The organism is Bacillus sp. NTK074B (assembly GCF_017303375.1).
Lineage (GTDB): Bacteria > Bacillota > Bacilli > Bacillales > Bacillaceae_B > Rossellomorea.
The window spans coordinates 1-57,671 of record NZ_JAFKOH010000001.1; the positions used below are offsets into that span (position 1 = coordinate 1).

The 57,671-nt window shown below is 40.0% G+C and carries 64 protein-coding genes (1 of these 64 running past the window's edge); 52 read left to right on the forward strand and 12 right to left on the reverse strand.

Annotation, left to right across the window (positions count from 1 at the left end; genetic code table 11):
• Positions 1-152: 152 nt before the first annotated feature.
• Positions 153-1,031, reverse strand: coding sequence for a LysR family transcriptional regulator (locus tag JI667_RS00005; protein ID WP_206848675.1), 879 nt, complete (start codon positions 1,029-1,031; stop codon positions 153-155).
• A gap of 106 nt (positions 1,032-1,137) precedes the next feature.
• On the opposite strand from JI667_RS00005, the gene JI667_RS00010 reads away from it, so the two are divergent.
• From JI667_RS00010 to JI667_RS00020, 3 genes are all read left to right on the forward strand, one after another.
• The gene (locus JI667_RS00010; protein ID WP_280515452.1) at positions 1,138-2,232 is read left to right on the forward strand and encodes a citrate synthase/methylcitrate synthase; all 1,095 of its coding nucleotides are present in this window, start codon (positions 1,138-1,140) and stop codon (positions 2,230-2,232) included.
• A 466-nt stretch (positions 2,233-2,698) separates the two neighbouring features.
• On the forward strand, positions 2,699-3,100 hold the full coding sequence (locus tag JI667_RS00015) for a hypothetical protein (RefSeq protein WP_206848680.1): 402 nt from the start codon (positions 2,699-2,701) through the stop codon (positions 3,098-3,100).
• Between the two features lie 22 nt (positions 3,101-3,122).
• Positions 3,123-3,632, forward strand: a complete 510-nt coding sequence (locus tag JI667_RS00020) for an NUDIX hydrolase (protein ID WP_244668156.1) — start codon at positions 3,123-3,125, stop codon at positions 3,630-3,632.
• A gap of 171 nt (positions 3,633-3,803) precedes the next feature.
• Here JI667_RS00020 and JI667_RS00025 read toward each other — a convergent pair whose 3' ends face one another.
• Complete coding sequence (locus JI667_RS00025) at positions 3,804-4,310, reverse strand: GNAT family N-acetyltransferase (protein ID WP_206848681.1); 507 nt, start codon at positions 4,308-4,310, stop codon at positions 3,804-3,806.
• Positions 4,311-4,516: 206 nt separating this feature from the next.
• Between JI667_RS00025 and JI667_RS00030 the strand changes: the two genes are divergently transcribed.
• The 8 genes from JI667_RS00030 (at position 4,517) to JI667_RS00065 (ending at position 11,385) form a co-directional block, all read left to right on the forward strand.
• The gene (locus JI667_RS00030) at positions 4,517-5,164 is read left to right on the forward strand and encodes a pentapeptide repeat-containing protein (protein WP_206848685.1); all 648 of its coding nucleotides are present in this window, start codon (positions 4,517-4,519) and stop codon (positions 5,162-5,164) included.
• A gap of 160 nt (positions 5,165-5,324) precedes the next feature.
• Positions 5,325-5,669, forward strand: a complete 345-nt coding sequence (locus JI667_RS00035; protein ID WP_206848686.1) for a DoxX family protein — start codon at positions 5,325-5,327, stop codon at positions 5,667-5,669.
• Positions 5,670-5,978: 309 nt separating this feature from the next.
• Positions 5,979-6,233, forward strand: coding sequence for a hypothetical protein (locus JI667_RS00040; protein ID WP_206848688.1), 255 nt, complete (start codon positions 5,979-5,981; stop codon positions 6,231-6,233).
• Positions 6,226-8,190 (forward strand): insertion element protein, encoded by a 1,965-nt coding sequence (locus tag JI667_RS00045; RefSeq protein ID WP_206848690.1) that lies wholly within the window; start codon positions 6,226-6,228, stop codon positions 8,188-8,190. Before JI667_RS00040 ends, JI667_RS00045 begins: the two co-directional genes overlap by 8 nt.
• Positions 8,191-8,374: 184 nt before the next feature.
• Positions 8,375-8,851 carry a hypothetical protein gene (locus JI667_RS00050; protein WP_206848692.1) on the forward strand — a complete coding sequence of 159 codons (477 nt, stop codon included), beginning with the start codon at positions 8,375-8,377 and terminating at the stop codon, positions 8,849-8,851.
• Positions 8,852-9,139: 288 nt separating this feature from the next.
• Positions 9,140-10,051, forward strand: a complete 912-nt coding sequence (locus tag JI667_RS00055) for an ABC transporter ATP-binding protein (protein ID WP_206848696.1) — start codon at positions 9,140-9,142, stop codon at positions 10,049-10,051.
• 17 nt (positions 10,052-10,068) lie between these two features.
• Positions 10,069-10,812 (forward strand): ABC transporter permease, encoded by a 744-nt coding sequence (locus JI667_RS00060; protein ID WP_206848699.1) that lies wholly within the window; start codon positions 10,069-10,071, stop codon positions 10,810-10,812.
• A 123-nt stretch (positions 10,813-10,935) separates the two neighbouring features.
• A complete protein-coding gene (locus JI667_RS00065) occupies positions 10,936-11,385 on the forward strand; it encodes a GNAT family N-acetyltransferase (RefSeq protein WP_206848702.1) in 450 nt (149 codons plus the stop codon).
• A 92-nt stretch (positions 11,386-11,477) separates the two neighbouring features.
• On the opposite strand, the gene JI667_RS00070 is transcribed toward JI667_RS00065, so the two are convergent.
• Complete coding sequence (locus tag JI667_RS00070) at positions 11,478-11,963, reverse strand: sigma-70 family RNA polymerase sigma factor (protein ID WP_206848705.1); 486 nt, start codon at positions 11,961-11,963, stop codon at positions 11,478-11,480.
• Between the two features lie 269 nt (positions 11,964-12,232).
• Between JI667_RS00070 and JI667_RS00075 the strand changes: the two genes are divergently transcribed.
• Complete coding sequence (locus JI667_RS00075; protein WP_206848707.1) at positions 12,233-12,523, forward strand: hypothetical protein; 291 nt, start codon at positions 12,233-12,235, stop codon at positions 12,521-12,523.
• 207 nt (positions 12,524-12,730) lie between these two features.
• On the opposite strand, the gene JI667_RS00080 is transcribed toward JI667_RS00075, so the two are convergent.
• Positions 12,731-13,774, reverse strand: coding sequence for a serine hydrolase domain-containing protein (locus JI667_RS00080; protein ID WP_206848711.1), 1,044 nt, complete (start codon positions 13,772-13,774; stop codon positions 12,731-12,733).
• Positions 13,775-14,007: 233 nt separating this feature from the next.
• Between JI667_RS00080 and JI667_RS00085 the strand changes: the two genes are divergently transcribed.
• Positions 14,008-14,460, forward strand: coding sequence for an NUDIX domain-containing protein (locus tag JI667_RS00085; RefSeq protein WP_206848714.1), 453 nt, complete (start codon positions 14,008-14,010; stop codon positions 14,458-14,460).
• 21 nt (positions 14,461-14,481) lie between these two features.
• Positions 14,482-14,670, forward strand: coding sequence for a hypothetical protein (locus JI667_RS00090; RefSeq protein ID WP_206848718.1), 189 nt, complete (start codon positions 14,482-14,484; stop codon positions 14,668-14,670).
• 127 nt (positions 14,671-14,797) lie between these two features.
• Here JI667_RS00090 and JI667_RS00095 read toward each other — a convergent pair whose 3' ends face one another.
• A complete protein-coding gene (locus tag JI667_RS00095) occupies positions 14,798-14,980 on the reverse strand; it encodes a DUF1272 domain-containing protein (RefSeq protein ID WP_206848721.1) in 183 nt (60 codons plus the stop codon).
• A 248-nt stretch (positions 14,981-15,228) separates the two neighbouring features.
• Here JI667_RS00095 and JI667_RS00100 point away from each other — a divergent pair, with 248 nt between their 5' ends.
• The 22 genes from JI667_RS00100 to JI667_RS00205 all read left to right on the forward strand — a co-directional run bounded on the left by JI667_RS00100 (position 15,229) and on the right by JI667_RS00205 (position 35,760).
• Positions 15,229-15,975, forward strand: coding sequence for a class I SAM-dependent methyltransferase (locus JI667_RS00100; protein ID WP_206848724.1), 747 nt, complete (start codon positions 15,229-15,231; stop codon positions 15,973-15,975).
• Positions 15,975-16,649, forward strand: coding sequence for an HAD family hydrolase (locus JI667_RS00105; RefSeq protein ID WP_206848727.1), 675 nt, complete (start codon positions 15,975-15,977; stop codon positions 16,647-16,649). Before JI667_RS00100 ends, JI667_RS00105 begins: the two co-directional genes overlap by 1 nt.
• A 254-nt stretch (positions 16,650-16,903) precedes the next feature.
• Positions 16,904-17,131, forward strand: a complete 228-nt coding sequence (locus tag JI667_RS00110) for a hypothetical protein (protein WP_206848730.1) — start codon at positions 16,904-16,906, stop codon at positions 17,129-17,131.
• Positions 17,132-17,421: 290 nt separating this feature from the next.
• The gene (locus JI667_RS00115; protein ID WP_206848732.1) at positions 17,422-17,697 is read left to right on the forward strand and encodes a helix-turn-helix transcriptional regulator; all 276 of its coding nucleotides are present in this window, start codon (positions 17,422-17,424) and stop codon (positions 17,695-17,697) included.
• A gap of 38 nt (positions 17,698-17,735) precedes the next feature.
• Complete coding sequence (locus JI667_RS00120; RefSeq protein WP_206848735.1) at positions 17,736-19,007, forward strand: MDR family MFS transporter; 1,272 nt, start codon at positions 17,736-17,738, stop codon at positions 19,005-19,007.
• A 174-nt stretch (positions 19,008-19,181) separates the two neighbouring features.
• Positions 19,182-19,856, forward strand: coding sequence for a serine/threonine protein kinase (locus JI667_RS00125; protein WP_206848739.1), 675 nt, complete (start codon positions 19,182-19,184; stop codon positions 19,854-19,856).
• A gap of 134 nt (positions 19,857-19,990) precedes the next feature.
• The gene (locus tag JI667_RS00130) at positions 19,991-21,064 is read left to right on the forward strand and encodes an NAD(P)H-dependent flavin oxidoreductase (protein WP_206848742.1); all 1,074 of its coding nucleotides are present in this window, start codon (positions 19,991-19,993) and stop codon (positions 21,062-21,064) included.
• A gap of 198 nt (positions 21,065-21,262) precedes the next feature.
• Complete coding sequence (locus tag JI667_RS00135; RefSeq protein WP_206848746.1) at positions 21,263-21,952, forward strand: hypothetical protein; 690 nt, start codon at positions 21,263-21,265, stop codon at positions 21,950-21,952.
• A 272-nt stretch (positions 21,953-22,224) separates the two neighbouring features.
• Positions 22,225-23,397, forward strand: a complete 1,173-nt coding sequence (locus tag JI667_RS00140) for a TraB/GumN family protein (protein ID WP_206850448.1) — start codon at positions 22,225-22,227, stop codon at positions 23,395-23,397.
• A 97-nt stretch (positions 23,398-23,494) separates the two neighbouring features.
• The gene (locus tag JI667_RS00145) at positions 23,495-23,692 is read left to right on the forward strand and encodes a hypothetical protein (protein ID WP_206848747.1); all 198 of its coding nucleotides are present in this window, start codon (positions 23,495-23,497) and stop codon (positions 23,690-23,692) included.
• A 72-nt stretch (positions 23,693-23,764) separates the two neighbouring features.
• Positions 23,765-24,301 (forward strand): histidine phosphatase family protein, encoded by a 537-nt coding sequence (locus JI667_RS00150; RefSeq protein ID WP_206848750.1) that lies wholly within the window; start codon positions 23,765-23,767, stop codon positions 24,299-24,301.
• 119 nt (positions 24,302-24,420) lie between these two features.
• Positions 24,421-24,606 carry a hypothetical protein gene (locus JI667_RS00155; protein ID WP_034759495.1) on the forward strand — a complete coding sequence of 62 codons (186 nt, stop codon included), beginning with the start codon at positions 24,421-24,423 and terminating at the stop codon, positions 24,604-24,606.
• Positions 24,607-25,501: 895 nt separating this feature from the next.
• Positions 25,502-26,326: a M55 family metallopeptidase gene (locus JI667_RS00160; RefSeq protein WP_206848751.1), complete on the forward strand. Its 825-nt coding sequence runs from the start codon at positions 25,502-25,504 to the stop codon at positions 26,324-26,326.
• Positions 26,327-26,340: 14 nt separating this feature from the next.
• Positions 26,341-27,273 carry an ABC transporter permease gene (locus tag JI667_RS00165; protein WP_206848754.1) on the forward strand — a complete coding sequence of 311 codons (933 nt, stop codon included), beginning with the start codon at positions 26,341-26,343 and terminating at the stop codon, positions 27,271-27,273.
• The gene (locus JI667_RS00170; protein WP_206848763.1) at positions 27,273-28,226 is read left to right on the forward strand and encodes an ABC transporter permease; all 954 of its coding nucleotides are present in this window, start codon (positions 27,273-27,275) and stop codon (positions 28,224-28,226) included. The genes JI667_RS00165 and JI667_RS00170 overlap by 1 nt, the downstream gene beginning before the upstream one ends.
• 5 nt (positions 28,227-28,231) lie before the next feature.
• On the forward strand, positions 28,232-29,242 hold the full coding sequence (locus JI667_RS00175) for an ABC transporter ATP-binding protein (protein WP_206848765.1): 1,011 nt from the start codon (positions 28,232-28,234) through the stop codon (positions 29,240-29,242).
• 42 nt (positions 29,243-29,284) lie between these two features.
• Positions 29,285-30,910, forward strand: coding sequence for a peptide ABC transporter substrate-binding protein (locus tag JI667_RS00180; protein ID WP_206848767.1), 1,626 nt, complete (start codon positions 29,285-29,287; stop codon positions 30,908-30,910).
• Positions 30,911-31,008: 98 nt separating this feature from the next.
• Positions 31,009-31,944 carry a S66 peptidase family protein gene (locus tag JI667_RS00185; RefSeq protein WP_206850450.1) on the forward strand — a complete coding sequence of 312 codons (936 nt, stop codon included), beginning with the start codon at positions 31,009-31,011 and terminating at the stop codon, positions 31,942-31,944.
• On the forward strand, positions 31,941-33,041 hold the full coding sequence (locus JI667_RS00190; RefSeq protein WP_206848775.1) for a mandelate racemase/muconate lactonizing enzyme family protein: 1,101 nt from the start codon (positions 31,941-31,943) through the stop codon (positions 33,039-33,041). The genes JI667_RS00185 and JI667_RS00190 overlap by 4 nt, the downstream gene beginning before the upstream one ends.
• On the forward strand, positions 33,038-33,961 hold the full coding sequence (locus JI667_RS00195; protein WP_206848777.1) for an NlpC/P60 family protein: 924 nt from the start codon (positions 33,038-33,040) through the stop codon (positions 33,959-33,961). The genes JI667_RS00190 and JI667_RS00195 overlap by 4 nt, the downstream gene beginning before the upstream one ends.
• The gene (locus JI667_RS00200; RefSeq protein WP_206848785.1) at positions 33,958-34,962 is read left to right on the forward strand and encodes an ABC transporter ATP-binding protein; all 1,005 of its coding nucleotides are present in this window, start codon (positions 33,958-33,960) and stop codon (positions 34,960-34,962) included. Before JI667_RS00195 ends, JI667_RS00200 begins: the two co-directional genes overlap by 4 nt.
• A 9-nt stretch (positions 34,963-34,971) precedes the next feature.
• The gene (locus JI667_RS00205; protein WP_206848786.1) at positions 34,972-35,760 is read left to right on the forward strand and encodes a serine hydrolase; all 789 of its coding nucleotides are present in this window, start codon (positions 34,972-34,974) and stop codon (positions 35,758-35,760) included.
• 82 nt (positions 35,761-35,842) lie between these two features.
• On the opposite strand, the gene JI667_RS00210 is transcribed toward JI667_RS00205, so the two are convergent.
• On the reverse strand, positions 35,843-36,844 hold the full coding sequence (locus JI667_RS00210; RefSeq protein ID WP_206848788.1) for a DUF3231 family protein: 1,002 nt from the start codon (positions 36,842-36,844) through the stop codon (positions 35,843-35,845).
• A gap of 156 nt (positions 36,845-37,000) precedes the next feature.
• Positions 37,001-37,828, reverse strand: coding sequence for an STAS domain-containing protein (locus JI667_RS00215; protein ID WP_206848791.1), 828 nt, complete (start codon positions 37,826-37,828; stop codon positions 37,001-37,003).
• Positions 37,829-38,145: 317 nt separating this feature from the next.
• Between JI667_RS00215 and JI667_RS00220 the strand changes: the two genes are divergently transcribed.
• On the forward strand, positions 38,146-38,700 hold the full coding sequence (locus JI667_RS00220) for a helix-turn-helix domain-containing protein (RefSeq protein ID WP_206848798.1): 555 nt from the start codon (positions 38,146-38,148) through the stop codon (positions 38,698-38,700).
• Positions 38,701-38,809: 109 nt separating this feature from the next.
• Here JI667_RS00220 and JI667_RS00225 read toward each other — a convergent pair whose 3' ends face one another.
• Positions 38,810-39,145 (reverse strand): YqzG/YhdC family protein, encoded by a 336-nt coding sequence (locus JI667_RS00225; protein WP_206848800.1) that lies wholly within the window; start codon positions 39,143-39,145, stop codon positions 38,810-38,812.
• Between the two features lie 274 nt (positions 39,146-39,419).
• Between JI667_RS00225 and JI667_RS00230 the strand changes: the two genes are divergently transcribed.
• Both JI667_RS00230 and JI667_RS00235 read left to right on the forward strand, forming a co-directional pair.
• Positions 39,420-42,497, forward strand: coding sequence for a GNAT family N-acetyltransferase (locus JI667_RS00230; protein WP_206848802.1), 3,078 nt, complete (start codon positions 39,420-39,422; stop codon positions 42,495-42,497).
• 179 nt (positions 42,498-42,676) lie between these two features.
• Positions 42,677-43,477 carry a class I SAM-dependent methyltransferase gene (locus JI667_RS00235; protein ID WP_206848804.1) on the forward strand — a complete coding sequence of 267 codons (801 nt, stop codon included), beginning with the start codon at positions 42,677-42,679 and terminating at the stop codon, positions 43,475-43,477.
• A gap of 117 nt (positions 43,478-43,594) precedes the next feature.
• On the opposite strand, the gene JI667_RS00240 is transcribed toward JI667_RS00235, so the two are convergent.
• The gene (locus JI667_RS00240) at positions 43,595-43,792 is read right to left on the reverse strand and encodes a twin-arginine translocase TatA/TatE family subunit (RefSeq protein ID WP_206848806.1); all 198 of its coding nucleotides are present in this window, start codon (positions 43,790-43,792) and stop codon (positions 43,595-43,597) included.
• Between the two features lie 344 nt (positions 43,793-44,136).
• Positions 44,137-44,463: a hypothetical protein gene (locus JI667_RS00245; protein WP_206848808.1), complete on the reverse strand. Its 327-nt coding sequence runs from the start codon at positions 44,461-44,463 to the stop codon at positions 44,137-44,139.
• Between the two features lie 185 nt (positions 44,464-44,648).
• Between JI667_RS00245 and JI667_RS00250 the strand changes: the two genes are divergently transcribed.
• Positions 44,649-45,224 (forward strand): STM3941 family protein, encoded by a 576-nt coding sequence (locus JI667_RS00250; protein ID WP_280515459.1) that lies wholly within the window; start codon positions 44,649-44,651, stop codon positions 45,222-45,224.
• 64 nt (positions 45,225-45,288) lie between these two features.
• On the opposite strand, the gene guaC is transcribed toward JI667_RS00250, so the two are convergent.
• Complete coding sequence (gene guaC / locus JI667_RS00255) at positions 45,289-46,272, reverse strand: GMP reductase (protein WP_206848812.1); 984 nt, start codon at positions 46,270-46,272, stop codon at positions 45,289-45,291.
• Positions 46,273-46,512: 240 nt separating this feature from the next.
• On the opposite strand from guaC, the gene JI667_RS00260 reads away from it, so the two are divergent.
• Positions 46,513-47,064, forward strand: coding sequence for a 2'-5' RNA ligase family protein (locus tag JI667_RS00260; protein ID WP_206848814.1), 552 nt, complete (start codon positions 46,513-46,515; stop codon positions 47,062-47,064).
• 143 nt (positions 47,065-47,207) lie between these two features.
• Here JI667_RS00260 and JI667_RS00265 read toward each other — a convergent pair whose 3' ends face one another.
• Entirely contained in the window at positions 47,208-48,164 is a 957-nt protein-coding gene (locus JI667_RS00265; protein ID WP_211201143.1) for a nucleoside hydrolase, read from the reverse strand.
• Positions 48,165-48,308: 144 nt separating this feature from the next.
• Between JI667_RS00265 and JI667_RS00270 the strand changes: the two genes are divergently transcribed.
• The 11 genes from JI667_RS00270 to JI667_RS00315 all read left to right on the forward strand — a co-directional run.
• Positions 48,309-48,692, forward strand: coding sequence for a MerR family transcriptional regulator (locus tag JI667_RS00270; protein ID WP_206848818.1), 384 nt, complete (start codon positions 48,309-48,311; stop codon positions 48,690-48,692).
• Positions 48,689-50,371: an acyl-CoA dehydrogenase family protein gene (locus JI667_RS00275; protein WP_206848829.1), complete on the forward strand. Its 1,683-nt coding sequence runs from the start codon at positions 48,689-48,691 to the stop codon at positions 50,369-50,371. Before JI667_RS00270 ends, JI667_RS00275 begins: the two co-directional genes overlap by 4 nt.
• Before the next feature lie 362 nt (positions 50,372-50,733).
• Positions 50,734-51,285 (forward strand): hypothetical protein, encoded by a 552-nt coding sequence (locus JI667_RS00280; RefSeq protein WP_206848832.1) that lies wholly within the window; start codon positions 50,734-50,736, stop codon positions 51,283-51,285.
• 475 nt (positions 51,286-51,760) lie between these two features.
• A complete protein-coding gene (locus tag JI667_RS00285) occupies positions 51,761-52,630 on the forward strand; it encodes a cation diffusion facilitator family transporter (protein ID WP_368077876.1) in 870 nt (289 codons plus the stop codon).
• Between the two features lie 246 nt (positions 52,631-52,876).
• Positions 52,877-53,077, forward strand: a complete 201-nt coding sequence (locus JI667_RS00290; protein WP_206848840.1) for a hypothetical protein — start codon at positions 52,877-52,879, stop codon at positions 53,075-53,077.
• Positions 53,078-53,129: 52 nt separating this feature from the next.
• Positions 53,130-53,960, forward strand: a complete 831-nt coding sequence (locus tag JI667_RS00295) for an alpha/beta fold hydrolase (protein WP_206850451.1) — start codon at positions 53,130-53,132, stop codon at positions 53,958-53,960.
• Positions 53,961-53,983: 23 nt separating this feature from the next.
• Positions 53,984-54,448 (forward strand): GNAT family N-acetyltransferase, encoded by a 465-nt coding sequence (locus JI667_RS00300; RefSeq protein WP_206848841.1) that lies wholly within the window; start codon positions 53,984-53,986, stop codon positions 54,446-54,448.
• Between the two features lie 56 nt (positions 54,449-54,504).
• Complete coding sequence (locus JI667_RS22845; RefSeq protein ID WP_280515453.1) at positions 54,505-54,633, forward strand: hypothetical protein; 129 nt, start codon at positions 54,505-54,507, stop codon at positions 54,631-54,633.
• A gap of 8 nt (positions 54,634-54,641) precedes the next feature.
• Complete coding sequence (locus tag JI667_RS00305) at positions 54,642-55,064, forward strand: GNAT family N-acetyltransferase (RefSeq protein WP_206850452.1); 423 nt, start codon at positions 54,642-54,644, stop codon at positions 55,062-55,064.
• Between the two features lies 1 nt (position 55,065).
• Positions 55,066-55,317 carry a hypothetical protein gene (locus JI667_RS00310; protein WP_206848844.1) on the forward strand — a complete coding sequence of 84 codons (252 nt, stop codon included), beginning with the start codon at positions 55,066-55,068 and terminating at the stop codon, positions 55,315-55,317.
• Between the two features lie 347 nt (positions 55,318-55,664).
• Positions 55,665-57,671, forward strand: the 5' portion of a protein-coding gene (locus JI667_RS00315) for a Tn3 family transposase (protein WP_206848852.1). Its footprint extends 945 nt past the window's final position; the window shows 2,007 of its 2,952 coding nt (coding positions 1-2,007); the start codon lies at positions 55,665-55,667; its stop codon lies off the right edge, out of view.

Genomic DNA, 57,671 nt, shown 5'->3' on the forward strand with positions numbered 1-57,671 from the left:
GAGGAGGCTCACCGCCAGCCCCGCGGAAAGCGAGCACCTGTAGCGGAAATCAACCGCCACTCGCTACATCCAAAAGCCACAATGAGTACGATAACAGCCATATTTAAAGAGACGATATGATCAGCCCGATCTGATCATATCGTCTCTTTCTTTTATAATCTGAAACGAGACAGAAAACGTAATAATTCCTTTTGCACTCCATGTTGATATTTTATGAGTGCAAAAGTTTTAGCCTCCGGCATGGGAAAAGACTTTGTTTCAACTTCCAAGAGTCTTCCTTCCAGCAGTTCTCTCCTTACTGTAGATGCAGGAAGATAGGAAATACCCAGTCCTTCTGTAATAAATCGTTTTGTGATATGTGTTTGCGACACCTTCATCATCCTGGTTTTTGGATAAAATTGTTTGATCGTATAACAAAGATTATCCCAATAAGCAGGATGATTATGGGTCAACAGGTAATTCGATGCCAATAACTCCTCTTCTTCCAACGGTGGAGCTGATTCGAAATCCCTTCCATCATGGGGAGCCACCAAAATGACTTTATCAGTAAACAATAGAGTTTGTTCAAGTTCAGGACTAAAGCAGGGAAGGCAGGAAAGCCCGATATCGACCCTTTCTTCTAAAACAGCCTTCTCTATTTCATCCGATTCAATGATTTCAACCGATATTTCGACCTGGGGATGAGTTTCTAAAAACTGTTTTAAGACAAAAGGTAAAACATTATCAGCAATCAGGGGGGATATAGCCATTTTAAGCGTCTTAGTATATCCCTGACTTATAGATTGCAGAGCAGTAATTCCTTCTTCATAGACTTCAATCAAACTCTTGGCATATTTAAGATAGCTCCTCCCGGCTTCCGTCAACTTAATCTTCTTTCCTTCTCTTTCAAACAGCTTAACCCCAAGTTCCTTCTCAAGTTGTTTTATATGAACGGTAACCGTCGGCTGAGAGATGTATAATCGCTCAGCGGCTTTTCTGAAATGACTGAATTCAGCAGCTGAAATAAACGTCTTCACTACATTTAAGTCCATGTGTACACCCCTTGATTGTTTAATAAACGTAATCGAATAATTTAAATATATTTAATTTTCATAATTATATATCCATTATACAATAAATGTAACAAAGGAAAAGGGGATGAAATGGATGTATAGCAAAGGATTAAAAGGTATTATTGCAGCACAAACCTCGATCAGTCACATCAATGGCCAGGAAGGTGTCCTCCTATACAGGGGATATGATATAGGAGAAGTCAGTCACTTGTCATTTGAAGAAGCAGCCTTCTTATTATGGCACAGCTATCTTCCGAACGAGGAGGATGCAATGGAGATCCAAAAGGAACTGAGCACTTACAGATATTTGACACCTGAGATGAAATCCATACTTCATGCTTTGCCAGAAGATTTGGATATGATGAGTGTATTAAGAACTGTCGTTTCTTCCGAGGGGTCAGCAGAATACAAATGGAAGCCCACGATTGAGCAGGCAATGAGATTGACGGCTGTCATTCCTACCATCATTGCCTACCGATATAATCTGATAATGGATAAACCGCTAATCGATCCCGATCCACAGCTAAACCATGTAGAGAACTATCTATATATGCTGACAGGGAACAATCCGTCCAAAGCAGTTACAGATGCATTGGAAGCATACATGGTGTTGACTCTTGAGCATGGAATGAATGCCTCTGCCTTCTCGGCAAGGGTAACAGCTTCAACGGAATCTGATCTGGTTTCCGCCATCACTTCTGCCATCGGAACGATGAAAGGGCCACTACACGGGGGAGCACCATCCGGGGTCATTGACTTACTAAACGAAATTGGCACGATAGAGAAGGCAGAAAATATTATTAGAAAAAAATTACTGAAAGGAGAAAAACTGATGGGATTTGGTCACCGTGTATATAAAACACATGATCCAAGAGCCATTGCCCTAAAAAAGCGACTTGTAGAAAATTCTGGGGATGATCAGTCTCTGGATCTTGCACTCCATGTGGAGAAAAAGGCAGTCGAACTTTTGGCTGAACTCAAGCCGGGTAGATCCCTATATACAAATGTTGAGTTTTACGCAGCTGCCATCATGAAGTCGATCCATCTCCCATCGGATCTCTTCACACCGACATTTACCGCCAGCCGCATCGTCGGATGGACAGCTCATGTAATGGAGCAGGCAGAAAACAATGCAATCTACCGACCGCAATCAGAGTATATAGGTAGACGACTAGGTTGAAAAAACGCTAGTAAAGAAACTGACAGGTAACGCCTATCAGATAAGAGTGCTACGGTGGGACAAGAGTAAAATTCCTTCTGCAAGAGTATTCGACTCGGGGAAGATGCTTGTCGTTTTAAAGATAAATAAAATAGCATAAAAAATATAGACAGCCCCAGACGTCATTTGATCTGGGGCTGTCTATATTTTCATTATAGCAAATAATCCTACCCGGTGATGTTATTGAGAATCTTATTCGACTATGGTAGGGAGGATGCAAATAAAGCACATTCAAGAAAATATCAGATCGATCTCAACAATTGAATGAATTGGAATTTTTTCAGTGTCATGGCTTCGGGTTTGTTTTCGAAGGAGCCCCCTGTTTATGAAGGAACGTTCATATATATGGAGGATATTGGGATATTCTGTCGAAATAAATGTATAGGGAGTTATTATTAAAAGAAATATAGAAAAAAGGAGAATAGCCTTGTTAAAACTTCAACATATTCATAAATCAATGGATTACAAGAAAGCGTTGATCACTCACCTGGTTGATCAAAAGCAACAATTAGACGAAGGATTGATTCCTGAAGAGTCGATTGTACTCAAACAGTGCAGTCTTCAAATCTTAACTCAAACTGCCTTGATTGAGGGTGAAGTCAATCTATTTGACGGGGACGAAGAGATGCAGACATTTCTTGAATATGGGCTCGATCGATTCGGGGAAGAACTCCTTGAACTTCCACCTGAGATGTGGGCTGCTAATGTTACGGCTCCTATTCATATTAAAAATGTTCGATTTCGATCTCTTGCTGCCCCCGAATCTATTATGGAGATGCATGAAATGATTGTCTTTTCCGACCAGGTTGTTGGATTAACCATCGTTTAATACATGTAAAGGAGAGTTACTATTGTTTGAAACCGAATTAGGAAAACCGAAAAGCGAGACATCCCCATATAAAATGAAGTACAGGACTGCCGTTAAAGCAGTCATCTTTCAAGATCATAACATTCTTCTAATGTATTCGAACCGCGGTGATTATAAATTTCCGGGAGGCGGTGTTGAAGATCGTGAAACTTTATCAGCTGCCCTTATGAGGGAGGTGGCTGAAGAAACCGGATTCATACACTGTTTAGTGAAAGAGCCTGTTGGAGTCGTGACACAAAGACATATGGACCTATTTGAAGAGGATACGGTATTTGAAATGACGTCACACTATTTTCATTGTGAACTATTAGATGATGATAGAATCCCTCAACAGTTAGAAGGATACGAGAAAGAACTTCAGATGATTCCCAAATGGGTCACCTTGAAAGAAGCCATTGATAGCAATGAGAGGTTGATGGACCAGTTTGAGAACAATCGATGGATTGTAAGGGAGAACTTTGTTTTGGAAGAATTGAAGAAATTATATAAATGATTTCGGGAAGAAACGCTTATCTGAATCAGGATAGGTGTTTTTTTAATATAGTAGAAAGAACTGCAACCTGAAGTTGCAGCTGGGGGATTATTGATTCACTCATAGAGTTTGTTAATACAGCACTAACCATCAAATTCTTTGGTGGTTCTTAGGGTGATGGTTCCGGTTTATTTAAAAGTCCAATATGTACTTTTTGAGCTCTTCTGTATCATTCGGAAGTATCACATACCCCTCCAGTTTCATATCCAACTTTTCAAGAAGTTTAGAAGAAGAATGATTATCTTTGGTGGTAATCGCTACGATCCGTTCCATTCCTCTTTCTTTTGCAAGATCCATTGTAGCGCTGGCTGCTTCAAATGCATATCCTTGAGATTGATACTCCATTAGAAATGCAAAGCCGATATCAACATCTTCAAGGCCATCACGTTTAATCAACCCACATAAACCGATAGGGATGTGATTATCCTTGAGCTCCACCAGGAACAAACCAAATCCTTCCCGTTCATACATGGCCCGTGGACCATTCTCGATATAATTCAACGCATCATCCATTGTGCGAATACCTTTGTCCCCAATGAATTTAAGCCATCCAGGTTCATTTAATAATCTCATGATAAATGCGGCATCAGTAGGCTCTACCCATCTCAAGCCTAGTCGCGATGTTTCTATTACCTTCATGTGGAACACCTCACTTTATATTCTCCTATCTTATTTTAACTCGAAACATTGCGCATGGGAATTCATACTTTGGAAAGCCACGACCAATTCTGCTCTTTAAGTGATTTCAGCGCGAGACACACCCCTGAAAAAAATCCAAGACTAGTTTTCTTTTTTCTTCATGCTATAGTTTCTTTATACTAAATGATCAGGATAGAGGTGTAAAAATGGGATATACATTTAAAATAGAGGATCCAAAAATTCCAGCGCGCCAAGATACAGCAAATTTCCATGATATCTATTATGATGAAGATCCCTTTCTATCGAATTGTACGGTAGAAAATGCGAGGTTGGATCAGGAACATATCGACCAACTTGTACTATCTAAAGTGACGTTTAAAAATGTTTCTTTCCCAGGTGCATCATTTCCTCGAATTGATATGACAGATGTCGTCTTTGAAAATTGCGACCTGTCGAATGCAAACTTATGTGAGGGAATCATCCATCGGGTCCGCTTCAGTGAATGCAAATTAATGGGGATTGATTTTTCCGGTGCGAATTTAGGAAATGTACATTTTGATGAATGTTTGGCTAATATGAGTGACTTTGTTGACGCTCGAATGAAAAAGGTGAAATTTAACCAAACCTCCTTGCAAAATGCAAACTACTCTGACTGTGAACTCCTGAAAGTAAGCTTTGATCGATGTGATCTGAATGAAATTGATTTTACCCAGACTGACCTTAAAGGAATTGATATTAGCACCTGCAGGTTTACCCGGATAAATGTTGCCCTTGATAAGCTTTCCGGATGTGAAATATCCCCTGAGCAGGCGATTGGGTTTGCAGGCTTATTAGGATTGAAGGTTAAAGAGTAGGTTGTAAAGCGTGCAGAGCTTATCACCTCTGCACGCTTTTAAGTTGGCAAAAATATTTCAATGAGGCCAAATGAATCCTTTGTTCATATGTATAAAATGATCCAATCAAACATACTTATATATCAGGGCCCACTGCTTTCAATTCGAAGGGGGAAACACCATGACCATCTTCATCTGGGTTTTACAAGGACTTTTGGCCGCCATGTTTTTGATGGCAGCAGTAGGAAAACTGACCGGGTCAAGCATGCAACGAGGAGTATTTGATCATTTACGATTACCTCAATGGTTTCGGATCGTCACTGGATTAGTGGAATTATCGGGTGTTGCATTATTGGTCCTTGGTTACTGGAATGAAACGTACATCGTCACTGGTTCTCTCATTCTCGGTGTAACAGCAATCGGTGGAATGCTAGCCCATATTCGTGTAAAAGATGGATTCAAAGATACATCTATGATTGTCCTTCTGGGGATCCTTGCCTTTATATTATTGTATTTAGTTAAGTAAATTCACCAGATAGGAGTAATTTATATATGGTAAAAGGAGTGGATGCCTGGCTTAAGTAGTTCGGTTCAGAGGTAGAAAATTAAAAATAACAGGTCATTTTTAAGACGAATTCGCATATGAATTCGTCTTTTTGTCTATACTGATACTATAAGGTTTATGGAGTATTAACAGTTAATTTAGCACTAGTTTTAACATACGTTTTAGCAGTTGGACAATAACTTTTGGTCAGTGTTTATAACGTATGCTAAAATTATTGTTAATTTGTATGCTAAATAGGTGACCAATTTTAGATAAGGAGTGAAATATTAAATGAAGTTTATTGAACCTAAAAATAAGAATTCTACTAAAGTTGATTGGGACATCTCTGAGCGTGTTAGAGCAGTTGTGAAGTATTATGCAGAATACACGGAATACAGTGAAAGTGAAGTTGTTGATACGTTTTTACTTAATTTACTAGATGACGAGCAATTTCTAGAATGGATTGCTTCTAAGCGTAATAATAAGCGTATATTAAAGCAATTGGAGATTGCAGAAGAAGAATTGGAGGAACTTCGTATTGTCTAAATTGAAGCGGCTGGCAACAAAGGAAGATGTGATTGTTGATATAGTAAATCCTCTAACAGACAAAGAAATTAATGACCGTCAAGAGCAATACGACTTATTAGAACCTAAGAAGTTTGCCACTAGATATAACGATATGCTTTATAGACCTGTTTCATTTAACTGGAACGGAAAAACATTCACGATTCAGTACAACCACTGTAACGAACCTTTTTGTAAATGGCTTGGCGAAAACCAACACAAGTTTGAAGAGGTTAAAGGAAAGCCGAAGCGATATAAACTAGAAGGTAGTTCAAAAAGCAGAAGTAAAGTTATTCGTTGTAATCCAGATCCAATACACCCGACAAAAGGGAAGCCAACGCTTAATTGCAGTACCATTCCTCTTTCTAATTGGTCTATTGCAGAAGAAATTAAGCGATTAATACAAATCGAAACGGTACAAGATATTGAACCTGAATATGATTTTCATAGAGATAGCTGCCCGAATAATGGTATCACTCCTTTTGAAACCAAAAAGTTATTTCACAAGCAAGGAAAGAGTACCGCTGGTTCTCAAAGATGGCAATGTAAGTCCTGTAAGAAAATCACGAATGTCCTTCCAACTAGAAAGCAATCGACAACCTACAACCAAAAGAGAAACGATGTCCTTCCGATGTTTGCTAAACTTCTCGTAAATAAAGTTCCTATCAATCGTGCTTGTGATATTTTAGAGATTGGTGCAGGAACCTATTATGACAAGTTAGAATGGTTATATCGCAAATGTATTGAATTTCTTGACCGCCACGAAAGACCTGCATTTGAAAAGAAAGAATTCAAAGTGATTTGGCTTAATACCGACAAGATGCACTATTATCTCAATAATGTTCGTAAGAAAGGTCAAGGAGCAGCAAAATTTAGGGGATTGGAAGATTTAGTATTACCAACTTATATTGTCGTGACAGGTGACGTTCATTCACGCTATATTTTCCGTTCGGATATAGCCTACGATTGGGAGAAGTCATTTGATGAACTAAACATTGACACCAGACAATTCAAAGAGGACCACCTTAATGATTTCTGTAAAAAAAATGCTCGTTTAGATTTTCAACACTATCCACAAAACCCGTCTAAAAACGATACGGAAACCAAGTTTGATTACAACAAAGAGATGCGTGAAATCAAGAAAAGACAACAATATGTGAGTGGATTACACGTTAATTCAACTTACACTACCGTTGCTCATTATTGGCTTATTAAACGACTTGTGGGAGCTTCAGAATGGCGAATGATAAGTGATGATGACCGTTCCATTATGACCGCTTTTTATCGTGTTTTTGCGAAGGAAATCAAGCAATCTGACGCTCATCACTTTTTATGTTTAACAGACAGAAACAAAACGAAGAAAGATGCGTTAGAAGAATTCGATGATGCCAAGAAAGATTTATTAGATTGGGGTTTTCATAATGGTTACGATACGAAGAATATCGTGAAATTAGCAAAGTATCAGTTGACTGAACACTTTAATACTCATTCCTTCCATAAAACAATAACAACGCCAGGTTATTCGTATAATGAATGGGCGAATATTCCTATCGAACATCCACTTGCATCTAAAGACAAAGGGTTTCATAAAGTAGATTGCACAACCGACTTATCATCATATGAACCAAACGAGATAGCAGAGTTAATTATGAATGTGAATGATAATGCGATCAGTTCTTTCTTACAACAACTTCGTCGGAGGTTAAGTATCTTAGAAAGACCGATTGTGTCTGCTCGTAAAGATGGTAAAAGTTATATATATGCGAACTTTAACCCTAAGTACGCTCAGATGGCAATTACGATTATGAGAACCTATTACAACTTTTGTTTGACCTATAATACAAAGGAAAATGGTGAAATCGTTTCTAAAACACCAGCTCAAAGGTTAGGCATTACTGATAAAGAGTTTGATTGGAACGACATTATCTATTTAAGATAAACCAAAAACAAAATGCTTGGTTTATTTTTTGAATTTTTCGAAGGTTTATGGGATTTTATGTTAAAATAATTGTATGAATGTTTGTTACAGCTTATTCAACTAACGGGGCAGGTTAGTTCAACATACATTTAACAAAAAATGGTATTATTACAGGAAGGAAAAACTAGGTATAGGGGGGATAAATTTGAAAAAAACAATTTTGATTTTTCTGTTCGTTTTATTACTAATGGGTTGTTCTAATACAAAACAAACTATCAAGGAAGAAAAATGGGAAGAAAGTGCAACATTAGTTAGAGAAGTTGTGGTTACTGACGATGGACAAAAAGGGGACTTTGTTTTTCGTATCGGAGATAACGGTAAACTTGGGTTTGGAGAGTATGGTCCTTTCATTGCAGGTCAAACACAGAAATATATGTGGCATTTTTGGGGAGATGAGAAAGTTCTAACAAAACCCTTTAAAGTAATTGGAGTCAGCAGAGAAACAGATGAGGAAATAACTGTTTTCCAATTACCAACTAGTAATAGTCTTGCCCCTAATAGTGGAGCAGACCATCATCTTCCGTCGTCAATGATGCTGCCGACCCCAGGATTATGGCGATTAGAAGCATATTTCGGCGACAAATTGTTTGGAAATGTTGTTGTAAATGTCAAAGAAAAATAAGATGTACTTGTTCAACTAACGGAAGCGTTAGTTGAAGAACAGGTAATTAGAATACAAAAACGCAGAGGGATGTCAAAACCTCTGCGTTTTCTTTTGTGATTTTGTTGTCTAAAGTTATGCGATTTACTATGTTAATTCGCCTGTGATTTTGCGTTTTCTACCTCATAACCGAACTACTTATGCCTGGCTGCCACTCCTTTTTCTTTAATTTCTTTACATTAAGTGAAACTATTTCCAATTCAAATTCGTACGATATAATAGCGCCAATGTGATGGAGGAGGTTTATTCATGATTGAGATTGTAAATGTAAGTAAGCAGTATGAAGCTATCCAAGCGCTGCAAAATATCGGTCTAACAATCCCGGAAGGCACATGTTTTGGACTTGTAGGTCCCAACGGAGCAGGGAAATCCACATTAATGAAGATTTTATCAGGAGTATTACAAAATTTTGAAGGGGATATCATCGTCAAAGGACACTCTGTTATGAAAGATAGAATAAAAGTAAAAAAACTTATTGGGTACATACCTCAGGATATTTGTCTGGAGGAAACACTGACTGCCAAAGATAACTTAAGGTATTTCGGGAGCCTTTATGGACTTAAAGGAAAAGAATTACAGGATCGTTGTGAGAATGTGTTGAAACAGATCGGGTTATCTGAACGCAAGAAAGACAAGGTCAGTACCTTCTCAGGTGGGATGAAGCGCCGGTTGAATATTGGATGCGCATTACTCCATAATCCTTCTATTATCATAATGGATGAGCCGACTGTTGGAATTGATCCACAATCAAGAAATTCAATATTTTCAATTATTCATGAGTTAAAAGAAAAGGGTAGCACCATTATCTACTCCAGTCACTATATGGAGGAAGTAGAGCACCTTTGTGACAGCATTGCTCTGATTGATAAGGGAACGCTGGTTGAAAGCGGCACAATGGATGAACTGCTGCAGAAATACAATCGACCATCCTTGTTTATTTCGGGGGAAGGATTAAATGAATCAAGTCTATCTGTCCACGGTGAACTCGAATCTAAAGGAAATGGATTTCTGCTACATAGTGTTGATCCGCTTGTAGCACTGGAAAACCTGATTGTGGATTTCCGGAGCCAAAACATCCTTCCAAGAAGGCTGGAATTATATCAGCCAAAACTGGAGGATATCTTTTTTGATCTAACAGGAACACAGCTTCGTGATTCGTAATACAGGGAGGAATGCACATGTGGGCAATTGCGAAAATGGAATTAAAGAAGAATGTACAGGATAAAGGCTTGTGGTTTTGGACATTTATTTTGCCGATCGTCTTCATTATCGCCTTTGTTTCCATCTTTTCGGGAGATGAGAATACAAGTTATAAAGAAGTTGTGACCCAGATCATCCCAGGATATACGATCATGTTCGCATTTTATATTATGATTTCCATGGTCATCGGATTCGTAAAGGATCGGGATAAAGGAATGGTCGCAAGGATCGCCAGTACACCACTGCCTATCAAGGACTATTTTATAGGAAAGTGGATTCCCTTTATGATGATCGTCTTGATACAGATAGCAGTATTATTCTGTTTTGGCGTCGTCGTTTATGACCTCCCGCTAGGGGATCCCCTTGCACTGATTTCCATTTCCTTATCTTTGGCTTTCATTGTAACGGGGTGGGGCATGGCCCTCTCAGTGTTGGTGAAAACGGAGAACATGGGCATTGCCATGACACAAATCGTCGCACTCGGAGGTGCAATGCTTGGAGGATTATGGCTGCCAGTGGAGCTGATGCCTGAATTTATGCAATCGATCAGTAAGGTTTTGCCTCAGTACTGGGCAATTGAAGGATATAAGGAAATCATCCTCGAGGGTGGATCTGTTGCTGACGTTTTATTCAATATTTCTATCCTGATATTCTCCGGAGCAGTAGGCGGAATGATTGCCATCGCTCGATATCCACGGTTTCTTCGTTCATCGAAAAGCTAGTATCGGGAAAGATGAATACCTTCTCTAAAACCAGTGAAAACGCATTCCTGTTTGAAATTTATGGTATAATTCAATTATCTGAACATTTCATACGAATTTGCACAGTTTGAAAGGGGAAACCGATTGAAAGAGAATAGAGTAAGAATTCAAGAACTAAATGAAGAAAATTGGTATGAATGCTGTCAGCTCGAGTTGTCAACAGAGCAGCTGCCATTCATAGAACCTAATGCCATATCCATTGCCCAATCTAAATTCGAGACCACATTAAAACCTTTTGCCATCTATTTTGATAGTAAGGTTGTTGGCTTCCTTATGTTCAATACTGTACCAGAAGAACTGGACGGTCATTGGGTATACCGAATAATGGTTGATGAAAGCCATCAGGGCAGAGGAATCGGAAAAGCGGCAACAGATTTAATGTTAAAGGAAATGAAAGAGTCACTCGACGTGAATAGAATCGTTGTAGGATATCACCCTGATAATCTGGGTGCACATCACTTATATAGAAGTCTTGGATTTGTTGATCACGGTGACCGATTTGGCAGGGAAATGGCCGTAATTAAAGAAATGTAGTTTAACAAAATGATAGAAATGGAATGGGCCAAGTTCTTCATTTGGCCCTTTAAAGATTTACATTCCTATAAGTTCATCAATCATATAAATCTTTATTTCACCTCTAACATTCCTTTAAGCTTATCTTTCGCTCCTTTACGCCACTTTTTCACAGCAGATATAGATACATTCTCCACCTCTGCAATCTCACTAATTGTAAGCATATGCATACACGTATATCTTACCCATTTTCTCTGATTCACCGTCAGACCTTCACAATAGCTGAACAACAATTCTTCTGCTAATCCTCCATTTATATGATCATCTTCTATCATGTTAAAGAATTCCGTTTCTTTGAAAATGTTCTTTTCTTCATTTAGATTATCGCTTGTTAACTGCGACAGAATTCTGCCACGTACAAATGAGTATGCGTACGCAGGAAAAGCTCCTTTCTCGGGATCAAAATTCTGATAAGCCTCCCATAGGGCGATGAGGCCGGTTTGATAGTACTCCGATTTATTTTTATAGATGTGCAACGAATGAATAATTTTATGAATCATCCGGTCATATTGCAAATGTAGCTCCTCAAATTTCTCCAATATACTTTCCTTCTGACCGGCGCGCCGTTCTTTGTATTCCTAGGTAGGTTAACCATACAAAGAAAAAGGGTGGTGAACAAACGAGGTTAATTTTAGTTAGAGAGCCACTACATCATTAAAACTTTATGGCATTTCAGCTGTTTCTGTTGGGGGAAATAACAAAATAGACCTATAATGAGGAAACATATTAGCTATTTTCCTTAATTAGTAAAAGTGGTTGGGAAATAGGCAATACTATAATGAAAGACATACTCCAAGGAGGGTGAAAAATGACAAAGAGTTCTACTTCTATTAAAGCCGAAAATGAACAAATACAGCAGAATGAAACTATCGAAAAGCTGGAACAAATGTTAGCAGCTGTCCTTCACTATCTTTCCGATGATGAAATTGAAGAAATCGATATTGATTATCTCCTTACAAATACTGAAGACCTGCGGGAATGGTGGGAGGGTTACCGCAAGAGAAACAAAAAAAAGCTCGAAAATGAGATTAAAGCTTCTTTAGGCACATTATCACTTGAGGAATTAGAAAAAATCCATGAACAAATTAGGAAAACATAAATACATTCTCTAATTAAGTTCTAAGTTCATTGACAAGGTGAAATGCTTAATATTGTTATGTAAAGTTTAAATAAATGGGATTTGAGAGGGCTATAACCATTCTTTAGGCATAGCGGGAGGACAGACTCTTTCCATCAATGTCTCAGGAAAGATAAGGAAAAGAAAACGCCCATCATTGAACGTTTTCACTCCTGCACGAACTTCGTTTTAAAGAACCTCCTGAAACAACTGAAGTGCAAGTGTTACAACTCCCACCGGCATTTGATTCACAACAACCGTCGTGAATATTTCATGTTCAGGAAAATAAAGTGTCACAGATTCATATCCATGAATCAATCCATGATGACCGTAAGCAGATATTCCTTTATCAAACGTATACTTGGCAATTCCCAAACCGTAATATTGACCGGGATCATCCGTCTGATGAACAGCCAGCATTTGTTTAAGTGATTCTTGTGATAAGAGGGTGCCTGTGAACAGGGCCTTCATGAATGTTTGAATTTCTGCAGGGTTTGAAATAAGAGCACCGGCAGTCCACATGATGGAAACATTGAGATCTGTAATGTCTTTCAAATCATCTGATATGTCAGACAAGTCCGGGGTGGCATTCGAGTGCCCTGTTGCAAAGGGGAATTTTAGATCATTCTTTATTGGAAAGTATGTCCTGTTAAGTTGAAGCGGTTGAATGATCCATTGGCTGACTGCTTCATCAATCTTCATGCCTGTACATCTCTCTATGATCATTCCAAGAAGGATATAATCTGTCTGGGAGTCCTTATATTTAGTACCGGGATCAAATTCCAGAGTATGATGGGCGATTAGTCTTATAAGACTTTGAGGAGGGAAGAAGTCATTCAGACTTGAGACCTCATGTTCAATGCATTTCGTGCCTGCGACATCCATCCTAAGATAATCCTTTAAACCCGACCTATGCTGAAGCAATTGACGAACGGATATCCGTCTGCCTTCTTTCAGGATACCGGGAAGGAGGGATTCGACGGATTGTTCAAGTGAAAGATGGCCTTCTTCTTGTAGTTTCAAAATCAATGTACTAGTAAACATTTTTGTTAGAGTACCAATACGTTGATGATCGAAAGGATTTAACAATGTATTTTGGACATATCCTTTAACGCCTGCTGCCATAATATAGTCTTCTCCAGAAGGATCAGTCAAGCAGACTGAAATACCAGGCAGCTGGTAGGCTTTACGCAGATTTTCGACTGTTTTTTCAATTATAGAGAGATCAATCAAAGAAATCATCCTTTCGAACTATAGATATTCTACCTGCCTTTAAGAAGATGGGTTTCCAGCTTAAGCAGGATTTTTCAAGGTTAGTATGGAAAGTTATTAAGTGCGTTCTGGTTAGTGGTGAAACCATGCAGTGGCATAAGTTCGTCCAGTCACACGCATGCCTTTCAAAGAATCTCAGAATAGCATGTTCTATACATATGAACAAATATGCGAAATAGAAGGGAAAATAATCGATGTCAATCCGCAATTCAGCAAAAGCCATCATTATCCAAAATAACAAAATACTTCTGACTAAAAATAAAGATGATGACGGTATTTTCTATCTCTTTCCCGGTGGGGGACAGGAAAAAGGTGAAACACTTCATGAAGCATTAATTAGAGAATGCATTGAAGAGATAGGGGAAGTCGTGGCAGTAGGGGAGCTGGTACATATAAGGGAGTATATCGGTAAAAACCATGAGCATGTTGCTTTCGACTTCAACTTGCATCAAGTGGAATTCTATTTTAAATGTACATTTCTCCATGAATGGAGCGATCATCATGCTCCATCGAATCCCGATAGTCACCAAGTAGGGGTGGAGTGGATTGATTTGGATGCACTGAAGAATTATAGATTATATCCTAAAGAAATAGCTTCATATATAGTGGGAAGAAGGTCGAAGGTTTATCTCGGAGACATCAACTAGGGTAAATAGGGGGGATGATCGTTGCGTATCAATACGCTTATCTTAACAGGAATCATGGCAGGCATTTACTCTAGTATTTTAGATGGCATTGAGCAAAATTACAGTTTCAATCTTGTCTTGAGTGCGTGTACTTTAACAGTTTCAACAATAATGACCGGGCTTCTGCTACACAGATTTTTGAATAAAGAAAAAATAGTAAAGCCTGAATAGTTCTTATGGCTCTGAGAAAAATCTCAGAGCCATAAGATCCTTACAACATTCGAACTCTTACAGCCTTCAAAACCTTCGTTTCCAAGTGTTTTGTACCAATGCCCCTCAACGCCGGCTGCTACATTCCTCAGTGTTCCATACCGGCAGGCGGTTTTGGTCTTCTGACCAATTCTCCATTGCAATTCGGACAGATAGAATCATATTTAGCAGTGCACCCTTCACAATAAGTACACTCATGGACACAAATGTACGCATGGTCATTCAAGCCCCTCCCACATGTCTCACAATTGGTCTTCATTTCCAATCCCATATGTAACCTTCCTTTCTATCAATCTCTTTCCATTATATTCTAATATACGTTAATATAGTGGATATATGGTAAAGTCACTCCTTTGAGGGGAAAATGACGGAGTATACTTATGTCATATGTGGGAAACCGAGAGTGAAAATAAAATGGAAAAAGGAATCATTCATTCCCGAAATCTCACGTGTTACAAGTGTACATGGTTTCTGCTTTAATAATGAAAAACTGCTAATGATCAGAAAGGGGAAGGAAATTTGAACCAATCACTATCGGTTAATAAAAAAAGCTGGGATGAAGTCGCGCCACGTTTCTACGGTAGAAATCCCCTGCCGGAATACGGTCCACTTGCACCAACTGAAGATGAGCTACAGCTGCTTGGGGATATAAAAGGAAAAAGGGTATTGGATATCGGCTGTGGTAGTGGGCATTCACTAAAATATATGAGGGACAATCGCGCCTCGGAGATGTGGGGATTGGATTTATCTCACAGCCAAATCAAGGCAGCTGAAGAATTATTATCAGATGATGATGTGACCTTGTTTGAAGCACCAATGGAAGAGAATCCAGGAATACCCGAGAATCACTTTGACATTGTCTATTCCATTTACGCCTTGGGTTGGACGACAGACCTGGATCAAACCCTTGCCAATGTATATTCATACCTAAAGGATGGTGGCATCTTCGTATTCAGCTGGGAGCACCCTTTATATAATCGTATTCAACAAACAGGAAGCAACCTCATCTTCAGCCAACCCTATCATAGTGAAGGACCCTATGACCACGAGGCGTGGACGCATCCTGCCATCATGCAGCAGTTCAAAGTCAGTACCTATCTGAACACGCTCATCAAGAAAGGCTTCTTGATTGAAAACGTGATTGAAGAGGTGCGTTTATCCCAAGTGGATGTTGAGAGGCATTCCAATAGATGGTATAGCTTTAATAAAGCAAGCTATTTACCAACGACTTTAATTGTGAAAGCCAGGAAGGGAATGCGGTTCTGATGATAAAAGCTGCCATATTCGACCTGGATGGAACGCTGTTAAATAGGGATGCGTCTGTAAAGGCATTCATCACTGATCAGTATGAACGCCTTTACCACTGCCTTCATCATATTCCGAAAAATTTATATATATCCAGATTCATCGAACTAGATCAAAGGGGATACGTATGGAAAGACAAAGTATATAAACAGCTCATTGAGGAGTTTTCGATTCCTGAGTTAACTTTTGAAGAATTTCTCGATGATTACATAGTACAATTTAAACACAGCTGTATCCCTTTTCCTCATATACTTACCATGTTGGATGAATTAAAAGCGGAAGGAATCCGATTGGGGATGATCACGAATGGGTATGGACGATTTCAGATGGACAATATCCTTGCCCTCAAAATAGAATCTTACTTTCAAGAAATACTTGTCTCCGAGTGGGAAGGTATAAAAAAGCCGGATACTGAAATTTTTAAACGGGCAATAGAAAGATTACAAGTGGAACCTCAAGAATGCATCTTTATCGGAGACCATCCCGAGTATGATGTGTATGGTGCCCAGAAGGCAGGGATGAAAGGTGTTTGGAAGAAGGATGCCCATTGGATAGATGCAAAGCATGCAGATGGTGTGATTGATGATTTAGCTGACTTACCATCCTTCATTAAGGCACTTCAGTCATCACGGTGACTATTTCTGGTGAAAAAATTTATAAACATGTGTCCTATAAATGGTTAGGAGAGACAGTCAATAAATTTTACTATGTCAGCTGATCAAGCGAATTGAAAAGGGGGATGAAAAAAATAGTTTGTATTTTTTGATTATTAATAAAGACTGATTTAGACCGATATGCTACTATTCATTCTACGGAATTTCTAGTATAATAGTCTTCTTGATACTACATATTCAGCCTAGGTAATTGAATAAAATCAGGAGGGTCCACTTTGTTTGAATTCAGTGATTTATTTACAGAACCAGTAAAAACCGTCGCTATTAATATAGCGATTGTTTCACTAGTTACCATATCGTTGACTACACTAATATATACGGTACTTAAATTTATTAAGTTACCTGAAAAGTTCATAGAGAACATTATCGGCCTGATCGTAGTGTTTGTTGGAATCGGAACTGTATATTATTCCCTGAGATGGGATTTGTTCCTTGCATTATGATCGAGCGTAGATTGAAAGAAAAAGCATCTAATCAGGTGCTTTTTTTGTTTTTTATGGCTGTTGTTAAATTACATATACGCTAAGATTCACTAACGAGAGAAGGTTTCCCCTTAAGTCTTTTAACTTCATTCAAAAGTCTTATATTGCGTCCTCCAAACTGACCATGACATATTATGATTAGGACCATATAGTGTAGATAGAAGCTTTTGGTATCTTTCCCCTTGCTAATATGAAGAAATTTCTTTATATTTAGTAAATACTATTTTACCAAATGTTGGAGGGGTCTATCTATGAATGACATGAAGAAATTATGCAACTCCATTAATGCTTGCTTAACCAAGAAGGATTCAACTAGTAACGAACTTCAAATGGGTGAGATTGTTTATTTGTTACGAGTGAAATCTCAACTGACTCAAGAAGAGTTAGCATTGAAAGCAAATGTATGCACGCAGACCATCAAGAGACTTGAAGGGTGCAGAGAAAGGGTAAGTGATGTCACTTGCAGGGGGATTTTCGAAGCATTGGGGGTTCATATCACTCGTCTGACGAAGCTTTTGGAAGAATGAAATAAAATTCCGCATGATAAATAGAGAGAAGGAAAACTATGCGATTCAAGGATTTTCACAAGAATATAAAAATACGAATTGTTGAAACGTTTATGAGCCGCTTTATAGGCAGCATGATCTTTCCGTTTATGTCCATCTATCTGGCCGTTCATTTCGGTGCGAAGGTAGCCGGATTACTACTTTTAATCAATGTCTTTGTCGGTATCGGGATAAATTTCCTGGGAGGGTATTTTGCCGATCAATTCGGCCGGAAAAGGATCATGTTAATGGCGGAGTCTCTTCGATTTCTTGCCTTCTTCACCATGATGGTCTGCAACTCACCCTGGTTTGAATCAGCAACTGTCACGTTTGCCATGATGACGGTGAACAGCATTTGCTGGGGTCTTGCAGGACCTGCGAACCAAGCAATGATGATTGATGTCAGTACCCCTCCACAGCGGAAACTCATGTACTCAATTACATACTGGGCAAACAATCTTTCCATTGCAATTGGAGGAATCATAGGCGCTTTCTTATTTAAAGATTATCTTTTCGAGCTTTTCCTGGCATTGAGTGTAGCATCCGCCGTTACAGCATTACTGGTGGCATTCTTCATTGATGAAAGCTACTCACCTATAGATTCAGATATGACTCCAACTCAACACGTGGGAAAATTAATTTCTAATTACAGAACCGTCCTGCACGATAGACTCTTCGTCCTTTTTACTATTGCAGGTGTACTCATCCTGTCCATGGAGTTTCAACTGACAAACTATATCGGTATTCGATTAAGCGAAGAAATGCCTTCCCAACCTTTTCTTTATTGGGAAATAAATGGGGTACAAACAATGGGGATTCTACGAAGTGAAAATACGATTATGGTCGTCATCCTCATGTTATTCATCACAAAGTTTCCCCATAACTTTAAAGACAGAACCATACTGGTATGGAGTTGTTTCTTCTTTTCGATAGGATATGCGGCCCTTGCCTACTCGAATAACGTATTTATCCTATTCGTAATGATGGGGATCCTTACGATTGGAGAGGTATTTCGGGTACCGGTTGAGCAATCCTACATGGCGGCCATCCCCCCTGATGATGCACGGAGTTCCTATATGGCTTTTAATGGATTGAAATTCAACCTATCTATGTTGATTGCATCATCCACAGTCACACTAGGAGCCATTTTTTCATCCAGCGTGATGGCGGGTATCATCCTTGCCATAGGACTTACAGGGACATTCATCCTTAAAGTGATTTCCCCAGAATTGGATAAAAGGAGAAATGATGTTGAATTGAGGCAGAAACTAAGACAAGTCAAAGAAGTATAAGCCATAGCTTCAAATATTTAACACTGGGATATTCTACTAGAGGTTTAAAAATGAATATAATATGTCGACTCCTTTGAGTTGAAATGTGGAACGGGCAGATGCTATATTATCCTGAATAAGGTACGATCTCGAATCATACCTTTAAAAGAGTTCAGTTGGACGAAGGGAGAGCCTATGGATAATAAATGGGAAGTCGCTCTACCATCTTTAACTCAATTGACCGTGTCTTCCAATGCAAATAATGAACATGTCACAATCCATGGTGGGGATGAAACATTACGATGCGTGGGGGTCGGGACAGATGCGGCGGTCTTTCAATCTATTAATGCCCCTGACTTCGCTTTCAAATTGTATGCGGAAGACAAAAGATACAAAATTAACATCGAAGAAAAAGTCTATCAAACTATAGGGGATTGTCCTTTTTTCTCTACCTGCTATGCAGCTTATGATACATTACTAGTGTTAAGTTTTGAAGAAGGACCAACTCTCTTTGACTGCCTGTTGCAGGGTATCCAAATTCCATGTCAAGTGGTTCAGGATGTGGAGGCGGCTAGACATTATGTTCGTGAGCAAGGACTGAATCCCCGTGATATCCATTTGAAAAACATTTTAATGCAAAATGGGAGAGCGAAAATTATTGATGTATCTGAATATGTTCATCCTGGTAATGATTTCAGATGGGAGCACTTGAAAAAAGCTTATGAAGACCATTATGACCTTATTGAGGGAAGAGCATTACCATTTTGGTTATTGGAAACGATACGAAAATGGTACAACTCGTGGAATAAGCACTTTGGTTCTTACGAGGAATTTATGAAAAAGGTAGCCAAGATTACTTTATTTAAATAGGAAAAAAGAGTTCAGAGCACTCATTGCTTTGAGCTCTTTTTTGTGAAGAAGATGAGGATTGCATGTGAATCAGTTGTACAAAAAGCAATCGTTTGACATAATTTATCTAAGATTAGAAATCTGGAGGAGAGAATATGTGGTATCAAAACGATGTAAGTAAGAGTCTGGGGACTAAATATCCCATCATCCAAGCTGGAATGGCTGGAGGGGTCACAACCCCGCTTCTGGTTTCCTCTGTCTCGAATTCGGGCGGCCTTGGGACGCTTGGAGCAGGGTATATGTCTGTCTCCGACCTGAAAGAGGCCCTTAAACTAGTAAAAAAGCAAACAGACTTACCTTTTGGAGTTAACCTTTTCATACCTGAGATTCAAGAATGCAGAGAAGAACAAGTAAACAGCATGAGAAAATTACTGGACCCCTTTAAAAAAGAAATGAATTTATTGACAGATCACCGATTCACCATACATCACGTAGAATTTGAAAAGCAAATTGAATCCATCATTCAGGAAAGAGTACCTGTTTGCAGCTTTACATTTGGAACTCCTCCGAAGGAAATAGTGAAAGAGTTGAAGAAAGAAGGAATCAAAGTCATCGGAACTGCAACGACAGTGGAAGAAGCGTTAATGAATCAAGAGTGTGGAGTGGATGTAATCGTGGCACAAGGAAGTGAAGCAGGTGGGCATAGAGGTACATTTCTAGGTACTTATGAAGAATCAATGATCGGGACATTCTCCCTTATTCCGCAGATAGTGGATGCTGTGAAACTACCGGTTATTGCAGCAGGCGGGGTTATGGATGGAAGAGGCATAGTAGCCGCTCTTGCTCTGGGTGCAAAAGGAGTTCAAATGGGTACCGCCTTTCTAACAATGAAAGAAAGTGGAGCAAAAGCCATACACAAAAGAGCCATCTTAGAAGCTGAAGAGACCAGCACAACCCTCACATCTGCATTCAGCGGTAAACCGGCGAGAGGCCTTTCAAACACATTTACTAGGATGATGAAAGAGTATGAGAGTCAATTCCTTCCGTATCCTCTTCAAAACGAATTGACTAAAGAAATGAGAAAGGAAGCCGGCAATCAACATAACAAAGAATTAATGTCTTTATGGTCAGGTCAAAGCCCACGTCTCAGTAAAGAGGTTTATGTACATGAGCTGATCGCTTCCATAGTGAAAGAAGTGGAAGAAGGACTTCATAAGTTGTACAGATAAACTGTTTCTCTGATGATTTCAACACTCATCTCTCACGATTAGTCCCACTTTCACAAATCTCGGTTTCCAATAATTTAACCTTGTAATACTTTCTAGCAAAGGTATAATTTTGATATAAGGAAAGCGCTTTTTTATTTAATTTGAATAATCCAAATAATTAAAATCCATTTGTCGAGGTGCATTTTCTAGGAGGTTCACATGAGAGAAATTTTACCTGGATCCGTACTGTCACACATTCAGTACGGTTATCAAAAAGTTCCTAAGAAAGTTAAAAGTCAATGTCCAAGCTGCTCTAAGACCAGTGAATTTGTGTTGAAAGCGAATTTCTATCAAGTGAATAAGACGGGGTTGTTCGCAGAGGCCAATTGCTCGGAGTGTAAAAAACCGGCCGTTTTCGTTATTATGTTGAGTGACGATTCGATTTATACAAAAGAGGAAGCCGGCCTTTATATTTACGATCCTTTAGCTACGAACGGACCATTGGATCAGATTCAGGGAAATAAACGGATCCCACAGGACCTCGTCAGATCATTTCGATCAGCATTAAATGTCAGTCAATCGAAGGATAACTCTGCTACAGCCGTTATGTCTAAGCGGGTACTGGAGAGTGTACTGAAGAATTTCAATGGCGAGCAATCATCAGGGCAAACTTTGTCGGAACAATTCGATCAGCTTCCTAAGAATGTTGATCTATCGAAGCCGATCCAGGCACTCAGTCATCTTGTCCATCCCAAGTCTGCTTTTTATGAGATGCTTGAATTGGAGCGGGAAATAGATGATGAAACAGCCGGTTTACTGATGGAGTTATTGGAGGGGTTGATTGAGTATCTATATGTACTTCCAGATAAAATAGAAACGTTACAAGAAAAAATCGAAAAGAAATATTAGAGGAGGTAGAGTGCTGTTTCCAGCACTCTACTTTTTTTTAATATGCTGGAACCACCTCTCCGAAAACATGCGCTAATTGGTGCATCTCAATAAATCATTCCAGTTCACTGAAATATGTATCATCAATCCGCAACTCAGGTTATCATCGTAAGAAACCGATATCTTTCATGATTATGAACAGAATTTATTTAAATTTTGCCAAAACTAGTTTATCATTATGAGGTAGATTGAAATGATTGAAAGTCAGGGGAACTAAAGGAAGGTACACGATGATGACAGAAAACGAAAAGAATATCACAAGAATACATATGGATGGGAAAGAATACATCCTAATCGGAACGGCTCACGTGTCACGACAGAGTGCGGAACAGGTAAAAGAAGTGATAGAAGCCGAAAAACCGGACACTGTTTGTGTTGAGCTGGACGAACCAAGGTATCAATCGATTGTCGAAGGAGATAAGTGGAGAGAGACTGATATCTTTCAAGTAATCAAAGATAAGAAAGCCACTCTGCTCCTGATGAATCTTGCTATCGGTTCTTTCCAACGCCGGATGGCCAAACAATTCGGCATCAAACCGGGACAGGAAATGATTCAGGGCATCGAATCCGCGAAAGAATTAAATGCGGGACTCGTCCTTGCTGACCGTAATATCCAGGTGACATTTTCCCGGATATGGAGCAGCGTAGGCTTCAGCGGGAAGGCAAAGCTTCTGACCCAGATCGTATACAGTATCTTCAGCAATGATACAATTACAGAAGAAGAATTAGAAAAAATTAAATCCCAGGATATGCTAGATTCAATGCTAAATGAATTCACACAAATGTTTCCTAAGCTGAAAACACCCTTAATCGATGAAAGGGATCAGTATTTGTCACAGAAAATCAAAGACGCACCAGGAAATAAGATCGTCGCAGTACTTGGTGCAGCACACGTACCTGGTATCTCGAAAGAAATCAATAAAGAGCATGATCTGGATAAACTGAATGAACGTCCAGCTAAATCAAATTGGCCAAAAATCATCGGGTGGACCATCCCGGTTATGATCCTGGCCGTCATTGCCTATACGTTCATCTCAAATCCCGACGCAGGGATTCAGCAGGGAATCAGTTGGATATTGTGGAACGGCGGATTCTCTGCCCTTGGTGTAGCGATCGGACTGGGACATCCCTTAGCCATTGTAACGGCATTTGTAGCAGCACCCATTACTTCATTGAATCCTCTTCTAGCAGCCGGTTGGTTTGCAGGGTTCGTTCAAGCCTATTTCCGCAGGCCAAATGTCGGAGATTTTGATTCTCTGGCTGAGGACGTACTGAGCATTAAGGGATTCTGGAGAAATAAAGTAACCCGAATCCTTCTCATTGTCGTCCTTGCTAATTTAGGAAGTACATTGGGAACAGTCATTGGTGGGGCAGACGTAGTAAGATTATTTCTTGAAAATTTATAGGGGAAAAATAAGTTATCCTTCTGGATGGCTTATTTTTTTCGGGGAAAATTGGAATATTATGCTAAAATGGAAGTATCCATAGTTTTGGGAGGGGATTATGATCACGGAGTTTTTCAATCGTTACGCCCATTGGTTATTACTTCTATTTGTAGGATTAAGTATCATGATGGGAATGACAATCTTCACTTCTTCAGTTCAAGGAATCATCGCAGGAGTATTTGGAATAGTTGGGTTTTTGGGGATTGCGTCTCTGGTCATCCAAATCGAGGTACATAAGAGAAAGAAGGATCAATAAAACAACAGATTCATCAGCTCAATGGAACAGTTTGAGCAATTGAATCGATATAAATGAAAGGAGGATATCTACATGATATACGCTATTAGACACGGCCAAACCGATAGAAATAAAGAAGGTAGACTCCAAGGCAGAAATGGCCTCCCATTAAATGAAGCAGGACTCAGACAAGCTCAGGATTTAAAACACAAACTAAGTCACATCAACTTCGATTACGTCTTTTCTTCTCCACAGGAAAGAGCCATTCAAACCGCTGAAATTGTTACAGCTATGTCGTGCAAGGTTGATACAAGATTAGATGTTTATGATTTAGGCGAGGCAGATGGCCTGATAAAAAGCGAGGTGATCATGAATGGTCCATTGCCGGATTCATCGTGCTATGATGGGGTGGAGGATGCTGAGAGTTATATGACGAGGGTATTAAACTTCATGGAAGAATTGACAGCGCTCCATGGAGGGGAAGATAAACATATATTGATCTCGGGTCACAGGTGTACAACCGGTGCAATCGGTGCGTACTTTCATGGCATTCCAAAGGATCAAAATATCTTAAGATTCTCATCCAATAATGGAGAATTTAAGCAGTATGAATTGCCTGTAAGAAGCTGAACGTAAGCGATCAAAATGTAACTGAACAGCCACGTTTTCAAAATGAATCTTTGGGTAAATAGTAATTAACCTTTACCCGCGACCTTGTGAGGAGAGAATAATAGGAGCTGTGACGAACGTTGCTCAATATACATGACAGATACTCCATTGTTTTGTATCAAACATATATGGCAAGAAACCAGGCTTCCCGTACTTCTCAGAAGATTACGATTCAAATGCTTTCTCAGTACACAGGATTCTCTGAGGAAATTATCCTTGAAGCACTCGAATTCGGAAAGTTATCACCTGATTTATCTTTAAGATAATCACCTACGTGTAAAGGTCTAAGAAAATTATTTTCTCCTCCAAGGTTGACCTAAATTCGTTTAGTAATAGGATTGATTCATTTTTGTTACATAATTAATTTTTGAAGAATATATTGAAAAAACAAGCCTATATTTATTATAATAACAGAAAGGATTTATAGAGGAGGATCTAATGGACACCCACAGGAGTAAAAGAATCTCAAAGTTATACAGAAAGTTAATTACTTCTGATGCAACTCAAGCTTTCCTTATTTATAAAGGCCTAGATGAGACAACGAAAGCAGAATTACTTGATTTAGTGGCAGAAATGGGCTCTCAGCACTCAGAAAAATTGTTGAATAAAATAAGCTAATATACATGTACCAAGTTCAAGACCTGGAGAGATGAATTCTCCAGGTCTTTTTCTTATTATAGCTAAGTACAGGCTAACGTGATGATATTTTGAAGAGGGAAAGTTGGGTTATCAGCGAACCGTAATTAAAATGCTTCTTGTCATCAATCAATCTGGTAATGAAAAATTATACTGAGAGTTTCATTTTGACTAAATACATTGGAATATATCAACATAATATCTATATGTCATATGTCCTCCTTCCAATACTCAATTTCAATGAAATATGACATGCCCACGAATAAAAGAGTGCGGTGTGATTTTCATTATAAAATCCATCGCATTATTAATTTCAATCAGATTTGATGATTCTAATTAACTACTTTTCCTTCCTGGACAGAGAAAGATCCCAATGAATGAAATAAACCATGGTTCAATATTCCTTATTTTATGAGAATAGGAATATATTCCTTTTTATTCAAAAAAATGTTGTAATCACTCGAATTAATAATTATAATATTAAGAAAATTTAATAAATATTACCCATGAAAGGAGGTGCGATTTATGAACGTCTATATGTCCGTTGATATGGAAGGCATTACGGGTCTTGTGGATCATACTCATGTGTCATCGAATAAGCATAATTATGAACGTGGAAGAATCATTATGACCGATGAAGCGAACGCCGTTGTGACTGCAGCCTTTGATTCAGGCTGCAAAGAAGTACTTGTGAATGATAGTCACTCACAAATGAATAATTTGTTGATTGAGAGGCTGCACCCTGAAACGAAGCTGATATCTGGTGGCGTGAAACCATATTCCATGGTTCAAGGACTGGATGAAACGTTTGATGGGGCTTTTTTCGTTGGTTATCATGCCAGGGCTTCCATGAAAGGGGTAATGTCCCATTCCATGATTTTCGGTGTCCGACACATGTATATCAATAATGTGGCAGTTGGTGAAATGGGATTTAATGCATACGTTGCCGGGTACTATGGAGTACCAGTGTTAATGGTTGCCGGGGATGATCAGGCAGCACTGGAGGCAGAATCATTGATCCCCAATGTGACGACCGCAGTCGTAAAGGAAACCATTTCCCGTTCTGTTGCAAAAAGTCTCACGCCGGAAAAATCAAGACGACTATTAATGAAAAGAACGGAAGAAGCGATACATAATAAGGGAAATGTACAACCACTTACTCCGCCTGAACATCCTATTTTACGGATTGAGTTTGCCAACTATGGACAGGCGGAGTGGGCGAGTCTTATGCCGGGAACCGTACATGAAACAGGGACAACGACGGTGAGATTTGCTGCTAAGGATATCCTTGAAGCCTATAGAGCCATGCTTGTCATGACTGAGCTCGCGATGAGAACAACATTCTGTTAGAAAGTGTGAGAACAATGAGTACATATCTATTGAAGAGGCTTTTGGCCATGGTCATTACACTATGGCTAATTGTCACATTAACGTTTTTCCTGATGCATGCTATACCGGGTTCCCCGTTTAATGAAGAAAGAAATACAAGTGAGATGGTGCAACAAAATCTAGAAGCTCATTATCATTTGAATGAGCCATTGATGGTTCAATATTTTCTATATTTAAAATCACTTATTTCATTGGACTTCGGCCCTTCTATCACTCAGCCATCCCAAACAGTGAACGATTTGCTGGGAAGGGGATTTCCAATTTCATTTGAACTGGGGATGACAACCCTCGTGATTGCAGTTCTTTCCGGCATTATCCTGGGGGTGCTCGCGGCCCTTAGACATAATGGAATCATTGACTATATGGCGATGACATTTGCGGTCCTTGGAATTTCAATCCCGAACTTCGTAATGGCGACTTTATTGATTCAACAAGTGGCGGTCACTTGGGGGATCCTTCCTGTTGCCACATGGACAAGCTGGCGACATATGATTCTTCCTACACTTGCATTAGCAACGGGACCAATGGCAATCATTGCCCGTCTCACGCGCTCAAGCATGTTGGAAGTGTTGACACAGGATTATATTAGGACAGCACGTGCTAAAGGATTGTCACCAGTGAAGATTGTAGTGAAACACGCTTTAAGAAATGCATTGCTTCCAGTTGTCACGGTACTTGGAACCCTGGCCGCAGGGATATTAACGGGTACTTTCGTCATTGAACAAATCTTTGCCATTCCAGGAATGGGTAAGTATTTCGTTGAGAGCATCAATCAGCGTGATTATCCCGTAATCATGGGAACGACTGTATTTTATAGTGCGTTTCTCATTATCATGTTGTTCTTAGTCGATTTGGCATATGGTTTCCTGGATCCGCGGATTAAGCTACATAAGAAGGAGGCGAAATAATGGGGATTCCACAACAACAAGAGCCACTCGTTACTTCAGACGTCAAGGATGAATGGTTTACACCGAAGAAGAGAAATGAAACTGATGCTGAAGCGGTGGTGAGACCGAGTCTTTCCTATTGGCAGGATGCCTGGAACCGTCTAATGAAAAATAAGCTCGCTATGCTTGGGTTAATATTCTTAACCGGATTAGTTGTGATGGCAGTCATCGGACCCATCATTTCTCCCCACGATGTAACGAAGCAAACACTCTCCAACCAAAACCTGCCTCCTTCTGGTGAACACTGGTTTGGTACAGATGATATGGGGAGAGATGTATTTACCCGAACCTGGTATGGCGCACGTATATCCCTGTTTGTTGGATTCATGGCAGCACTTATCGATTTTGTGATTGGGATTGTCTATGGTGGCATTTCAGGGTATAAAGGTGGTAAAACGGATAATGTCATGATGCGAATTGTGGAAATTTTATACGGATTACCTTATTTGCTTGTCGTCATTCTCTTAATGGTGGTCATGGGTCCGGGCCTCTTGACCATCATCGTTGCCCTGACGGTAACCGGATGGATCGGTATGGCGAGAATTGTAAGGGGACAGGTACTCCAGATAAAGAATTACGAATTTATCTTAGCTTCTAAAACGTTCGGAACGAAAACGGCGAGGATTATTCGAAAGAACCTCCTTCCTAATACCATGAGACCGATCATTGTACAGATGACACTGACTGTTCCGAGTGCCATTTTTGCGGAAGCTTTCCTTAGTTTTCTTGGCCTTGGAATTCAGGCACCCTATGCTAGCTGGGGCGTGATGGCAAATGACGGTTTATCTACGATTCTATCAGGTTACTGGTGGCGTTTATTCTTCCCGGCACTATTCATTTCATTGACGATGTTTTCATTCAATGTGTTGGGTGACGGATTACAGGATGCACTTGATCCGAAACTAAGGAGGTAATCATCATGAGCGAAATTTTATCTGTGCAGGATCTCCACGTCTCATTTACGACATATGGGGGAGAGGTAAAGGCGGTCAGGGGTGTAAGTTTTGATTTACATAAAGGTGAGACCCTGGCCATTGTAGGGGAGTCGGGCTGTGGAAAGAGTGTCACATCACAGAGTATCATGAGACTGATACCGAATCCACCAGGTCGAATTACAGAAGGAAAGATTTTGTTTAAGGGAGAGGATCTCTTGGGCAAATCAGAAGCCCAAATGAGAAAGGTACGTGGAGCGGATATTTCCATGATCTTTCAGGATCCCATGACAGCACTCAATCCGACCCTGACCATTGGCGATCAAATCATGGAGGGGATTCTTCAGCACAACGATATTTCCAAAAAACAGGCCAAACAAAAAGTGATTGACATGCTGAAACTCGTCAGTATTCCAAATCCGGAAGAGAGGTTAAAGCAGTATCCGCATCAATTCAGCGGGGGGATGCGGCAGCGGATCGTGATCGCCATGTCACTCGTATGCGAACCGGATGTATTGATTGCCGATGAGCCTACAACTGCCCTGGATGTTACCATTCAGGCTCAAATACTGGAATTATTCAAAGAAGTCCAGAAAAAGACGGGTGTCTCCATTATTCTGATCACACATGATTTAGGAGTCGTGGCACAAGTTGCGGATCGAATAGCCGTCATGTATGCAGGGAAAATAGTAGAGGAAGGGAACAGAAGAGAAATCTTTTACCACTCCCAACACCCATATACTCAAGGGCTACTGAGATCGGTGCCAAGGCTTGATCTTGAGGGGGAAGACCTGATTCCGATTCCAGGTTCACCGCCTGATCTCTTCTCACCGCCTAGCGGATGCCCTTTTGTTCCAAGATGTGAAATGGCGATGGAAGTATGCGACCGTGTGTATCCCGTCAAAACGCAGATATCAAAAGAACATCATGTGGACTGCTGGCTACAGGATAAAAGAGCCAAGGAAATGCTTTCAACGGTCAGTTTAACGATTCGATAAGCTGATTGTTTGATAGATAAATAGTGAAAGAGGGGGAAAATCATGAAAAAAGTAATATCCGTTCTTCTAGTGGGAATGCTCCTGTTCGTGCTGGCTGCCTGTACGGCCACGAAAGATGCAGGCAGTGAATCAAGTAGTGGAGACAGCAAGAAAAAAGAGGAAGGCAAAGTGCTTCATTTGAACAACGGGGCAGAGCCCACATCGTTTGATCCACCGATCGGCTTTGATTCCTATTCATGGACTGCATTGAACAACTTAATGGAAGGGATGACCCGACTAAATGCCAATCACGAACCTGAAGCGGCCATGGCTGAAAAGTGGGACGTCTCGGAAGATGGCAAAGTGTATACCTTCCACATTAGGGACAATGCCAAATGGTCTAATGGTGATGATGTCACAGCCGGGGATTTCGTATTCGCATGGAAACGCCTTTTAAATCCGGACACAGGTTCTCCGGCTGCTTTCCTTGGATACTTCATCGAAGGTGGAGAGGCATTCAACACAGGAAAGGGATCAGCCGAGGATGTGAAAGTAGTGGCGAAGGATGAGAAAACATTCGAGGTTACATTGACAAGTCCACAAGCGTATTTCTTAAGCGTGATTGCGAATCCGGCATTTTTCCCGATCAACGAAAAGGTTGCTACGGAAAATCCGGAATGGTTTGCAGAAGCGGATAGTTTCGTCGCTAATGGACCGTTCAAACTGACTGAATGGGAACATGACAGCCACTTCGTCATGGAAAAGAATGATCAATATTGGGATAAAGATTCAGTGAAATTAGATAAAATTCACTGGGCTATGGTAAACGATACAAATACGGATTATCAATTATACAAAACCGGTGAACTTGATACAGCTGACGTACCGGCGGATTTAAGTAAACAGTTATTCGAAGAAGGGAAAGTGAAAGTTGAAGACCAGGCTGGAACGTACTTCTATCGTTTCAATTTAGAAAAAGAGCCCTTCCAAAATCAAAGCATCCGTAAAGCATTCGCCATGGCTGTTGATCAACAGCAAATGGTTGACTTTGTTACAAAGAATCAAGAAAATCCAGCTTACGGATTCGTTTCAAAAGGATTTAAAGATCCTTCAGACAAGGACTTCCGTGAATCAAATGGAGACCTGGTGAAAACAGATGTGGAAGAAGCAAAAGCTCTTTTGAAAAAGGGGATGGAAGAAGAAGGATACGACTCACTTCCGGAAGTCACTTTAACATACAGCACAAGTGATACTCATCAAAAAATTGCTGAGGCACTTCAACAAATGTTCAAGGAAAACTTAAATGTTGAAGTTAAATTAGCCAATATGGAATGGAACGTATTCCAAGATGAACAAAAGGCTTTGAAATTCCAATTATCCCGGAGTTCATTCTTAGCAGACTACGCAGATCCGATCAACTTCCTTGAAAATTTCCAAACAGGGCATTCCATGAACCGTACAGGCTGGAGTAATGAGAAATATGACACCCTGATCAAACAAGCGATGAATGAAGCCGATGAAGCGAAGCGATTTGACATGATGTATGAGGCAGAGAAAATCCTGATGGATGAAATGCCGATCATTCCGATACATTTCTATAATCATGTGTACCTTCAAAATGAAGATGTATCAGGTATCGTCCGTCACCCTGTCGGCTATATGGAATTAAAATGGGCAGATAAAAAATAGTGGTTTGAAAACAGGATGAGTGGAGGGACCCAAAGCCGCATTTTTGGCCGCGCGTCCACTCCCTCTTTTTCTACGAAAGGGGTCCGGAATGTGTCATGATGAAACCTGCGAAACTGAATAAAGGAGATATGGTTGGAGTCATCGCTCCTGCAAGCCCTCCGAAAACTGAACCTTTACAAAAAGCAATACGTTTTCTTGAAGAAGAATTGGGATTAATCGTTAAAATAGGAAATTCTGTATATAAGAAGTATGGTTACCTGGCAGGTGAAGACAGTGATCGAATAGAAGATATTCATAGAATGTTTGAAGATCAAGACGTGAAAGCCATTTTTTGTGCATGTGGAGGTTTTGGAACAGGCCGAATCGTTTCAAAATTAAATTTCGAATTGATACGCCAAAATCCGAAAATTTTTTGGGGATATAGTGATATTACTTTTTTACATACTGCCATTCATCAACAAACCGGTCTCGTCACCTTCCATGGACCGATGTTAAGTTCTGACATCGGACTCTCTGGCGTTCACAACGCCTCAAAGGATTCGTTTCAGCAGCTTTTCCATACAGAAGACATAGTCTATACGTATGAGAAATCCAAACTTGAAACGGTCGTAGAAGGAGTAGCAAACGGTCCCGTCATCGGAGGGAACCTCACCCTATTGGTCAGCACCCTGGGAACACCTTTTGAAATAAATACAAAAGGAAAACTTCTATTTATTGAGGATATTGATGAAGAACCATATAAAGTGGATCGAATGGTGAATCAGTTAAAAATGGCTAATAAATTCAATGAAGCTTCCGGGATTATCATCGGTGACTTCAAGAACTGTGTACCTGAGAAACCTGAACGTTCCCTGACTCTTGATGAGGTACTGATGGAACACATTGCAAGTGCAGGTAAGCCCGTACTAAAAGGGTTTCATATCGGGCACTCATCCCCAAGTATTGCCATTCCGGTAGGCAGCATAGGAAAGCTGGATACACGGGACCATACGTTTACGATTGAAACCGGAGTACGCGGGGGTGTTGATGAATGAATATTCATCAGCTTGAGACATTCAGGACTGCGGTCCCATTACACACCCCTTTCAAGACTGCATTAAGGACGGTGGAAGTGGCAGAAGCCGTCGTCGTAAAATTAATATGCGACAACGGGATCATCGGCTGGGGTGAGGCACCCCCGACCGTGGTGATTACGGGTGATAGTCTATCAAGCATAGAGTCTGCCATTCAACAAGTGATCAAACCCGCATTGTTGGGTAAAAGTCTGTTGAACTACGAATATTTATTTCAACAACTCCATTCTTTAATTGTACATAATTCAAGCGCGAAGGCAGCTGTGGACATGGCCATATATGATTGCCTGGCACAAAGATGTAATATACCACTCTATCAGTTCCTTGGGGGATATCGGCAGGAGCTAGAGACGGATTACACAGTTAGTGTGAATAGTGCGAAGGAGATGGCTGATGATGCAGCCACCTATGTAAAAAAGGGATTTGACGTATTGAAGATAAAAGTCGGTAAAGATGATATCGCTACAGATATCAAAAGGATCCAGCGAATTCGTGAACGTATAGGATATGATATCAGAATCCGATTGGATGCCAATCAAGGATGGGAATCTAAAGCAGCTGTGAAAGCAATACGAAAAATGGAAGAGCTTGACCTGCAAATCGAATTAGTCGAGCAGCCTGTGCCTGCGCATGATATCAGAGGACTGAAAAGAGTGACGGATGAAGTGGAAACACTTATTATGGCAGATGAAAGTGTCTTCTCCCCACATCAAGCCTTCGAAGTGTTAGAAACCAGGAGCGCGGATTTGATCAACATTAAGCTCATGAAAGCCGGTGGGATTTATCAGGCTCAGAAGATAAGCGATATGGCAGAATTGTTCGGTGTCGAATGCATGGTGGGGAGCATGATTGAGACACGCTTGGGGATAACTGCCGCTGCTCACTTTGCCGCGAGCAGGAAGAATGTCACACGATTTGATTTTGATGCTCCACTTATGCTGGCAGAAGATATTGTTGTGGGGGGAATAGTGTACAACGGAAGAAAGATTTCCATGCCGACAAGTTCCGGGCTTGGAATAGAACGAGTATCAGTATCAATCAAGGGGGAAGGAAATTGACGACTAAAGCACTTATAGCCGTACCTGTTGCGACCGTATGGACCAATCCTGATTCGGTACGGGAGGTAGATGAACCTGCCGTTGTGAATCCTGTCAAGATATCAAAATGGTTGGAGACTTTAACACATGAAACTCGATTGGCACTCTGTGATGAAAACCGTATACAATCTCAAGCGTTATTCGGACAGGAAGTACTCGTTACGGAGGAGCGGAAAGGGTGGTCCCATGTCATTATTCCAGATCAGCCTTCCTCTAAAGACAAGCGCGGATATCCCGGTTGGATTCCAAGTGCTCAGCTTACACCAGGTGAGCTCTCTCCTTCTGATTCTTATGCCATAGTAATCAGAGAATTCGCGGACTTAATTAACAAAAATAACGAGGCTGAACTAAAACTAAGCTTTCAAACCATTTTGCCGGTTGTGAAAGAGCTTGAAGAGTCAATCGAAGTAGAGACTCCGATAGGTACCCGATTCGTAAAACAAGCAGATGTGATTATATCCAATAACAAAGTCAACGATCGAAAAGGAAGTGGTGCGGATATTGTCACTTCAGGAGAAGGTTTTCTTAACCTTCCCTACCTATGGGGAGGGATGTCAAGCTTCGGGTTTGATTGCTCTGGTTTCAGCTACACGATGTGTAAAGCCCAAGGATACCTGATTCCCCGTGACGCAAATGATCAGGCGAGAAATGGTACGGATGTACCACTGGATCGTATACTGCCTGGAGACCTGTTGTTTTTTGCTTATGAGGAAGGAAAAGGGAGTATACATCACGTAGCCATCTATTACGGAGACGATAAAATGATTCATTCGCCAAATACGGGTAAATCTATTGAGATTTTGTCATTTAAAGGCACTTATTACGAAAAAGAGCTGTGCGTGGCCAGACGTTACTGGGTAGAAGAGGGGGAATCATCATGACGAATCAGAAGTTACTTGAAGTAAAAGAATTAAAGAAATACTTTCAGCTGGAAAAAGGAAAAACCTTGAAAGCAGTGGATCGTATTTCATTTGATATTTACAAGGGGGAGACCTTTGGATTGGTGGGTGAATCCGGATGTGGAAAATCCACTACCGGACGAACCATTATCGGACTATATGACCGCACGGAAGGTCAAGTGCTGTATAACGGCAAGGATGTCCATGCCCTCTCGGAAAAGGAAAAGCTATCATTTTACCGGAACATGCAGATGATATTCCAGGATCCATATGCATCACTAAATCCCCGGTCGACGGTTATGGAAATTATAGCTGAACCGATGGAAGCACACAATTTATATAAAGATAAAAAAGAGCAGATGAATCGGATTTATCAGCTCTTGGAGGATGTGGGGCTAAATCGCGATCACGCAAATCGCTACCCACACGAATTCAGCGGAGGACAGCGTCAAAGGATTGGGATTGCAAGGGCACTTGCGCTAAATCCTGAATTCATTATTGCAGATGAACCGATTTCTGCACTAGATGTATCAGTACAGGCTCAAATTGTAAACCTATTGACTAAACTTCAAAGAGATAAAGGATTGACATTTTTATTTATTGCACATGATCTTTCAATGGTCAAACATATCAGTAATCGTATCGGAGTTATGTATTTAGGACATATTGTTGAACTGACTGAAAGCAAGGAGCTATATAAAAAACCTCTTCACCCATACACCCAGGCATTGCTTTCTACCATTCCAATTCCTGATCCGGATGTAGAGGATGCACGGGAACGGATGATCATTCAGGGAGAAATCCCAAGTCCAATCAATCCGCCCAGTGGTTGCGTATTCAGGACGCGCTGTCCTGCAGCCATGGAAGCTTGCGCCACCCATAAACCTGAATGGCAGGAAGTGGAGGAAAAACATTTTGTTGCCTGTCACCTTTACGATAAGAAAATGGTAGGAGACCCTGCTGAAGTGGCAGTAACGAAATAAAGGATATTTATGATGAATGCTTTAGAACAAAACATACGGGATGTCGTTATGTGTTCCAATGGAAGAGTCAGTGTCGCCGTCGAACTCCCAACCCAATTTATTCAAATCAATGGTCATCAATCTTATCCTGCAGCGAGTTTGATCAAGCTTCCCATTTTACTGGAGGGTTTCCGCCAGGCAGAAGAAGAGAAGATCTCCCTTCTTGATAAAGTTTCAATCCCTATAGAAGGAAGAGTCGGAGGGGCAGGTGTCCTTGCATCACTTTCTGAGGAAATATCTTTGAACATTGAAGATCTTCTCACTCTTATGATCATCGTATCAGATAACACAGCATCAAATTTTCTGATTGACCGTCTTGGTTCAAGTGCCATACAGGGGCTATGCGATTCTTTAAACTTAAAGCAGACGAAGCTACTGCGGAAGTTCATGGATTTTCAAGCAATAGAACAGGGATACAATAACCATACTTCAGCAATGGACATTCTTACATGCTTAAAGCTGATCGACAAAAGTCCAAATTACAGTTTAAATAGCCGTGGGAAAATGCTGAATATTCTACATCACCAACAATTTAAAGATAAACTTCCTTCACTGATGGACCTGGAAATGGTATTTGTGGCAAACAAAACAGGGGAGCTGCCAGGTGTCGAGCACGATTGCGGTATACTGAAGTATGGAAACAAACATGCATACATAGCAGTATTAATTGATGAACTTGAAGATAATGAATCCGGAAAAGGTACGATCGCAAAGGTTGGAAAGTTGATATACGATTTTTTAATAAGAGATACAAATTAAAAAGCAGGTGCACCGTCCTCATTTTTAGGCGGAGCATCTGCTTTAAACATATCATTTGTTGATCAGGACTTTATGGCAAATGCTACTTAAACAGTTTATTCCGGTCCTCCATACTCGGGGGTTGCTCCATCCATCCATTTTTAGCCATGATTTTGCCACCTTCATGTCCATAAGCCAGTATGTCCTTTGCAGTTACAGCAAGCTTGACCGGTAAATCGCTGCGTAAACTGAAAGCAGTACCCAGTGCATTACTCCCTAAACCGAAATTGGTGAAGAGGGATGTGCAATACATCATAAGTTTATCTGAAAATGGTGAAACGGTGGAATCTGTGGCTTTCGCTCCAGAAGTGGCAGGGGCGTGGATATCACTTTGCATCAAGACATGGGTATAGTCACTGACGATTTTCTTTGATAATTCTTTCCCTTTAATGAAGTATTTCTTTACTTCGGGTTCGGTTGCTGCTTGAGCAAACCCTGTCATCATCTGCATTCCCAGCGTATTTGTTTCAATTCCAAAATAAAGATAAGCTACTTCAACAGTATTCAAAGTCCTTTTATCCGAAAAAATATTAAAGCCAGCCATATAATTCGGGCTTTGGGCGAATTCAATCGATTTCGGAACCGTCACAGCAGGAGGCCCTGGTAATACATCCTTTTCTCGTAGGTAATCCATACATTTCTCATAAACCGTTTGAGTGAATCCGGTTAACTCTTTGTATAACAGGATAAGATCCTTTCTATAGGACATATTGAGATGCAGAGTGTGTAATCCCATACTGGTGGCTTTTAGATTTCTTAAAAACATAATATCAAATTTGTGATCAAAAAGCTTAGGTACGCCTACATTGACATCTTCCTCGGTAAAACCGATTGGGATGACGCATCCTTCATTCTCGAATAAATGGATAAGTCTGCCTATATAATCTTTTACATTAGAGTGAGTGTACAAAAGAATTTCTTTTGCCTCTTCATCATGGGCCTTTTCTATAAAGTACTCCAATATTCGTTGAATCATGGTTTTTTGTTGATATGTCATCCATAATGTAGCAAGCTCACTTGAACTTAAGGCCTTCTTATCATTCATACATTTCATCCTTTACGCTCATTTTACTCCCCCACAATTTGAGGTAAAACCTGATACAGGGGAAATTCTATCTTTATTTTTTCGAAATACGGCAGAAATTATTCTCCAGAGCTTAGAACTATTGAGCGTATTGTTACGACAAAAAGTAAAAGCACCTTAATGACCAAGGGTGCTTTTGAATTTCTGTAAATGAATCAGTGCTGTATGAAGACTCGCAAAAGTCGGGATGTGGTTGATGACAATGCCAAGATTCACCATTGTTTGTGCAATCTCTGGTCTTATTCCTGTCAGGATTGCTTGAATTCCTGTTAATTTGAGGGCAGCAACTACTTTAAATAACTGATCTGCCACCATCGTATCGACTACATTTACACCTGATAAATCTGTGATGAGATACCGCAGCCTTAAGGCAGATCCTTTAGTTAGAGCCCGTTCCATTAAGTCCTTTGAACGTTGTGTATCAATGTCTCCAATAAGGGGCAAAATGGCAATCGAATCAGTCACCTTAACGATGGGTATGGACAGTTCTCTGCTGATCGAATCCGAAAGCGGGTGATTAAAGGCGATTGAAATCCTGAAAATGGCCCGATCGACTCCAGAGTGAAAGCGAGAAAGTAGATCATAAAAGGAATCTATTGACAGTTCTTTCACGATAGCCTCAGATTTTATCACTGCTCCGATTTCATTGCGAAAGTACTGTATATCACTAATTGCAACTTCAAGCGAAACGTCTAACTGCTTGAAAAGCGTCACAGAAGAACATGCCCATTTTTCGATGACGGCATCGTGTTCATTTGGCATTTCCAATGAATGAGCGAACACCTCTATGCAATCGCCCCTCCATTTTCTAAGTGAACCGGAAACAATATTTGAATAAGAAGGGTCGTTGGTCGATCTTTCCTGAATCACTCCTGATTTTGTTTCATTGATACGATTAATGAAATCAAGATACTTGTCATTACCCTGAACGGCCTTCGTCGTCATATGATATCCTCCTTCTATAAACAACTCTGCAAGTCGTCAACTTATGTAAATATATTTGGAAAAAAGAATAGAGGTAACGCTGGATTCTATGTTATGATTTTTAACAAAGGGTACGAAAGTTTTGATGCTATATGGGGAAGTAAGGATATCTCATAAAGAGGTCAATAAAAGAAATGGTATAAGAAGTTTATTAAAAATATTCCTACAATTCTATTATATCGAATATTCCCAATTGAAAAAGTGTCTGTTTAGACACTTTCATGTATGAAGCATACATTTGCTTTTCTGCCATTTAGATATAGAAGGGGGGATGAGGGTTGAAAAAAAGAACTTGGCTTATTAAGTTAAGAAAGCGAAAAAAAATGACACAGCAGGAAGTGGCCTCAAAAGCCTTTATAGAAAGATCCTACTACGCCCAAATTGAGAGTGGAATCCGAAAGCCGAGTCCTGAGGTAACCATCAAGCTGGGTGAAGTCCTTGACTTTCACGCATCGAGTTTTAATCTGGAGGAAAATCCATTTTCCATTGCCTTAAAGAATGCTCCTGTCATACTTGCTCATTGTGATACCCAATTACGATATACCTGGATCTTCAATACTCCGGATCTTATTCCGGAAGACCATATCGGGAAAACAGACCTGGAGCTTAGTGAAAATGACGGAAACCGTGCGCTGATGGAGCTTAAACAAGATGTTTTGGATCGAGAGACGCCCATCAGCCGAGTGATTTCCATTCCCTTATCCTCTGGAGAAATCGCTTATAATGTATATGCACATCCCTTATTGAATGAAGAGGGTACCATCATTGGGGTGGCCACCGCTTCCACTGAAATACATAACAATAGACCGGATGATGTTCTTGAAGGGCATTAGCCGTTAATGTATATTTCATTTTGAATTACGTGTTCAGAGAATCCATCGTATGAAAACAAAAAAGAGAGAGGGATGGGCTTATAAGCCTATCCCTCTCTTTTTTTTATAGTTATCGGTCTGTTTCTCTGAAGTTTATATCAATCAGTTTCTCGCTGTCTGTTTCGAATTTAATATCTACAAATACACCAAATTCTTTCCCGTCTCGCTTTAACCAAAGCTTGAACTTCTCAGTTGAAACTTTTGTTCCATATTCCTTTCCTATATGAAGATAATCTACGATAGATGCGTCAGGATATCTTTCTTTCGTTTTCCTCACTGCAAGACTACCCCATTTTGCATATGAAGGTATTTCCTGTTGCGCATGAAGGAGTGCACCATCACCGATTACGAGGTTTGTAATAAAAATCATACAAAGAACAATTGTAACAAGTCGAATCATTTTCATTCAGATTACCCTCTTTTTATCTTGTAGGGTTGTCTTGCAGACATAAAATTATTCCTTTTACCCATCTCGATAGTATTTTAAAGGAGTTAAAATTTTTTGTGTAGTTAGAATATTCTTTACTTCATGAGCATAAAATCTTAAACTGTGGATGTGGGAAGAAAATCTTTCCAACCAAATGAAAGGAGGCGATGACGATGATTCCAATCGTCGGTGCAATTCAAAATAACAATGATTATGAGGTTCTTTCACTTAAAACTTAGCGTAGGAGGAAATTATGAAGACAACTTTGGAGCAAGTCAAAATCGTAGAATATCACGAAGGTTTAGCGAAACGAATCGCTAAAATGTGGAATGAAAGCCGCGGGAACTGGGGTGGGGATTCCACTATCACAACTGAGCAGGATGTAAAGGATAAGGAAGCCAATTCTACAAATCTCCATTTATTTTTAGCTATGGTCGGGGAAGAAGTGGCAGGGTACTGCGGACTTTCCGAATATCGTGAAGATGAAGGAGCTCTGTACATTCCCTTATTAAATGTACATCCCGCATTTCAAGGAATGAAAATTGGAAAAAAACTCGTTTTAAAAGCGATTGAGAAAACAGTTGAATTGAAATGGCCAAGGCTTGATTTATTTACTTGGCCGGGAAATACTAAAGCCGTGCCACTTTATAAAAAATGCGGGTTTTTCTGGGAAGATCGTGATGACGCCGTCCACTTGATGAATTTCATTCCGTCGGTGCTTCAGATCGATCTTCTTAAGCCATTTTTCAACAGCCATGACTGGTATGAAACCAGCCAGCGTGTAATAGAAATTAAACCGGATGCGTTAAAGTTGAACGACCATACTTACTATGAGTATAAGTGGGAAGCGGGGGATGAATTCGTTCGCATCCAATTTGAGCGAACGGGACGAGGGATTCGCTTGATTGAAACACAGGATATATTAGTGGAAATGATTCTGCCTGAGTTCAAGCTATTGGAGAATCAAGATCATATTCTAAGCTATCACGTGGAGAATCGCAGCAAGGAACCTGTTGAGGTTTCTATTAAAGGTGCATCTTCATCCATTGTAAAGCATGATTTAGAAGATACCTTCTTGTTGGAAAATAAATGGGTAAAGGATTTACCGGCAAGGGTCTCCATGCCCGCGAATGAACCAAGCCCATGGAAAACCCATCCAACTGTAGGGGCAGAGATTGAGATAAATAAAAAACCTGTTTCTTTGAAAATGGGTGTATTTCCTAAACAGGCTGGCAAACTTCACTTGAGATCGTTGAAAAAGAATTGGAAGCCGCAAAGCAAGGGGACTATTTATCTTGATATAGAAAGTCAGGTAGGAGAAAATACGATTTGGACCGTCAAGCTTCCTCAGAATGAAGTGGTATCCTGGGAAAACCCTGAAGTGATGGAGCGGATAGCTGGCTTTGGAAAGGTTTCCGTCCCTATTTCTGCAGAGCTGATAAAGAATGGTTTTCTTTCAGAAGAAATTGGGGTTACAGTTGAATGGGAGAATGGAAAACGTGCTACTTTTACAACATTACTCAGAATAGCACTCCCTGGATACGGAGCAAAATTCGGTGGGGAAACAGACGAGCATTGGATTGGATTCAATGGACCACACTATGTGGAAATTGAAAGAAGAAATCATACCGTCAAAATAGGATCCACTGTGCTCTCTCGGGATCCCATTTCATTTTTCACACCTAAGTTAGGAAAACCTTATAGTGATGAGTTTGCAAAGAAAGAAGCTTCATCCGTTGAGTTTATTGAATTGCCGGAAGCGCTGGTGATTAAGACATCACTCCTTTCAGAGTCGTTCGATTCTATTCTACTCAATACGTATTTCAAAATGTATGGAGATGGATTGGTTGAAATCAAGCATGAAATAGTGAACAAGGGGACGATCGAGAAAGAACGACTTTCTTTGATTCAACCTGCCTTTTTCAGTTTTGAAGGCATAGCGATCCCTCAGAACGATGGGGTCTTGATCGGTAATGAACCACTTGTCCCATTCATGGAATACATTGATGACAAAGCCATTTCAGAGAGGTGGTTGTTTATTAAATCTTCAAAGGGTGAATCAATCTCTTTAGCGTGGCCAGCACAAGCCCTTGGGAGAAAAGATGATTGGCGATTTGCTTTGGAATATCAGCTGGAAAATCTTAGACCAAATGAAGAGATCTGCCTAGGTCCGATTCAAGTAGGGATCAATACATCCACTCACTGGTCGAAATGGCGTGAATTACTTGGATACGAAGAAAGTGACCTGCAGGAATTACCACTGTATGCATTTGAGAAAGCAAAAGGGGATGCAGTTTCATCAGTTAATGAAGTGATAAATTACCGTTTCAGATCATTGATGACCCCATATATCCATGGAACATTCAATGTACAAAACGGACATGATACGATCGTGAGAGATGTTCAGAAAGACCAGGGAGTTACTCAGTTGGATCTTCAACTTACACATTCTTCGCCTGGTGTTAAGATGGTTTCTGGAGAATTTGTTTCCACCAATCAATTGGCAAAGGTTGATTCCCTTCAATTCGTGTATGGAGTTAAAGAAGTAAACATTGAGCAAAAAGATGACAACTGGGTTGTTGATAACGGTGTGATCTCATTTCAAGCGTGTGCCAATTATTTTCCTGGAATCTATTCATTGAAACTACAAGGAAATGAAGCACTCGATCATCAATATCCAAAACCCGGTCCACGTGCATGGTGGAATCCATGGGGAGGAGGTATAGCCTACTCCTTCCAATCAATCAGTGCTTATTCCCTGTTGAAGGAGGACACAACGATTGAACAGGTGAATAGAGTAGATCGTTTCGGGCATCAATGGAGTGGAATCTGTATATCAACAGCGTTCAGTAAGCACGACAAGATGAAAGGGGTCACACTGCGTCAATATGCTTTGACTCTTCCTGAAGTACCTATTCTTGCCGTCTATGCTGAGATCCATCAGAACTCCGGACAGACGATAGTGAAGGAACTTCTGGATTTAGATGCATTCTTCAAGACAGGAGAGACTTTACAATCCAGTTACGTAAGTCTTCCTACCGAAGGAGTGTTCAATAAATACTATGCAGGAACGGAAGAGTTCGTTTTAAGAGATTCACCGTATACAGTATTGGGCTGCGATGAGCATGAGGAAACCATCTCGTTCATCCACCCCACGAATAGAAAGCAATCTGAAGCTTATGTAAATCAGGATGCACTCCTAGTGGCTTCCACAAATGAGTGGTCTGCAGCTGATGGAGAAACCATCAAAATCGAACCAACTATTCTCTTCTATGGAGAAATCAAGGATACAAACAGCATCAGAACATTACACAACATACAATTCAGATAACCCCAACGCGAACCCGCATTCCCCGCAGGTTCGCGTTTTTCCAATCATGATGGAGGGACGGACCTCTGAAAATTGGCCAGTTTAGAGTAATTAAGCTTGATTTAATGGGGTTTGGCTATGAAAATGCGGGAAGTTTGAAGGTCCGTCCCTAAACAAATTGTCTGAGAGGTGACGAGAATTTGAATCAGAGTGAGCTTAGTAAGATAAATAAGGCAGGATGGAATGATGGTGCTTACCAGGCATGGGTGAATCGGTATGGTTTGCCAAAGGATTATGCAGTGACACTCACTGGAGATCCCAAGCGGAAAATTTCGGAATATTTGACGATTACGGGAGATGTAAAAGGGAAGAAGATTGCGAATTTATTAGGATCAAAGGGAAATAAAGCCGTATCATTTGCATTATTGGGGGCAGAGGTCACCGTGGTTGATATTTCGAGTGAAAATAGGCGATATGCCATGGAACTAGCCGAAGCGGCAGGTGTGAATATTCATTATATCGTATCCGATTTATTGGAAGTCCCTTTGAAAGAAAGCTTTAAGAACTTTGATATCGTCATACTGGAACTTGGAGTTCTTCACTATTTTATTGATTTAGCACCTGTGTTCGAAATGGTCAGAAACATACTGATAAAAGGCGGGACTTTCATCTTGAGGGATTATCATCCCCTAGTATCAAAGTTATTAGAGGTTGATGATAATAAAATGGTAGCGGCAGGGGACTATTTTAATAAAGGGGAGAGTGAAGTGGACGTTGCCTTTAGGAAGTTACTAACGCCCGATGACAAGAATCATTCAAAAAAGAACAAGATTCGCAGGTGGACTTTGGGGGAAATCATCACTTCTCTTGCCCGCTCAGATTTGCACATCCTTCAATTAGTAGAGGAACAAGGCATAAGATGGGCATTCCCACCATATGCACCCACGGGAATCGAAGATAAGATACCAGGCTTATTCACGATTATTTCGCAGAAAAGATGAATCGGGTATAAATACATATGAAGGAATTTATAATGAGGGACGGACCTCCAAATGGACATAAAGAAGACTAACTTATCCATTTTTGAAGGTCCGTCCCTCATTGATATTTCTCCCTAATTAGCTTTGATTATTCTTTTTTAGATTGTTCTCTTCTTGTTTATCCTGTTCATCTTCGTCCATTAATCCACTTACGGCCTTTTTGAACTCTCTTAGGGACGTGCCTGCTGCTTTTCCAAGCTCAGGGAGTTTGCTGGGTCCAAAAAACAAGAGTGCCACAAACAATATAATCGCAATTTCACCGAATCCAAGATTCATTTATATTTCCTCGCTTTTTAGTAATGTCGTTTTAGATCGCTTTGAATGAAGGATCTTATTTTAAGTCGAATATATCTACGATATCTTCCCAATTAATCATCATCTCCCAGGAGAACCGCGGGAAAGAAGAAAAAATACTTTGGCCACTGATTTCTGCAGAGATCAAAATAAGCCCGAAAAAGCATACCAGGAAAAGGGAACAAAATACATAACAAGTTATGGTTTCCTTACGATATTCATAATCTTTCATATTGAATAGCCTCCACTTTGGATAGATGCAAGACAAATAAACTCTTTTCCCACTGAAAAAAGTGATCTTCAAGAATGATTTATGAATGTAAGGTTCAGAGGTAATTGGAATGGGTCCTGACCACTTCAAGGAAGCCAAATGAATCCGGATAAATCTCAAGACAAATTGAAGTTCGTCCGAATGGCTTCAACTCATAATGCAAGTCAGGGGGAAGGGTGATTTTACTTTGGGGGATACCCTCTTGTTTGTGAACAAGGGAAGGCACCACATCGAGAATCATAGAGGCGTCTGTCAAATACAGATGAGCTGAAATAGTTGCCTCTTTATCAAAATTGGTTGAAAAAGATTGATGTGATTGCTGTTGAACCGGATTCGTTACAAACGTCAAACAGAACAGCATCATCAACACAAATCTCGCCATAGCCCTTCACCTCCCATGATAATATTAAATTTAATTATAGCCATATTTCACCCGTTGTCTATAAAAATTCTGAGGGACGGACCTCTGTAAGAGAAGCGAATTTCCCTAGATTTATCCTATTGGAGGTCCGTCCCTCCAGGTGGGAGGGGTTTACTGATTAGAAATGGGGGTATAAAGGATTGAATATGTATATTTATGGAAGGGGATTTATGATGGAAGAGAAGGCTGTTCATTTTTATGAATCCAAGTGGAAGTTGGGATTGATAGCGGCAGGCAGCATTATGTTTGTTTTCTTGTGTGTGTTTTTATCGTATGAGTTTTTCTTTGTAGATGTCAATTATCTGATAGGGGCAGTCGTTGTGTTGGGAGGGGTGTTTTTTCTCTTTTGTAGTATTCTGATCTTTAAGAAGATCTCACACGATGCTCCTCATGTCAGCATGACGCAGGATCATCTTATTTTGTATGTACTGCCGGACGAACCAGTTCATATCAGGTGGGAAGATATAGAGAGCTATATACCTTATAAAATTTACCGTAATGCTTTTATTGGTCTCGTTCTGATTGATGAAAAAAAGTACCGGGATAAAATGCCCAATAAGCTGAAACGAATGTCTAAGATGAATGTGAAAATGGGGTACCCCCAATATAATATTGTTCAGGGCAATCTTAAAGATCCAAAAGGTTTGCTTGGAGAATTGAATAAGCGTATCCCTCACTCAAAAATGGTTACTGATGAAGATGTATCTGCTACAAACTCATGATCATAAAAAATATATAAATGAAAAAAAGGTGAGCAATCAATGCCCACCTTTCAACCTTTCTCCTTTAATATACCTTATCACCGTTAAAGATCGAATTCTTGACGACAACATAATCCACTGTACGGATTGACTCAAGCTTCGTTCCTCCTGCATAGGAAATTGAGGATTGTAGATCCTGTTCCATTTCGATAAGGGTATGCTCTAAAGATCCTTTATGCTCAACATACATTTTCTTTCCTTCAACATTCTTCTTTTCACCTTTTTGAAATTCTGAAGCTGATCCGAAGTATTCTTTGAAGAGTTTGCCGTCTTTTTCAATGGTTTCACCTGGAGATTCTTCATGCCCGGCAAATAAGGATCCGATCATCACCATGGTCGCTCCAAAGCGGATGGATTTTGCAACATCACCATGGGTACGGATTCCTCCATCAGCAATGATTGGTTTAGTAGCTGCTTTAGCACACCATCTCAGTGCAGCCAGCTGCCATCCACCTGTACCAAAGCCTGTTTTGATCTTTGTAATGCACACTTTACCAGGTCCAATTCCAACCTTGGTAGCATCGGCACCTGCATGTTCCAATTCTCTTACTGCCTCAGGTGTACCAACGTTTCCGGCAATAACAAAGCTATCGGGTACGTGTTTTTTAATATGCTGGATCATGCTGATGACGGCATTGGAATGTCCATGTGCGATATCGATTGTGATGTAATCCGGAATCAGATTTTCTTCAGCCAGCTGCTCAACGAAGGCATATTCATCTTCTTTTACACCTACAGAAATAGAAGAAATCAATCCACGGGAATTCATATCCTTAATAAATGATATACGTTTCTCCGGTTCAAAACGATGCATGATATAGAAATAATTATTTTCAGCCAAGTAGACTGCGATTTTTTCATCAATAATGGTTTGCATATTAGCAGGGACTACAGGCAATTTAAACGTGTGTCCACCAAGGGTTACACTCGTATCACATTCAGAACGGCTGTTAACCACACACTTTGCAGGAATTAATTGAATATCTTCGTAATCAAATACATTTTCCATTATTACACCCCTAAACACGAATATTAAAGTTTGTTTATTTTATAAATGTTCGTCCATAAGGTAATTTACATCATATTCTTATCGATGTCAAAGGTTTTTAATAAATCTCTTCAGAGGATATAAAATATCCATGTTTAAGATCATTAAGCGTTTACATCAAGTCAATCAAGTATTAGACTGTGTTACAGTGTAAGGAAGTGGCAAATGATTAAATACGTATAAAATGAAAGGTGGTTTATTATGTATTGGGTAATTGCTTTATTCGATGACGCAACGGAAGAGCGGATCAGGGAAATTTGGAAGGAACTCAGGGCTAAGGAGATTTCTTATTATGAAGAAGAAATCAACGATGCCCGCCCTCATCTTACAATAGGTAGTTATACCGATCTAAATAAAGAAGAATATATACAATCGTTAAAGATGTTTTATCAAGATGATCGAGCACTTAAGGTTGTGTTTAATACAGTAGGTTCATTTCTAAATTTCGGCACCCTTTTTCTTTCTCCGACTGTTACGAGGGAACTCCTGGATTTTCACACTTATCATCACGATCACTTTCAAACCTTCAATGAGTCTGCAAATCCACTCTATCTTCCTGGTAATTGGATACCTCATTGCACATTGGCAAATAAGCTTAGCCCGGAGAAATTAGCAGATGGATTCCAACATTGCTTAGAGCGCGGAGACAAGATTGAGGCGAAGATTACGGATATAGCTCTAATTGAATTAGTGGACGATTCCAAGGATTGTGTAGATGCACCTATCGTATTTTCACAGTCATTAAAAAGATAAATCATTAATACAGAAACACCCAAAGCATGTTTCATTACGCCAATTGGTGTTTTGATGTAGAGACATATTGAATTCATTGATCATTGTCTGGCAGACTCTTGCAACGTCCACATTATTCAGGAAGAGTCAGAGCTGAACCGATATTATTTATTATTTTCCTCGAACGATTCTCCAGTCATAACCGTCATAAACCTCTTGAAGAACAATCCATAATCAAAGGAAAAGGCGATTCGGTGCTTATTTGCTTTTTCTTCGAACTGAATATATGGCCTGATATCGGCTATGCTCTGTCCCCGATGGATACCTGTGCTCGAGGTGACGATATGAACAGGCAGTTCTCGAAATGAAAACATATCCTCGCATATTGTTGCCATGATGGTTATCGCATCGTGGACCGGACTCCCTTTTATAGAAGGGTTCCTATTTTTATAAAACGCATAATAATAATCTAACAGGGGCTTGACCAATTGGGTACGTCCTTTATGATGGATGTAATTCACCATATCAGGTGTCACAATGGCATGATCAGTTACATTCAGCGGGATGATGGTAAGATTCTTTGCATATGTCGTCACGATTTTTACTGCAATCGGATCAGAGTGAAAATTCGCTTCTGACACCGCCGTCACGTTTCCTGGTACCCAGAATGCCCCGCCCATAACATAAATCTTCTTTACTTTATTCATAAGACTTTGATAAAGGATGAACATGTTGGCGAGGGAAGTAAGCCTTCCCACATTCACAATGATAAGTTCATTACCATATTTCTCGATTAATCTGGTAATCTCAAAAAAATTTTCGATTTCTCCTTCATATGCAAAAGGTTTGATAGGACCCAGTCCATATTCACCATGTATTTCGGGAAAGTATTTTGGCTGCTCAGCTGTCATAGGAACCTCGGCTCCCCCTATAATTGGAATTTGATCTTTAAGATTCAATGATTCCATCAAGTAATGAGCGCTTGTAACAGCACGCGCTCTCGGTACATTTCCATAATCCGCAACAATACCAACCAGATCAATATCTTCACTGAGATAAGAAAAGATGAGCGCAATTGTATCATCAATTCCAATATCGGCAAATAACAATACCTTGACCAAGACTCTCACCGCCGTATTTTTCACTAGTATATGGAAAAGGGTATTCTGATTATGAATAAACTTTTTTAGAAAGCAGTTGAACTTTACGTCAACGTCAATGTTAAAATATAAATATCAAAATTTTCACAAAAAGGCTTGATTCAAATGAACTACAGCATTTCGCAGTTAGCGAAAGATTTCAATGTAACCACGCGAACTATCCGTTATTATGAAGAACTTGAATTATTGCATCCAGACAGGAGTGATTCAGGTAGACGCCTGTACTCAAAACGAGATGTTACCAGGTTGAAATTAATCTTCAGGGGAAAACGTTTCGGCTTTACTTTAGAGGAAATTAGAGAAATGATTCAACTATTTGATCAGGATCGAAGTGGAAGAAAGCAACTGGAACGAACAATTGAGTATGGAAACATGCGAATAAAGGAGGTGACCCATTTCATTCAGGAACTGGAGGATATGAAATTTGAAATGGAAACCCTTAGGGACGAATTCATTAAAAAATTACAATATTCAGGAGAGATAGAATGAAAAGAATCGAAAATTTTTATACGGAAGATCCACATCTAAAAGAAATACTCCGATGCTACTTGGACAAAGATTTTTTCGCCTGGGCTGATCGATCACTAAACGAATTCGGTAAACTTTGTGCCGGTGAAATCGATGAGCGAGCTGTCCACACGGATCGTGAAGGCCAGCCCAAGCTCATTAAGTACAACCGGTTAGGGGAAGAAATTTCTGAAGTTTGGGTGAACGAAGGTTACAAGAAAACAGTTGAACAGACCTACAATAAAGGGATTGTCGGCTATATTCATAAAAATATCCCTGAGCTTGGACGTAAAGGAAATTATGTATTGTCCTATGCTCAGGGATATTTATTATCTCAAACAGAGCCAGGTTTCTATTGTCCTGTCACTCTTTCCATGGCGACAGCCCTCCTTCTTGAAAAATATGCTTCTCGTGAGCTGAAAGAAAGGTTCCTTCCACATGTCCTATCAACTGGAGAGGTCGAATTATATGAGGGGGCGACCTTCTTAACTGAAAGGCAGGGAGGCTCTGATGTTGGCGCTAACGATACAAAAGCCATCCCAAATGGAACCAACTATCGTCTATGGGGTGAAAAATATTTTGCCTCGAATGCAGGTATGTGTGGGGTGACGATGGTATTGGCCCGTATAGAAGGGTCAGGCAGCGGATCAAAGGGTCTGAGTTTATTCGCTGTTCCATGGAGAAACGATGACGGTTCGCTTAACGGCATCCACATCCGCAGGTTAAAAGATAAATTGGGTGTACGGGCTGTTCCATCTGCAGAAGTAGAGTTCAAGGGGGCTGAAGCTTATCTAGTCGGTGAACCGGACCGGGGTATTTACTATATGATGGAAGCCCTGAATTTATCACGGGTTTGTAATGCCATTGCCTCCATCGGCATCATGAGAAGAGCCTACCTTGAAGCGCGAAATTATGCTTTCTACCGTGAAGCATTCGGGCACCCGTTATCTCATTATCCAATGATCAAAGAAACCTTGACCAGCCTCGCTGCCAAACAGGAAGTGGAAACAAGTGCGGTATTTCATCTCGTAGATTTGTTCAATCGCGTCGTATCCGATGATATTCCTTCCACAGAAGAAGAATCTGTACTAAACCGCCTGCTTATAGCCATTCTGAAAAAAGAGTCGGCAGAACAGGCCATTCATTTCTCTCACGAAGCGATCGAAATGCACGGGGGAAATGGCTACATCGAGGATTTCGTCCTTCCACGTTTACTCAGGGATGCCCAAGTATTGACTGTGTGGGAAGGTACAGCAAATATCTTAGGGCTTGAAGTTCTAAGGTTAATGAATAAATATCGTGCTCATGAATACTTTCTAGCCGAAATGAAAGAAGAGCTATCCCTTATGCCAGAAGAATTCACCTCATTCACTGTCCCATTAACCAAAGGAATCGCGAAACTGGAACAACTATTGAAGGTGGTTGAGACGGCCCATCACGATACTCAAACGTATCATGCAAAGAGAATCGCAGAGCTTATGGTACGTATTTTCGAAAGTGTAATCGCACTTAAAGATGCCCATACCTTTGGTACAGAGAGAAAACGCATGATTGCTGAAGTCTTTATCGAGCAAACATGGAAACAAACAGAATGGATGGATGAAGAAATGAAATCTGTACAATACTTCGACGAAATCGTCGGGGTGAAAGTAAAGGTTTAAATAAAAAAAGAAATCCCCGGTATTCATTTAAGTCCAGGGATTTCTTTTTATTTTTCACAGCAGCATGGACAATCACATTCTTTTTTCGTCTTGCACGTACAGCGTTCACAAGGACATTCTTTCGTCACCAAGAGATACACCTCCGATTATGCAATATGTTATTATCCATCGTTACCAAAATACTGAATTCCATACATATATGAGAGTGAATACCTTTTAGACGGTCATAGCACGTGAATTTCTAATGATTGCTTCGGGGAAAATTTACAATTAAGACAAAACGATATCCATTTGTTTACAAATAAAAGAGAATAAGGTAATATATGTAATTGTAGGAACGAATGAATGGGGAGGAATTGTAGATGAAAAAATTGATGTTACCCTTTTTCTTGCTATCTATGAGTTTATTAATCGCTGCGTGCAGTAGCGATGAAGGTAGTAAAGAAGAAAAAGAAACAGAAACTGAAGCAACAGAGGAATCAGCAAAGTCGGATGAGATGGATATGAAAACCGCTCTATTAGACTATCAAATGGAAATCATCGATACAGTGAATGCAAATGACTCTGCTATCTACGCATTTGAAACAGCCAAGGCAAAAGAGGAAGAAAAGCCAAGCGCTGAAGAGATTGCAAAGATGAAGACCGATGCCGAGGCAGCGGCTAAAAAAGTAGCAGAAGATGTGCATGCACTTGAAGTACCGGCTGCTCTCGATGCCAAGAAAGAAGAGATACAAGGTGCACTTGATGACCTTGCAAAATCATATGAAACTAGAGCTGCCAACCTTTCAGACGAAGCAAACGCAGAATACGCAGAGTCGGATGAACAATTTGCGTCATTTGAAGAGAAAATGGCCGCTGTTTACGAAGAAGCTGGTTTGACTAAGCCAAGCTTTGCAGCCGATATTGTAGATTGATAGGGGAAAACGGTTAGCATTCTAAAAAAGACTTGATTTAGATTTCCAATTAGAGGCTACACCCAGATTTTTGACTCATTCGGGAGAAACCTCGGTTTCTCCCGATTTTCAGCAAAGCTGAAAAGTAGCCTATGTGTAAAGCAAGCCTGGATCAAATGCATTTGATCCAGGCTTGCTTTACACATAGGCTAAATGAGTCAAAAATCGTGATATTATCTATATTCTCAATCGTGATATTATCTATATTCTCAATCGTGATATTATCTATATTCTCAATCGTGATATTATCTATATTCTCAAAGGACAGGACTGACTAAACAGTCCTATTTTTTTTGCCTTCATAAAAGTTTGCTCCAGGAAACATTGTTAACTGCTGCTTATTAAGATTGCTTCACTAAAGAAGGTTGCTATAGACCCACATTGGGATGGGTTGCTATGATATTCAAGTACATAAAAGGTGTGGAGGATATGAATGGTGAATCAAGAAAAATATGATCAGTTAAAGCTGGGTGAGCGTGGGGCAATCATTAGTATCATTGCTTATATTATATTAGCTATTATGAAATTTTTTATCGGCACATCTGCCGGCTCTGAAGCTTTAAGAGCAGATGGTCTGAACAATGCGACAGATATCGTTGCTTCCATTGCAGTACTGATTGGCCTTAGATATTCGAGGAAGCCCGCAGATCATGATCATCCATACGGTCATTGGAAAGCAGAGAGCGTGGCTTCTTTGATAGCTTCGTTTATCATGATGGTCGTAGGTATCCAGGTCCTGTACAATGCCATACAGTCTGTTTTTGATGGAAAGACGCAATCCCCGGACCTTCTTTCCGCTTGGACCGGTATAGGTGCAGCGATAGTCATGTACCTTGTATATAGGTACAACAAAAAATTAGCACAGAAAATCAATAGTCAATCCCTTATGGCTGCAGCTAAAGATAACCTTTCAGATGCATGGGTGAGCATTGGTGCCGTTATCGGCATTCTTGGAGCTCAATTCTATCTTCCTTGGTTAGACCCTCTTACAGCAGTCATTGTCGGCCTTCTGATCTGTAAAACCGCTTGGAACATATTTATGGAAGCCTCTCATTACCTAACGGACGGGTTCGATGAAGAGCTTATACAATCGTATGAGAAAACGGTCCTCGATCTCCCTGGGGTGAAAGGCGTAAAAGATATACGGGCAAGAAATTACGGGAATAATACGGTTGTAGATGTAGTGATCCTTGTTAGATCTACTCTGGATATTAAAGAGGCACATGATATATCGAGTGAGGTTGAGGGTGAGTTGAAGGATAAGCACGAGGTCTATGACGTACATGTTCATGTGGAACCGAATTAATGTTATCAAAATTCATGGTTTCATCAAAACATTGAGTTTATTGCTACCCTGCTTAAAGAAAGAAGGACCCAAATTCGGGTCCTTTTTTTTAGAATGAAACCCATTCTAAAATGGTGAATTTACGGGTGGGTCTATATAAAAAACCTTCATGCAATGGGTGAATAGCTTGGATGATAATGGTAAACTAGAAGAATAATTGAAACCAATCCTTCCATTATACGTATAGATTAGTAAGAGGTGATGAACATGACAGGATTGATAATCATATTGTTAGTGCCGATTATTATAACCATAATGGCTCTTAACCTATCAAGCTCTTCAAAACGGGACTATCGAAATGGAGATGGGGGTTACATTGGCTCCTATGATGGAAACCAAGATCAAGCAGGCTGCGACAGTGGATTTGATGGTGGAGATTGCGGTGGAGGTGGAGGTGGAGGGGAATAGCCGTCCCTGCTAATTCTTCATTGAAAGTCAGTATACATAGGAGATGAACACCATTAGACGTTATTTTATTCATAATCGAGATCTACACATACATGTAACTGAATGGGGAAAGCCGGATAACCCAGTGATTTTCTGTCTTCACGGCTTGGGAAGTACAGGACTCAGCTTTATTGAAGTCGCGCATGATTTACAGGAAGAGTTCAGGATTATTTCCATTGATGCACCGGGGCATGGAAAGACCTCCCCGTTTACCCATGCTCAACATTATGAAATGGAGAACATGGCCGATTGGCTGGAAGAGGTAGTCGGTATACTTCAATTAAACTCTTTATATTTCTTATCACATTCATGGGGTAGCTTCGCCGCTCTTTTTTATGCTGCCAAATATCCCGAGAAGGTTAAGGGCTGCATCTTGATTGATGGAGGCTATCAAGGTAAACGTCATTCGGAACAGACGGTTGAGGATGAAGTTGCTTATTATGAACAAGACTTTGAACAGGTTTGGGAAACATGGGAAGACTTCCTCGCACTCGTTCAGAGCGAAACGCTACACTGGTCTTCTATGAAACTTGAAGCAGCAAAGGATCTTTGTCTTTATCAAAATCAAAGATATTATTGGCATGCCCGCGGGGAAACAGCCGCTCACTTCATTCGTGCCATGCACAAGGACGAGGCAGAGGGAATTTACCACAAAGTAAAAGCTCCTGTTTTGTTATTACGGGCGACTCTCCCAGTGAGTATGGAAGCACAACGTTTAAAAACAGCTGCCATTTTCAAGGAAAAGACCCTTGGGGAAGTGAAATGCATTCCAGGAACGACTCACCTTCTTCATTGGGACCGACCGGATGTTGTAGTAAATGAGATAAAAAAACGGTGGAAATAAAGAAAAGAGGAGGAAGACAACATATGATTCGATTAAGACCTATGACAGAAACCGAATACCGTGAATGGGTAAAGGACTCCATTAAGGAATATGCAGAAGAAAAAACCAAAGCAGGAAACTTTAAAGAGGAAACTTCATTGTTACAGGCAGAAGAGGAGTTCAATACATTATTACCGGATGGACTTCAAACGATCAATCACCACTTATTCACTTTATATCATGAAGAGAACAAGGATAAAGTAGGGACCTTATGGGTTCATGTGAAAGAAGAACAAAAAGAAATTTTCATCTATGACATAAAAGTCCTTGAGAGCAAAAGAGGATTAGGATACGGGAAGGCAGCCTTATTGGCACTTGATTCGTATGCACGGAAAATGGGACTTTCAAAAATTTCCCTTCACGTATTCGGCCACAACAAAATAGCCCGTTCCTTGTACCAAAATTCAGGATATGAAGTAACGAATGTGCTAATGTCCAAACTGCTCTAAGAGAAAAAGGCACCTGTTTATAAGGTGCCTTCTTCTACGGCAAGGAGGAATTTCTAATGGCAGATCAAAAGGGAACATACACTTACGAAAACAGTTATTTCTTTATAGGGAATGCAGAAATCTTTACCACCATTCTCATTCTATTCATCGTATCCCTTTACATATTAATAAGGAAAAGAAAGTAGTGGTTGCCATTAGAAATGTTGCATATGCGCAATTAGAAGATTTGGAATCGATAGTCGCAATCGATCATCAAGTTATCGGAAACGATCACAGACGGGGAGAATTCGCGCGAGCTATCAAGGAGCAAAACTGTTTAGTGGTAAAAGAGGATGAAACAAAAGGCTTTCTACTATATAATACTCTCTTTTTTGAGCACATCTTTGTTTCTCTTATTATTATTGCACCTGAAGAAAGAAGGAAGGGATATGCCTCTTGCCTATTGCAACATTTTGAAAAGATTTCGCCGACCGGCAAGATTTTTTCATCTACGAATCAATCAAATCTGGAGATGCAAATGGTATTCAAGAAAAATGGATACGCACCGAGTGGTATTATCGAGAATCTGGACCCAGGGGATCCTGAATTGATTTATTTTAAACAAAAGGAGCATTGACATGGACCGAACACTTCTCATAATAGGTTCTGCCTTTCTTATTGTAAGCGGAACACTTTATACGCTCGAAAGAATGAGCGCCTCCATCTTCTGGGCGGCACAAAGAGTGGGAGGAGGGGAATGGCCGACGGTACCGGATATGCCATCACTCTTTGATAATCTATTTGTCGCGTTATTTTTGGTTAGTGGCATTGTATTTTGTATATTATCCATTAAGGTCTGGGTACAAGAACACTTTGAAAGAAAAATATAGTATTAAAAAGGAGGGGAAAGATGAATGGGTATCGTTTTAGCTATTTTCCTTCTAATCTTTTCATTTGATTTTACTAAGTTCCGGAAACAGAACCAAACGATGATTGAACAGAACGAAAGAATTATTTCACTACTCGAGGACCTAAAAAATAAAAATGCATGACTGAAAAGGCTCGCAGCTGTTTGCGAGCCTTTTCTTTATACAATTGGGCCCAGTACCAGCGTTCGTGTAACCAGGGGCAAAGTAGATTAATACATTATCTGAAGCCTTTTCTCCAAAGGCTTTTTTTATATGCAAAAGTTCGGTACACTTTTCATTGTAGGTACAAATATTAGGAGGCTCATAAAGTGAAAAAAGTTTGGAATCTGGAGGAACTAATTGAACACTTCACAATTATTCCAGAAGAGTCAGGTTTAATTGGGAATAAACATGGTGGAACTCGACTTGGATTTGCGGTTACCCTGAAATTTTTTCAATACAAGGGTCGGTTTCCAAAGGGCAAACAAGAAATTAGTATAGATGTTGTTCAGTATATAGCCAAACAAGTCGGCGTATCGGCTGATTCGTTAAAGCAATATGATTGGGAAGGTCGGACAATAAAATATCATCGTGCACAAATCCGTGATTTCATGGACTTCAAGGAGATTACTTCTGAAGATATGGAACGATTAAAATCCTGGCTACAGGCCAAAATAATTCCAAATGAAATGAATATAGACCGCATAAGAGAACTCGCCTTAACTCATCTTAGACACTCACATCTAATCCCCCCAACCGAAGATCAACTTAATAGAAATATTAAATCAGCCATTTATCAATTTGAAGAGAACATATCCCAGTCTATTTTCACAAAACTTTCCTGTCATTCAAAGTCTAAATTAGATGATTTTGTACGTACTTGGTCTAATGATGAGAAAATTAAAGAGGATCAAACAATACTTAGTTTTCGAGAACTCGTATCTGATCCTGGACGGATCGGATTAGATAGTTTATTGAAAGAAATAGAAAAGTTACAAATCGTGAGAGACATACAACTTCCTAAAGAATTGTTTTCAGAAATACCACCAAAGCTACTTAGAAATTATAGGCAGCGTGCGGTTTCTGAAGACATTAGAGAATTACGTAGACATCCCGAGAATATTAGATACACTCTATTATCAGCATTTTTTTGGAGTAGAGGAAGGGAGATAACTGATAATCTAGTTGAGCTACTTATACAAATAGTTCATCGTATAGGTGCAAGAGCAGAAAGAAAAGTAGAAAAAGAATTCTTACGAGATTTCAGAAAAGTTAATGGAAAAACAAATGTCTTGTTTCGTTTAGCCGAAAAGGCTGTGGAACAACCAGACGGAATAGTAAGAGATGTATTATTCCCCGTTGTAAGTGAGGATACCCTTAAAGAATTAGTAAAGGAAATGAAGCATTCCGGACCAATGTATAAACAAAAGGTTCATACTGTAATGAGGTCCTCTTACAGCTCTCATTACAGAAGGATGGTTCCCTCATTATTGGGCATTTTAGAATTTCGTTCAAATAATGAAGTGCACCGTCCCGTCATTGACGCAATTAGTCTCCTTCATCAGTATAAGGATAACAAACAGTACTCTTATAATGAGATGGATTTTATACCTATAGAAGGAGTTGTTAAGCAAGCTTGGATTGATACAGTTCTTGATAAGGAAAGCAATCGTATTAATCGAGTGAATTATGAAATTTGCGTCCTCCAAGCTTTAAGAGATCGACTCCGTTGTAAAGAATTATGGGTAGTAGGTGCCGACCGGTATAGGAATCCAGAAGAAGACTTACCGAAAGATTTTGAACAAAATAGAATACATCACTATGAGGCATTACGAAAGCCACTGAATGTACAAACACTTATTAAAGAACTTAAACAATCTATGCACACAGCTCTTGATAAATTGGATAAAAGCGTAAAAAGCGATTCTTCAGTACGAATTTTAAGTAAGGGGAATGGATGGATTTCAGTATCCCCTATACAACCTCAAAAAGAGCCAGTAAACCTTAACCTCATCAAAGCAGAAGTAATGAAACGCTGGCCCATGACAAATCTCTTAGACATATTAAAAGAGACGGATTTAAGAGTACATTTAACCGATATGTTCCAAACATTAGGAAATAGAGAAATTTTAGACAAAGAGACTCTTCAAAGAAGACTTATTCTCTGTCTTTATGGATTAGGAACGAATACCGGCTTAAAAAGAGTTGCTGCCGGTGATCATGGGGAAAATTATAAGAACTTACTATATGTAAGGAGAAAATTTATTCACAAAGAAAACCTTCGTCAAGCAATATCAAAAGTCACTAATGCAATTTTAGATAATAGAGTAACTGAA

What these genes read in the sequence shown, in the direction of transcription:
- JI667_RS00005 (WP_206848675.1), bottom strand. Translation starts at nt 1,031, where the DNA reads ATGGACTTAAATGTAGTGAAGACGTTTATTTCAGCTGCTGAATTCAGT.
- JI667_RS00010 (WP_280515452.1), top strand. Translation starts at nt 1,138, where the DNA reads ATGAAATGGATGTATAGCAAAGGATTAAAAGGTATTATTGCAGCACAA.
- JI667_RS00025 (WP_206848681.1), bottom strand. Translation starts at nt 4,310, where the DNA reads ATGAAGGTAATAGAAACATCGCGACTAGGCTTGAGATGGGTAGAGCCT.
- JI667_RS00030 (WP_206848685.1), top strand. Translation starts at nt 4,517, where the DNA reads ATGGGATATACATTTAAAATAGAGGATCCAAAAATTCCAGCGCGCCAA.
- JI667_RS00035 (WP_206848686.1), top strand. Translation starts at nt 5,325, where the DNA reads ATGACCATCTTCATCTGGGTTTTACAAGGACTTTTGGCCGCCATGTTT.
- JI667_RS00040 (WP_206848688.1), top strand. Translation starts at nt 5,979, where the DNA reads ATGAAGTTTATTGAACCTAAAAATAAGAATTCTACTAAAGTTGATTGG.
- JI667_RS00055 (WP_206848696.1), top strand. Translation starts at nt 9,140, where the DNA reads ATGATTGAGATTGTAAATGTAAGTAAGCAGTATGAAGCTATCCAAGCG.
- JI667_RS00060 (WP_206848699.1), top strand. Translation starts at nt 10,069, where the DNA reads ATGTGGGCAATTGCGAAAATGGAATTAAAGAAGAATGTACAGGATAAA.
- JI667_RS00075 (WP_206848707.1), top strand. Translation starts at nt 12,233, where the DNA reads ATGACAAAGAGTTCTACTTCTATTAAAGCCGAAAATGAACAAATACAG.
- JI667_RS00085 (WP_206848714.1), top strand. Translation starts at nt 14,008, where the DNA reads ATGTCAATCCGCAATTCAGCAAAAGCCATCATTATCCAAAATAACAAA.
- JI667_RS00095 (WP_206848721.1), bottom strand. Translation starts at nt 14,980, where the DNA reads ATGGGATTGGAAATGAAGACCAATTGTGAGACATGTGGGAGGGGCTTG.
- JI667_RS00105 (WP_206848727.1), top strand. Translation starts at nt 15,975, where the DNA reads ATGATAAAAGCTGCCATATTCGACCTGGATGGAACGCTGTTAAATAGG.
- JI667_RS00115 (WP_206848732.1), top strand. Translation starts at nt 17,422, where the DNA reads ATGAATGACATGAAGAAATTATGCAACTCCATTAATGCTTGCTTAACC.
- JI667_RS00120 (WP_206848735.1), top strand. Translation starts at nt 17,736, where the DNA reads ATGCGATTCAAGGATTTTCACAAGAATATAAAAATACGAATTGTTGAA.
- JI667_RS00125 (WP_206848739.1), top strand. Translation starts at nt 19,182, where the DNA reads ATGGATAATAAATGGGAAGTCGCTCTACCATCTTTAACTCAATTGACC.
- JI667_RS00130 (WP_206848742.1), top strand. Translation starts at nt 19,991, where the DNA reads ATGTGGTATCAAAACGATGTAAGTAAGAGTCTGGGGACTAAATATCCC.
- JI667_RS00135 (WP_206848746.1), top strand. Translation starts at nt 21,263, where the DNA reads ATGAGAGAAATTTTACCTGGATCCGTACTGTCACACATTCAGTACGGT.
- JI667_RS00140 (WP_206850448.1), top strand. Translation starts at nt 22,225, where the DNA reads ATGACAGAAAACGAAAAGAATATCACAAGAATACATATGGATGGGAAA.
- JI667_RS00145 (WP_206848747.1), top strand. Translation starts at nt 23,495, where the DNA reads ATGATCACGGAGTTTTTCAATCGTTACGCCCATTGGTTATTACTTCTA.
- JI667_RS00150 (WP_206848750.1), top strand. Translation starts at nt 23,765, where the DNA reads ATGATATACGCTATTAGACACGGCCAAACCGATAGAAATAAAGAAGGT.
- JI667_RS00160 (WP_206848751.1), top strand. Translation starts at nt 25,502, where the DNA reads ATGAACGTCTATATGTCCGTTGATATGGAAGGCATTACGGGTCTTGTG.
- JI667_RS00165 (WP_206848754.1), top strand. Translation starts at nt 26,341, where the DNA reads ATGAGTACATATCTATTGAAGAGGCTTTTGGCCATGGTCATTACACTA.
- JI667_RS00170 (WP_206848763.1), top strand. Translation starts at nt 27,273, where the DNA reads ATGGGGATTCCACAACAACAAGAGCCACTCGTTACTTCAGACGTCAAG.
- JI667_RS00175 (WP_206848765.1), top strand. Translation starts at nt 28,232, where the DNA reads ATGAGCGAAATTTTATCTGTGCAGGATCTCCACGTCTCATTTACGACA.
- JI667_RS00180 (WP_206848767.1), top strand. Translation starts at nt 29,285, where the DNA reads ATGAAAAAAGTAATATCCGTTCTTCTAGTGGGAATGCTCCTGTTCGTG.
- JI667_RS00185 (WP_206850450.1), top strand. Translation starts at nt 31,009, where the DNA reads ATGAAACCTGCGAAACTGAATAAAGGAGATATGGTTGGAGTCATCGCT.
- JI667_RS00190 (WP_206848775.1), top strand. Translation starts at nt 31,941, where the DNA reads ATGAATATTCATCAGCTTGAGACATTCAGGACTGCGGTCCCATTACAC.
- JI667_RS00200 (WP_206848785.1), top strand. Translation starts at nt 33,958, where the DNA reads ATGACGAATCAGAAGTTACTTGAAGTAAAAGAATTAAAGAAATACTTT.
- JI667_RS00205 (WP_206848786.1), top strand. Translation starts at nt 34,972, where the DNA reads ATGATGAATGCTTTAGAACAAAACATACGGGATGTCGTTATGTGTTCC.
- JI667_RS00210 (WP_206848788.1), bottom strand. Translation starts at nt 36,844, where the DNA reads ATGAATGATAAGAAGGCCTTAAGTTCAAGTGAGCTTGCTACATTATGG.
- JI667_RS00215 (WP_206848791.1), bottom strand. Translation starts at nt 37,828, where the DNA reads ATGACGACGAAGGCCGTTCAGGGTAATGACAAGTATCTTGATTTCATT.
- JI667_RS00225 (WP_206848800.1), bottom strand. Translation starts at nt 39,145, where the DNA reads ATGAAAATGATTCGACTTGTTACAATTGTTCTTTGTATGATTTTTATT.
- JI667_RS00230 (WP_206848802.1), top strand. Translation starts at nt 39,420, where the DNA reads ATGAAGACAACTTTGGAGCAAGTCAAAATCGTAGAATATCACGAAGGT.
- JI667_RS00240 (WP_206848806.1), bottom strand. Translation starts at nt 43,792, where the DNA reads ATGAATCTTGGATTCGGTGAAATTGCGATTATATTGTTTGTGGCACTC.
- JI667_RS00245 (WP_206848808.1), bottom strand. Translation starts at nt 44,463, where the DNA reads ATGGCGAGATTTGTGTTGATGATGCTGTTCTGTTTGACGTTTGTAACG.
- JI667_RS00250 (WP_280515459.1), top strand. Translation starts at nt 44,649, where the DNA reads ATGTATATTTATGGAAGGGGATTTATGATGGAAGAGAAGGCTGTTCAT.
- guaC (WP_206848812.1), bottom strand. Translation starts at nt 46,272, where the DNA reads ATGGAAAATGTATTTGATTACGAAGATATTCAATTAATTCCTGCAAAG.
- JI667_RS00260 (WP_206848814.1), top strand. Translation starts at nt 46,513, where the DNA reads ATGTATTGGGTAATTGCTTTATTCGATGACGCAACGGAAGAGCGGATC.
- JI667_RS00270 (WP_206848818.1), top strand. Translation starts at nt 48,309, where the DNA reads ATGAACTACAGCATTTCGCAGTTAGCGAAAGATTTCAATGTAACCACG.
- JI667_RS00275 (WP_206848829.1), top strand. Translation starts at nt 48,689, where the DNA reads ATGAAAAGAATCGAAAATTTTTATACGGAAGATCCACATCTAAAAGAA.
- JI667_RS00280 (WP_206848832.1), top strand. Translation starts at nt 50,734, where the DNA reads ATGAAAAAATTGATGTTACCCTTTTTCTTGCTATCTATGAGTTTATTA.
- JI667_RS00290 (WP_206848840.1), top strand. Translation starts at nt 52,877, where the DNA reads ATGACAGGATTGATAATCATATTGTTAGTGCCGATTATTATAACCATA.
- JI667_RS00300 (WP_206848841.1), top strand. Translation starts at nt 53,984, where the DNA reads ATGATTCGATTAAGACCTATGACAGAAACCGAATACCGTGAATGGGTA.
- JI667_RS22845 (WP_280515453.1), top strand. Translation starts at nt 54,505, where the DNA reads ATGGCAGATCAAAAGGGAACATACACTTACGAAAACAGTTATTTCTTT.
- JI667_RS00310 (WP_206848844.1), top strand. Translation starts at nt 55,066, where the DNA reads ATGGACCGAACACTTCTCATAATAGGTTCTGCCTTTCTTATTGTAAGC.